The following is a 57,671-nucleotide window of genomic DNA, read 5'->3' as shown; positions in this document are numbered from 1 at the left end:
CTTTGAAGCAATGTCGTGTCGGTAGTGATACGCGACATGATATCGCCACTGCCATTGGTTTCGAAGTAGCTCGGGTGCAGTGTTACAACGTGGTTGAAAACCGATAGGCGAATATCCGCACTCACACGCTCCCCAACAGAAGAGACCAAATAGAAGCGGAAGAAGGTACCAATTGATATCAACACTACAACGACCATGATGAATTGAATCGCATTGCCTAAATCTTCTAATGAACGTTGACTAAAACCCTGATCAATAAGCAGACGAATCCCGTGGCCAACTGAAAGCGTTAAGCTTGCCGTAAAGATCAAGGCGAGTAGTGCGACGAGCACTCGACCTTTATAAGGCTGAATGAATTTGCTTAGCTCAAATAAAATGCTGAGGCTTTTTTTCTCTGGCGCTTGTTGAGTCGCTCGCTGAGTCTGTCGCTGGTTCGAGTCGAGCGTAGAAGAGACATCGTTTTGCATATGACTGCCTTAATGTGTTGTCGCTTTAAAAATAGATGGCTTGTTACTTATTACTTATTACTTCTTGCTTATGGTTTATGGCTTTTTGCCTGTACGGCGCGTTGTTCGCTGGGAAGTAATTGTTGTTGAGAATAGAACCCATTAAAGCATTTATTACCACTTCATGCTCCCTAGGAAACTCAATTTCCAATATTTCATCATCACTAAGTGCATAGTTCGAAACGACCTTAAAGGAAAATTAAGCATTCCGATCTAGTCAGTTCGATAGAAAAATGGGTATTTAACCCTGATTTTTATGCAATTAAATTGGCGTTAATAGGAGAGCGCACTCATAAGAAGGCAACCGATAGATGATTTATAATTGACAGTAAAACGTTTGCTTTTTATCTCGATGCTAGTTTTATCAATGACTTGTGATTTAAAGATGTAAGACCAGTCATAGCGACTGTTTTTTGTGCAATATCTGTTACATAAATTCAACAAAATAGTTTTTTATACATTTATCTTGCATAAAACGTCAATTTGAATAGAATAACCAACAAATGACAATTAATGCAGTATTGTGGCATGAGTATTCAAGTAAAGAGCATCAACAAATCATACGGTGATACCCAAGTTCTTCACGACATCAGTTTTAACTGTGAGAGTGGCGAAACCTTGGTATTGCTTGGCCCAAGCGGCGCAGGCAAGAGTTCACTACTGCGTGTTTTGAACCTATTGGAAATCGCGGACAACGGCGAATTGGACATTGCGAACGAGCAATTCGATTTTGCAGGTCAGATCCAAGAAAAACAGGGTCTGAAACTACGTCGTAAAGTCGGCATGGTGTTCCAGCAATACAATTTATGGCCACACATGACAGTAATGGAGAACTTAATTGAAGCTCCTACCAAGGTTGCAGGCTTAGACAAGCAAGAAGCCATTGCACAAGCGAAAACGGTATTGACCACTTTACAACTTGCAGACAAAGCTGATGCTTGGCCACTTCAACTCTCTGGCGGCCAACAACAGCGTGTCGCGATTGCGCGTGCATTGATGATGAAGCCAGATGTACTGCTATTTGATGAACCAACCGCAGCACTCGACCCTGAGATCACCAACCAAGTCGTTAGCATTATTAAAGAGCTAAGTGGCACGGGGATTACTCAAGTTGTTGTGACACACGAAGTGGAGTTCGCCAAGAAGATTGCAAGCCACGTTCTTTACCTCGAAAAAGGTTACATCGTTGAACACGGCACCAGCGATTCATTCGTTAATCCGCAGACGCCAGAGTTTGCCGAGTATCTTACTCATTAAGTAAGTCACGTATTAAAAGAAAGTTGACTCACTAGATTTAGCTAAACACAACATCGATCAAAACAATCAAATTATAAGAATGGCCACAGGCCGCTATCAAACAGTATTCGGAGTAACAAAATGAAAAAGATTCTACTAGCTTCACTTATCGGCCTTGCTTCTTTCAACGCAGCGGCACAAGAAGAAATCAAATTCGCAATGGAAGCAACTTACGCACCATTCGAATACATGGACGAGAACAATCAAATCCAAGGTTTTGACGTAGACCTAGCAAACGCACTTTGTGAAGAATTGAAAGCAACGTGTACTTTCCACAACCAAGCATTCGATAGCTTAATTCCTGCTCTTAAATTCAAACGTTACGATGCGGCTATCTCGGCAATGGACATCACTGAAGCGCGTCTTCAACAAGTGAACTTCTCTGATGCTTATTACGATAACTCAGCAGCATTCATCTCTTTCGAAGGTAAAGTAGCAGGCCAAGCAGCACTTGAAGGTAAGCGTGTTGGTGTTCAAAACGGTTCTACTCACCAGAGCTTCCTACTGGAGCAAATGACGGGCGTAACAGCGGTACCTTACTCAAGCTACCAAGATGCATTCATCGACATGAAAAACGGTCGTATCGATTCTGTATTCGGTGACACAGCCGTTGTAGCGGAATGGTTCAAGAAAGAAGACAACCTAACGTACGTTGGCGACCAAGTAACGAACCAAGAATACTTCGGTAACGGCTTTGGTATTGCAGTAAACAAGAGCAACCCAGAGCTAGTTGCACAGCTGAACACAGCACTTGCAGCAGTGAAAGCGAACGGCGAATACGACAAGATCTTCAACAAGTACTTCGGTAAATAATATGCAGTTAACGGGTTACTCTTTAGGGCTCGTCGAAGCAAGCTGGATGACAGTTCAGCTTGCGTTCGTAAGTCTATTGGTTGGATTAGTTTTAGCGGTACTGTTTGCTGGCGGTGAAATGTCTCGCCGTATTGCAATCAAATGGCCGACAACCGCGTTCGTGACTATCGTACGTGGCCTACCAGAAATCTTGGTGGTTTTGTTTATCTACTTTGGTTCAACACAAGTGCTCTTCATGATCACTGGTGACTTTATTGAAGTTAGCCCGTTCTTATCTGGTGTTGTTGCGTTGTCACTTATCTTCGCTTCTTACGCTTCACAAACCATTCGTGGTGCATTGAAAGCAGTAAGTAAAGGGCAGAGAGAAGCGGCGAGTGCATTGGGTATTCCTCAATCTCGCGCATTCTTTGGAATTGTATTACCACAAGCAGTAAGGCACGCATTACCAGGTTTAACCAACCAATGGTTAGTCTTATTGAAAGACACCGCGTTAGTATCCTTGATCGGCGTGACCGATCTATTGAAACAAGCACAATTAACATCAGCAGCTACGCACGAAGCATTCACTTGGTACGCGACAGCAGCAGCTATCTACTTAATCATCACTTTAATTACGCAAAGATTGGTGAAAGTGATTGATGGCAAGTTCTCTATTCAAGGTTTGGGTAACAAAGGGGCAATGGCATGAATCAACAATACCTCTCTCAAATGCTTGAAGGCTTAGCGACCAGCCTTCAACTGACAGGCGCTTCTTTGCTTGTAGGTTGTATCTTGTCACTACTGATGACAGTAACACTGATCCTAAGATTACCAGTAATACATTGGTTCACTCGTGGCCTTATTACGCTGTTCACCGGCACACCATTATTGGTGCAAATCTTCTTGGTGTATTACGGCCCGGGTCAGTTCGATTGGATTCGTGAAAGCTTCCTATGGACATGGTTAAGTCAACCTTGGTTCTGTGCGATGTTGGCATTAGCTTTGAACACCGCAGCGTACAGTACGTTACTGTTCAGAGGTGCATTCAACGCCATTCCAGCAGGGCAGTGGGAAGCATGTCGCGCACTAGGCATGGACAAAATCGCAACGCTTAAAGTGTTGCTGCCATACGCACTACGCCGCGCCGTTCCAGCTTACTCAAATGAAGTAATTCTAGTCTTCAAAGGCACGTCACTGGCAAGCACCATCACCATCATGGATTTGATGGGCTACGCTCAGCGTATCAACGGCCAAACCTACGACACACTCACCGTGTTCGGTATTGCTGGTGCATTTTACTTAGCAGTAAACGGCGTACTAACGCTGATCTTCCGCCAAGTAGAGAAGAAAGCCCTAGCATTCGAAGCCGCGTAAGCTAGCTACTCACAACCTTAACTAACGTTAAAAGCCTGCCATTTATGTTCGCATAGATGGCAGGCTTTTTTGTGTTTGGGGTACGCGTACGACTACTGTGTTTATATCCAGTTTGGCGGTTTTCTTGCGAAATTCATACTATATGGAAATATTCTGAACTTTATCATTCAATGAGTCTATCTATGTTTTAAGTCACTGAAATTCTGTGATTAATTGTGGTAGAGTTCTGACCATATGAAACTAGATAGAATGATTCTGTATTTAAGTGCAGAATTTTTCTGTCTAATAGCTGTTATATTTCTCCGAGGTACTATGAGCTGCATTGAACAGTTAGCAGAAGAAGATAAAATTAATCTTTTTTCATCGATTTTTTCTGAAAATTATTTTTTATGGATCGGTTCTGGGTTTTCTTACAATTTTGGTTTCGGCAGTTGGGAAGACGTTTTAATCAAAATAAGCGAGACAATAGAATATCCATTAAAGTTAGACGTTAAGAATCCTCTCAAGGCAGCAGAGCTGTTATGTTCATTTGCTATTCACCACCTAAAATATGACGAATATAAATTCAATTCTCTAGTTGCTGATGTTTTACTAGAATTAAAGAAGGATGATGTTAAACCTGATTGGATTAGAAGATTTAGAGCATTTTCTCCTAAAACAATTGTAACGACAAATTGGGATGATCAATTAGAAACCATATTTGATAACTTAGTGAATGTAGTTGTCAGGAAAGGTAAATCGCCTCAAGTATCAAATAAAGGTCGAAATATCTTTAAGATACATGGTGATGTAGGGCGTCCTGAAAGTATTGTTGTGACTCAAAGTCAATATTTCTCATTTCAAAGAGAAGACACGTACTTAAATAGAAAAATTTATACTTTATTTTCTGAAGCGTCCCCGATATTTCTTGGTTATAGCCTGACGGATCCTAATGTTAGCTTTTTATATGATGAGGTTTATGCACATTTAGGAGAAGAAAAGCCACCTGCGTATATGGTTGTACACCCAAGCGTTGAAGATAGCGTATTAGAAGAATCAAAGCTTCTATTTCAAGATAAAAATATACATATAATTAAAGCTGAGATAGGGGAGTTCTTAGAAGACTTATCAACGGAATATAGAAAATACAAGAAGTCTTCAAAACGCTTTTTTGTTGAACATGAGAATATCGAAAGTAGACTAAGACAGATTGTAACTCTCATCATTGATAAAAAGAAAATAACTAATGAAAAAATATTAGAAATATTCAGTAATCAGGATTCGAGGCGCCAAGCAGTTAGTGCCTTTGTTGAATTGATGTCCAAACAATTTCTTTATACTGAGTTTGGTGGAGAGCTACTTGCTCCAGAAAATAGAATGTCATACCGTGAAATAAATCAGTTGATTCAGACAATTATATGTATGACTAATGACTGTGGTTATCCTGATTTTGAGACTAAAGAAAAGTTTCATAAGTCTGTAATGACGCTATGCGCAGAATCAGATGGTGTTTGGGATTTCTATTCGGCAAGAAAGCCATTTATGAATATTTTAAGAGTTTCTCCGGGAGTCGAGAGTGATGTTTTTGAGGATAGAATTGATCATATAGTAAATGTATTAAGGTGGTCTGGACCTAATCAACTTGGTAAGTGTTGGGCTACATGGAATGAGTTTAGAGATAAAATAAATTGGTTTTCTGAGAGTGATATAGACGAAATAATTGCAGAATTAGGAACAAGTGGAAGGTTTTCTTTTAGAGAGTCTGATATTCAATGGGTTGAAAAACTCAAAGACAGTAAGCATTGTAGTGAAATACAAATAAAACGAATTAATGATTTGATCGAAATATAACAAGTCAATTTAAACGGAACTAAAACAGTTGGTTAGGTTCCGCTTCGCTACACATTATAACCAACAATTTTAGTCCGCTTAATTGGGCGTTATGTTTAATCGTTGAAGGTGACAATTTGAATATAGTCGATACTCTTTTACTTGCTCTAATTACTGGTGTTGCTGGATTTTTTGGTGCTTATGTAAACGTAAGAGCAAAAAATATAGCGACAAAAACTGATTTTGATAATCTAAAAGACCAATTAAGTCAAAATACAACTGTAGTTGAGAGTGTTAAGAATGAGTTTTCAGATAAATCTTGGGTCTCACAACAGGTATGGGTTAAAAAACAAGAAGCATATGAAGATATTTTGCAAAAACTTTTACATATCCAAAAATATGTTAATCATCAATTAGATGATTATCAAGACTACGAATATGTAAACTATCTTTATCACATTTCAATAGAGGAAGAATTTGATCCTGAAGAAGTTGATAAAGCAACGAAATATTACGAAGAATGTAATAAAAGATTACAACTTAATAAAGATAATAAGATTGATGAAAAGTTACGGACTAGTTCAATAAATGCCATTAATCATATTTTCGATTTAATTTTCTCTAAATCAATATATTTAGATCCTGAAGTTGAAAAAGTTATTTCAGGACTGCAATTTGTTGTTTTTTATGACTCTAATGAAGTTGACGATGAAGCTAGTCATTATAGAACTGTGCGTAAGGCAATGACGGAAGCTTTGAAAAAAGTACAGGAAATTGCGCGTCAGGAGTTGAAAATAAACATAACAAGCGCTTTAAACGGAACAAAAACAGTTGGTTAGGTTCCGCTTCGCTCCACATTATAACCAACTATGTTTGTCCGCTTAAGCGGGCGCTGACGGATCCCCTCATAATTTCCCTAGTCCTGCGTTGTGTGTGAGCCTTTGATATTCGAACATTCCCCATTTATATTGGGATTCATTAATTTGATATCGCCGATGATTTCGAACCTCTCTCCCTAGACGAGGTATGGAGAGAACTCGGCGGTGTTTAATGCTGTTGGCTTGGAAGTCAAAATGCCATTTGGCCTGTACTGCAATGAGGCCATTCCACCACATCAAGATTTCAGCGAGCAACGCAATAAGAAGCAGGATATCCAATCGCCTAGTACAACGAGTTCTGTTGTGACGAAGTGCGATTCCATAGGCGGTACTCTTTAGATCGCGGAAGGCCTCTTCTATCTGCATACGCTTGGCGTACAGATTGGTAATTTGTACTTCATTTAAGATATGTCTAGGGACATTCGTCGCGAGTAGCCACGGCTCCTTCGCACTGCGCTGGTAGAGATGTGTAGCGGAGTGTTTTTGGCTGGTTCTACTATGGCGCTGGGCTTTTCGGCCTTTTTCTAATCCCTTATAAACATAGGCTTCACAAGATATCGGTGATCTCTTTGCTAGTAAGCAGTGGCCAAGATATTTGGGTTTCTGGACAGCGGTTGGATAAAAGGTTTTATTTGAGACCCAAGGTTTATGAGGTTGTTTGATTGATACTTCACCTCGGACACGACCTAACCAAAACCAGCCTTTCTCTTGAACTTGTCGGAACCAAGTATTTCGAAAACCCGCATCAGAAACGATGATTGGACTGGTTTTACTGGGTAAAATACTCTGCAATTTATCGAGGAATGTTTGGTGACTTTTCGGTGAATTATATTGGCCATACTCAAAAACTTGTTCAAAGATTGTGATGGCTCGACCATCAAGTGCAACGGATGCTCTTAACGTCATATAACGAAGTTGTTCACGAACATCAGACCAATCCACAAGGATCACAGGGCATGAGTTGGCGCCCGTTATTAAGTAGGCATGCCATTTATAAATTAGGTCTTTTTCACGATGTAGTTGGCGATTTCCAAGCAGTCTATCAACGCGTTTGATCGCATGTTTTACCGTGGTATTAGTTTCCAGTTTGCGACCTAGTTTAGTCAGCGTTAAGTCTGAGCCGTCAAGTACACTTTTTGTAGCAAGTATCAGAGAACTAACGCGTTTTTTGTGAATGGAGGGGCATTGGTTTTGTATGGTTTGTTGTAGAATCTGAATGTCGCGCATTGTTAATCCACTTGTTCGAAATGTGTGTTCAGCGATATTCATTAGATCAAAGACGGCGATGCGCGTCTACCTCATTGTTTTTACGCCTGATTATGAGGGGATTCGTAAGAAGCGGGCGTTAGCCGTAATCGGAACAATGGAGAGATAATGAAATATTACTATGCTTATCATGGTCCCAAGAACACAGGGAGTTTTGACTCAACCTCGGGATATGGACTAACAAGTGAAACTAAGCGAAACAAGGTCTCCGTAGGTTCAGAGTTCTTTGTTATTCAAAAGCCAATCGGGCATGATCATTTCCGCTTATGTGGTATTTTTAAAGTCATCTCGCATTATGATGACTTAGAAAACGAGTTTCCATATCGTTTTGAGTTGGAAAATATTTCCAAATTAATCGATTTTCCAATTCTTGACGAAGATGTTTTGAGTGAAATCCTTCCGCAAAAAATAGGAGGGAATATAGGCTGGAGCAATTTTAAAAAACACTTTTGTTCTCAGGGAATAACTTTTCGTGAACCATTGCAATCAGAGGTCTCTGAAATACTCTTATCTGAGCTTGGTTCGGGTAGGGAGTTATATGAAGAGGTAGTATCGTCTTTTGTAAAAAACGTAGAAAAATCTCTGAAATCTAGTTCTGAAGAGCGCAAAAAACGTCTTAATACAGCAAAGTCAAAGCCGCAAAAGAGATATGTAACAACAGCTGTTTATGATAGAAACCCCGACGTAGTTGCTGAAGTTTTGTATAGAGCTGGTAAGCACTGTGAGGAGTGTAGAAATATCGCACCGTTCCGAAGAAAAAAGGACGACACGTATTATTTAGAAGTGCATCACAAAGTGCCCTTGGCTAAGGGGGGCGATGATACTGTTGATAATGCTATAGCTCTCTGTCCAAATTGTCACAGAGAAGCACATTACGGCTAACAATCTGTTTAAGAGTGATTCCCCACGCTTGGCATTTTTGGTTTGGGTTTAGTTTAGTGTTTACGGCGTCCAAATTGAGTGTTGTGGTAGCGTGGCTCACACCTTAATTGGGCTACATGGACTCCCTCTTTTGTCAACAATAGCTCCCGCTGACAACAGTGGATCGGACAGCAGCTCTACATTCGGTGTTTAATCGGAATCGTTCCGTCACCTTGATGATATTCGCTTGATGCCAGCCTCATTCGTTAAACAGTATTTATTACTTCCCAATTAAACAGGTTTAGGCATCTCGGCCTGGTCGTATTGTCATCATTTGCTATTGCTTTGACTCGGTGAGTGTTAACCGTTTACATAGTTAATCTTGTACTCTTTTCCTGTTGTTAATAATGCCCATATTATACGAGCGTTTTTTGCTGCTAGGGCGACAGCTGCTCGTTTATAACCTCGGCGTTCAACGAGTTGATTTAACCAAATACTGTTGCGATCGGTTTTCTCTTTACATCGTGCAATAACGGCTCTTGCGCCATGAATAAGTAGAGTGCGAATGTGTTTTTCGCCTCTTTTGCTGATGCGACCAAGATGAACATGACCACCTGTTGAGTATTGTCTTGGAACCAACCCTATCCAAGCGGAAAATTGGCGGCTAGAGCCAAATTGTTTGGCGTCATTGACGGTCGCGACAATGGCACTGTGTTCATCGACACCTGGAATATCCATATCCATCAGGGCTTTGGCTGAAGCCATCTCAGGGACTAAAGCAGAGACTCTGCGATCATAGTGCAGTATTTCTAGGTTAAGGTATTAAATCTTGTTCGATAGATCTTGAAGCAGTTCTCTAGCTCAGAGGTGTGCACCAGAGCAAGTCTCGATGCCAATGAGGCAGGGAGGTAACTTAGCGAATGTGTCTAAGATTTTGTTTCTTTTAACAGTTTTGCGTAGGATGCACTTGCCATATGCATCAACGATGTGAATACTAAATGCATTCTTGGCGAGGTCACGCCAATAGTTTGAATGGTGGATATAGTAACTTCTAGTTCTTAAGCGTGTACTAAATAAGTATGCCACACAGAGTGTCAGATAGAAGGAGTCCATATCATTCGTTATATTTTTTATCGAGAATTATATGAAAAAATTATTGTTATCAACTATTGGTTTAGTAATGGTCGCTGGTTGCCAGTCTACACCGGTTCAGAACGAAGAAACGACAATAGCTGATGTGTTAAAAGCTTCAGTTAACGCAATTAACAAAATTGCACCACAAATGGTTGATAGTGAGACCCGAATTGATAGTTCGTATGCACTTGAAAATAAGTTGGTGTATAAATACACCTTGATAAATTACAGCGTGGATGATTTCGATACTGAAAAAGTCCAAGAAATAATTACTAAGCAAGTAACCGGTTTTGTTTGTACTTCGCCAGGGATGGAATATTTTGTAGATAATGCTATCGATATTTCTTACCGTTACTACGATAAAGATAGTAAATACATCACGGAAGCTAATGTAGAAACGGCTGACTGTTCAAAAATCTAACAAGTCACTCAAAAACGGAAAGATTACAGTTAGCTCTCGCTTGTGCCTCGCACATTTTAGCCAACCGTATTTTTTCGCTTAGCTTAGCGTTATAAATGAGGCGGTGTAATGGTTATTAAAGCGTTCAAAGCACAGTATCGATTACCGATGAAATATCAAAAAATCACGTCTTATGTTGGCTTTTTTGGTGTAATTTGGGCATCTTCATCTGTATTAAATCAAGCATGCTGTTAACAGGTTGGTTTGGCGTTGATCTTAATTTACCGTTAAGCCAATTAGATGGTTCAGAGTATGGTGTTTATCAATTTCTAGGTTCACAGATCTTAGTGCTAGTATTGTCGGTGTATGCTGGTGTTGTATGTGTCGCGAGTGTTTTTTCGTTAGTAATGTGCCTTTTAGGCAAGTTTAGTTTACGTGAAGCAATTAGTTATACGTTGTTCTCTAAATTTCCTAAGGCATGGATGAATCCATACTCAAATTTATAACAAACCATTTAAGTAGATTCGCAACGCTTGGTATTTAAGGTTTAAATCGGCTTTAGGGATTACGGCACAATTAAGCACCACATAAGTGTGGCAGATCCTCCCCGGTAGGGCGAATCCATGTCATTCGTTATGTGTAATCTATAGTTCAGGGAAAGAATGAAGGTACTTATAGCAGGAGCCAATGGGTATATTGGTAGCCACGTGACTAAGATGTTTGTCGAAAGTGGTTTTGAAGTTTCGATCTACAGCAGGACTAGCGGTGTTTTACCTCCTGCTCGCAAGCTTACGAAAGTGCCATCAGATTTTTCTGGTTACTTTGATATCGTTATAAATTGTGCTCGCCCACATTGGTCAGAATTTTCGCCGGAGGAAATAGCGGATATAGAGTCCAAGCTACTAACGCAGTTGGATAGATTAGCTGCTGAAGGAGCGACAAAAATCCACACATCGGGTGTTTGGCTATTTGGTAATGCTTCTCACAATGACCTCAAAGAGTTTAGGCTTAAGCCTCTAGAGGCGGTAAAACCGGACACAGTTACAATCGGTTGCGCTATCAAAAAGAAGTGGCATGTTGTTTACTGTCCTAGTTTGGTTTATGGCGGAGAAAACTGTCAGCTAAAGCGAATCGTAGATTCCTTATCTGACCAAACTCTTCAAGTAGCGATACCATCTCAAGGTTATAACCAATATATCCATGTTAATGACATCGCTAGATTTTATTTGGCATTGGTTCAAGGTAAACATCCGGCTATACAGCACTTTATTGCTGAGACGGTGGGATATAGTCCTGAATTGTTCTCCCAGTTGTTACTAGACTTTCAAATTGTAAAGCATGTTTACAAGAGCAGTTGGAGTGACTTTGAGAAATACCATGGCTCTTCGGCAGTGGAAATTGAAAAGCTGAATCTTAAACTTCCAATTAGCTCTTTGTTTGAACCGAAAGAGTTCTTAAGGAAGTACATAGAAAATTACACATAACAAGCGTTTAGGGCTGATTCCCAACACTTGGCATTTTCAGTTCAAGTCGGGTTTGTGTTTACGGTGTAATGGTTTAGGTTTGGTGGTCTTCGTTGATCATTACTTAACTCGACGTTATATTTTTCATCAATTTAGGAGCTATTTCAATGTCATATTCTGAGGCTAGTTGTCTTTGTGGTGTGGTAAAAATCAAGGCTGAAAACATCAATCCTAAGTTTACGGTTTGCCATTGTCAGTCATGTCGAACTTGGGGAGGTGCTCCATTTTTTGCTGTGAAATGTGGTACTCAAGTGAAAATAGAAGGGGTTGATAAAGTAAAAATGTACAAGTCTTCCTCTTGGGCTTCTCGTGGTTTTTGTTCTGAGTGTGGCACCCATTTGTTCTATAAATTCAAAGAAACAGGCGAGTACAATATGCCAGTTGGTTTGTTTCCAGATTTAGAAGGGTTGGAAATGGACATACAGTATTTTAGTGACATGCGCCCAAGCTATTATTGCTTTGCGAATGAAACTAAGGAAATGACTACCGAAGAAATCATGACTTACTTTGCGGATAAGGTGTAATCAGATATATACAAGCATTTAACCTGATTTACAACGCGTGGCAGTTTTATTTCTAATAGGTTTCAGTGATTAAGGCGCAATGCAGAGCCTCTGTATTACGTTGCTCATACCTAAACATAGCTTTGCTTTCTACGAGGAAGTTAACATGAAACAACGAATATTCAAGAATTTGCAGTTGGCGTTAGGTATTGGTTTTGGTGTTGCTATTCATCAGTACTTTTTTATGACAGATGGTGCGTTTGATTTCTATAGACCGATTGTGGCGGTCGTTTTTACGTTTGTAGTGAGTAGTATGGGTTCAGTTCTGAAAGAAAAAATTACGCGTAAGAAGGAGGTTACATGAGAATAGTTGAAGCAACACGGTCAGATTTAGAATCTTTCTTCGAATATATAGGATCTCAACTTATTGAGAATGCTGATGATAACTCACCACTTTTCCAACCTATCTCTAAAGAGAATTGTCTAGTGTCAGAACAATTTAAAGACAGGTTTCGAAATGGTTATCGGCGGTGCTAATTACGTCTCTAGTTTTTGTTTGAGGTCGGATTCCGTTTTTGATTCGCTATAAACAAAGAAACGCCATCTAGGGTTATCGAGTTTACTCTCTGTTTTTATACATCAGCTCTTATGTTACTTATATCAACCGGCTACTTGTTATGGCAGCATTATAAGCTCGTCTTACGAACTTCAATCTGATTGGACCGATAGTTTGAGTCTGTTAATGATGTGGCCAGCATTACCAATATATTTACTCACAAGCGTGATAGGTTTTTGGGGATAACAAAAGAAACTGTCGCGATATGCGAACTGAATTTAACGTAAAGAAGGGATGATATGGTTGTACTTAGAGTGATGCGCGAAGAAGAATATCCGGCTTATTGTCAGTATTTTATTGATGATTACAGTCAGGAGATAGCGAAGAACTATGGGCATTCTTTAGACGTCGCCATCGAATTAGCGAAAAAGGACTTGATCCGTTGTTTCCCCAATGGGCTTCAAGGTAATGAACATTCGTTATTGTGCATTGATGCAGAAATGGATGGTGAGGTTAAGTTAGTGGGTTATCTCTGGCACTCAATAAATGTTGGTGATAAATCCACTTTTATATACGACTTCTTTGTTTCGAGTGAGTGTCGAGGTTTAGGCTACGGCACTCAGTCAATTTCTGCTTTGGAAGCTCAACTAAAAGCTATTGGTATCAATCAAATAAAACTTAGGGTTGCTTATCACAATCAACGCGCGCTGAAGTTATATAAAGATGTTGGCTTTGAGGTTACAGGTTTCAACATGTCAAAAAAAATCGGTGGATAGCCTCTACATCACAATCAACTTAAACATACTGACTACGCTTATCATTTCTAACTTGGTTTAGCTTCTTGGATTTTGGTGGTAAGTTTGATTTTGGCGATAAGTTTGAGTGCGTTGGTAACGTTGTTCGTTATCTGATAGTGCGTTTATTCTGTTTATAATTCTGGTGGTTTATGAAAATTAGAACAATGTGTTCAGCTGATCTATCAGCCTTGTATGATATTTATATTGAGAAGGAAGTAGTTAACAACAACCGCTACTCACCCGATATAAAACGCGAAAAATTCGACTTAATGTTCAATGATAGCCAGCACAATTTCGTGGCTGTTGAAACGGGTGGAGAAGTGTTTGGGCACTTGGGTATCATCACGACTGAAAAACCAAGACTCAAGCATTCGGCGTCTTTTGGTATTGTTGTCGCCAAAGCGTCGCGAGGCAAAGGCGTTGGTCGTTTCTTAATGGAGTACTTGTTATCTTATTGTGAGAATGAACTCGATTTAGCTCGTCTTGAATTAGAAGTTCACGCTAACAACAAAGCGGCACTGGCGTTGTACAAATCATTCGGTTTTGAAATCGAAGGTACAAAGCGTAAAGCTGTGCTCGTCGAAGATGAATTAATAGATATAGTTATGATGTCGAGAGTTTGAGCTTGAACCCAATAAGTTTAATAAGCTGCAGGAGTGTTTGAAAATGTTCATTTTTAATTCCAGTAAACCGATAATCAATGGCGCTGCGTTATGCTCCGAATTGGCTGCATTTTTAGCTGAAAACAAAAGTGATTTCGAACGTAAGCTCATCCCAGATTTATCCCACATAGATCATATGGCTCACAACCCAAATGGTATTGTAATCAAAAATGTTTCCTACAATAGCGGTGAACAGTACCAGCTTGATTATTCGTTCGACTGGGAAGTTTTTCGTGGTTGTTCTGATATGAATGAAGAGGGCGTTGAGCGCGGAAGTGTTTTGTTCACTCTTAACGTGAATGGTGTCCTGGAAATTGTTTTTCCTGCGCACCAAGAACGCGATACTCATGATGAGTTTTAGCCTTTCTGTAGAATAGACACTTAATGCGTGGCGCTTTCATTATATTTTACCCAACTTCAGATAACGTTATATGAACAAGGACAGTTTATGAGTCAACAAGAAATCTTTATAGGGTTTATTGCTTATGGGCTTATCAGTAGCGTTATTGGATTTTTTACATTTTTTGTCATCAAAAACGCTAAGTTCAAACAAGCGTTGTGGACTTTCCAGACTGTTACTTTTGGTGTTTTCTTAATCGGCTATATCTATTTATCGGGCGGTGGAGGAGCAAAATTGTTGGTCTGGGTTCCATTGGTTACTTTAGTCTCAATTTACAATATCCACTCTGTAAAGTTTTGTAGCTCATGTGGAAAAACTAACACAAGAAAAAGCGGATTCGCGGCCATAAAGTCATGTGGCGATTGTGGTAATACTTTATAGTGAAGCATCGACATAACAAGACGTTAGTGTCATCTTGAGTTTCAGCTTAAAAAGGAAGTGGTATGAATTTAGATAAAGCGAAGAAACGTATTGCTAAACAGGTTAAGAAAGGCGACAACGGCTACCCTAAAATTACGTTAGCGTACTTTGGCCCAACAAAAGAGGTTGCAACTCAAGTAGCCGTCCAATTTGTAATGGGCGAGGGAGACAGTGTTCAAGAAGAGCGTTTTTCTTGTGAAACTGAAATTAGAGACAATGAGCTAATTCAAACAACCTTACTCAAGGTAATCGAACGCGCGAATGTTAACTCAGTGATTGAAGTTGAAGGTGTAGCGGTTCTTTAGTTTGCTTCGTATCTGTGAGTTTGTTGGTCGCCGTCGTTGTCTAGGTAATATGGCATTACATGAGTTAGTTAATTCAGGATATTTAGAGTAATGCACTTGAGAAAAGCAGAGCTTCATGAACTAGATACCATTTATACAATGGGCTTCGATGTTTGGGGTAATGGCTTGTCGTTAGACGATTACTTAACAGTTTGTCGTAACAGTGAAAAGTACTTGTCTGGCACCTGGTATGCGTTGGTCGCGAAGGATAATGTTGTCTCATCTCTTATCGTCTACCGTGACATGTTTGGTCTTGCAAAAGGATGTTGCGGTATTGGCTCTGTGGCTACACCACAAGAGTTACGACACAAAGGCTATGCGTCTGAGTTGATCAATTTGGTAAGAACGGAGTTATTCACTCGTTACAATTGTAAGGCTTTATACCTACACAGCGATATTGAGCATCAATTTTATAATAAGCTTGGCTTTGTGAATGTGGGAAGTTCTGATTGTATGTATATTTTGAACGACTCTTCTGACTTTGATGGACGAATACCAGATTACTTCTAGGCGTGAGTATTTTAATTCGGTATCAAAATGGGACTTAAAAAGTTAGGTGTATCCGAAGTGTTTTACTCATAATTTATCAAGGAAGAAACGTTATGAAATTAGCTCAGTTAAATATCGCTTTGGCGAAATACCCGTTAGATGCACCAGAAATCAAAGAATTTGTCGATAACTTAGAGTTGGTTAATGGAATCGCAGAAAGCAGTGAAGGGTTTGTTTGGCGTCTGAAAGATGAATCTGGTGACGCAACCAATATCAAAGCTTTTGATGATCCAAATATGATTGTGAACATGTCGGTGTGGGACTCTGTGGATTCGTTAAAGAACTTCATGTTCCGCACACATCACCGTGATTTTATGCGCCGAAAGGGTGATTGGTTTCATCGTTTACCTGAAGATACTTATGTTCTTTGGTGGATTGAAGAAGGCCATACTCCAACGCTAGAAGAAGCGATAGAGCGACTTGAACGCCTCCGAGGAATCGGTGATACGCCATATGCCTTCACTTTTTAAACCAATTTTACAGTATCAGAAGCGCCAAAGTAGCGTTTATATAGCCTTCGAGAGGTTTTATTATGCTGAAAATGAAAAGTAGTGTATGCAGTGTGTTGATTCGGTTTTAGCATGGGTGCTACCGCTTCAACACTGGAAGAGTGTGCCAAACTCCTTCCTGATGGTCACACTTATAAAGTAGAGCGTAGATAAGACAGAGAAGGATCCAACGGTGAAAGGCAGTTTTGGTGTGACGGGCGGAGCCGATGCGCCAGATACTTTCGATATCGGTGATTTTGTCGAGTGCGCTGGTCCTCTGATCAAAACCGTAGATACAGACAGCAACGAAGCGTCTAATTCCTAGTCATTGGTTGTCGCGTAAATAGTTCACTTTCGTCATGGAAGACATGATCAGGGGTACTTAAACTAGGTTGAGGTGAATAGGGTAATTATGGGCGATTATTTAGATATTTGGTTTACGGTTACCTCCTTAGTTTTTATTGTAAGCTTACTTTCAGTTCTTTTTGTTGGGGTCTGGCGTAAAAATATAAAAGCGTTGATTCTATTAAGTGGAGTCGCAGCAATCAGTATCGTTCTGTTTCTCTCTCAGAAGTATCAAATCCGAAAAATCCTCGCTGAAGAGCTGAGCGTGTCGAGTTTCGTTGTGGAGGCTCATGAGGAGTTTGAGGAATCTAAATTGTTAGATTCTTTGAGAAGTAGTAACTACGTAACGATGAATAGAACGAAACCTTTGTCAAAAAGTAAAGTACGTATTGTGATTAACTCTGGCGAGGTTGAGTTATTGATAGCTCAAGACTCTAAGAACGAAGAACTGTTTTGGGTCTATTACCCTAAATACCGATTTAGTCGTTTAAACCCAGTTGGAAAGGTACGTATCCGTTAAACATGGGTGCACAATTGCCACAGCAACTTTCAGTAACAAAAATACCGCCGACGATATCGGCGGTATTTTTTATTAGGCTTATTACATCATTCAGCAGAAAACTGAGAGCTACGAGCCTAGTTAACGTGAGCTAATTCAACATCCTGCGTTTCGTTTGCGACTTTCCAATCCCCACCCAAAGCTTTATACACCGCAATGGTGGTATTGGCCGTCTGGAGTTTGGCTGCGACTTGACGGTCTTGCATCATTTTTTGTTGTCTCTGGGCATCCAACACCGACAAGTAATCCACTAGGCCAGCTTTGTATAATGACTTCGCTTTGCTTACGGCGTTGTCCACGGCGTCTGTTGCTTCATCTATCCGCTTTTGGTTTTCTTGGCTTCTGCCATAAGCGAACAGTGTTGAGTCTACTTCTGCAAACGCGCTGTCTACCGAGTGTTGGTAATTGAGCGCTGCTGATTTGAATCGAGCTTCGTTCATTTCAACCATGGCTTCGCCGCGCCCACCATCAAACACATTCCAACTGATGCCTGCAGATGCAGCCCAACCGAACGAGTCGCTGCTGAACAAGTCATCAAAGCTACCTGCGGTGACACCTGGCGTGCCCGTTAGGAAGAACTTTGGATAGCGATTAGCAATGCTTGCGCCGAGTTCTTCGTTAATCGCGGCCATTTCACGTTCTGCAATTCGGATGTCTGGGCGTTGTTCTAACAAGTCAGAAGGTAACCCCGTAGGGATAACGTCTGTCATTCTTGGCAAGGTAAATTCGCCAGCTAAGCGTTGATTAACGCTCGTGAGTGATTCACCTAACAACACTGCCACACGCTGCTTGTGAACTTGCTCAGCTATCTCTAATTGCGGCACGATAGACTCTGTTCCGGCAAGCATTGCTTTGGCTTGAGCAAGGTCTAGTTCAGATCCATAACCACTTCTTACAACCTTAGTGACCAGTTCCAGTGTTTGCTTTTGATCTTGAATGTTCTCAAGGGCAATCGCTTTACGTTCTTGTGCGCCACGGTATTGCAGATAATTGTGAATAACATCTGCGGTAATCAGTGTGTTCAAACCTGATTGGAATATTTCAGCTTGTTCAATACGAATCGTTGCGGCGTTGGATTGCTTGTCAATTCGACCAAACAAGTCCATTTCCCACGCGATGCTCGCACCTAAGAAAACGCCATCGTGTTGCGCTTCCAATAACGACATGCCTGTTGCAGATTCAACTGCGTCTGACGCACCAAATACGGGGCCGAGTAGGGAGTCGTTCTCACTCAGTTGATAGTTGTAGTAACCGCCGCCAACATTCACGGTTGGCACTTTGAAAGATTCAACGACACTCTTATACGAGTTGGCCATCTTGATACGCTCTGCCGCCAATTTTAGTGGGATGTTTTGGTTTTGAACATCGGTCACTAATTGGTTTAGCGTAGGATCATTAAACTGCGTCCACCAGTGACGGTGTTGTTGGTTTGTCTCGCTGTGGTTCTCGCTATTCTGACTGTAGAGAAAAGTTTCAGCCATTGTTGTTTGTGGTTCTTCATAATCAGGGCCAACCGCACAACCTGTAAGCAGTAATGCTAAGGCAATAGGAGCCACTTTAAACCGAGGTAATAGATACATGTTTATGCTCCTTATTTACTAATGTTTGGTTGGTTATCATTTGTAGTTCCACTAACTGTGCCATTGGGTGTTGCATCAAGGACGACAATCGCATCTTGAATGGCTTCGCTTACCGTAGTCACTCTCTCTTCTGAGCGGTAGAAAAGTTTGTATAACGCTGGCATTACGAACAATGACAACACGGTTGCAGCGGCAAGACCACCGATAATGGTTGCGGCCATTTGGTCGAACAGCAGGTCGGTTAACAGTGGAATCATGCCAAGAGCAGTCGTTAATGCACCCATTGAAATAGCCATGGTTCGGTTTACGGTTGCTTCTTTGATTGCGTCTGATAATGAACGACCATTGGTACGCTCAAGCTCAATTTGATCCATCAACACGATGCCGTTTTTGATGATCATCCCGGTGAGTGTTACTGCACCTATCAATGCCATAAATCCGAACGGTTTATCCAGCAGCAATAAGCTGAACGTTGCGCCTGTCGCAGCCAATGGCAGGGTAGTGAAGATGATGACGGGCTGTTTGAAACCATTGAACATCGCCACCAAGATAATCACCATCAACAAGATTGCTTTTGGAAGTTGCTTGAGAATGTCGCTCACGGCTTTGTGTTCGTCGTAATATTCGCCACCCCATTCAAGGCTGTAACCATAAGGTAGGTGAATCGCTTCGATTTGATCTTTGATTGAGTTTCTCACTGCCGCTGGCGTGGTGTAACGACCAACACCTGCTTGTGCTGTAATAGTTTTCACTCGGTCACGACGCCAAATCATGGTTTCTTCACTGGTCAGTTCAAATCCATCAATCACTTGACCGAGTGGCACGCTGTGCAAACCAAGAAGTGAACGCACAGGCAGTGTTTCTAGTGATTCAATGGAGCTTTCAGTTCCACGTAGTTGAATCGTTACCAACTCATCGTTTAGGTTCATTCGGCCAAGAGGCATGCCTTCAGACGCGCGCTTCATTGCAAAGGCGATGTCTGCTCGGTTAATTCCCGCTAGGCGAATTTTGTCTTGGTTGATGATAGGTTCAAGCACTTTACTCTTCTGTCGCCAGTCATCACGAACGTACTTTGTATCTGGATGAGCCACTAGTATCGCTTTGGCTTGCTCAGAGAGGTTGTGTAGAACGTCGACATCAGGGCCAGAGAAACGTGCTTCTACGCTGAACTTGTCTGAAGTCGCCAGCTTTAAGCTTCTAAAGCGTGGATCGGCGTTTGGAAACTCTTCAGTTAACCACTTGTCACCACGAGCAATCAACGGGCTCAATGATGGGAAGTCAGTCGCGTTGATAAGGATCTGGCCGTAAGCAGGGTCGAATGGTTCTGGCTCGATGGTTACAGAGAAACGTGGGGCACCGGCACCGACATAGGTTGAAATGCTGGTTACTTCTGGTTGTTCTAATAACCAAGTTTCAATGCGTTTCATGTCTTCCGATGTTTGCTCAACCTTCGCGCCATTTGGCAACCAGTAATCCAAGAAAAGGATAGGTCGGTCGGCTTGAGGAATAAAGTTAACAGCAATACTTGGGATGGCGAGCGCCGTCACTAATATCAATGGAACCAGAGCACTCAATGCTTTTAACGGGTTATCTACGGTCCAGTTAACACTTTTACGGTATAAGCTGACTTTAGTATTTTCTTTTTGCTTCGTTGGTTTGATGAAGATCCAACACATCAGTGCTGTGAAGGTCATCGCGACAAACCAAGACAACAATAAAGACGATGCGATGATTAAGAATACTGAGCTAGAAAACTCGGCAGCATCTGTTTTTGAGAAGATAACCGGGCTTGCACCCATAATAGCAATAATGGTCGCCCCAAACAGAGGAGTTCCCGTCTCTTTTACTGAATCGATGGCTGCTTTGGTGCGATTTACACCGTTGTTTATCTTAACGATCATCATGTCTGTAATAACAATCGCGTTATCAACCAACATGCCTAGCGCTAGAATGAACGTGCCTAATGACACCCTATGCAGGTCGATAGACGTCAAGTTCATATAAACAAGGGTTAACAAGATAGTCAGGATCAAGCTTGAACCAACGATAGTGGCACTCTTAAGACCCATGAAAACAGCAAGCACGATGAATACGATCGCAACACTCTCAACCAAGTTGTTGACGAAGTTATCAATCGATTTTTGTACTTCTTCAGGTTGATTTGCAACGGTTGCGATATCGACACCGAGTGGCAGAGTCGCTTGGAACTCATTAACGATACGGTTGATGTCATCGCCTAATGAAACCACGTTTACGCCAGTAACAGGGCTCATCGCTAATGTCACCGCTGGTGAACCGTTGTAACGGTTCTCTGTCATCATTGGTTCTTGGTAACCCATGGTAACTTCAGCAATATCACCAAGGCGAATTAGGCCAGTGCCGAGTTCGCTCACACCGCCTTTAAGCATTAAGTTTTTGATGTCTTCTAGAGATGAAAACTCACTTGATTGTTGAACGCGGATTCTCTCGCCACCTGCTGCGAATTTACCCGCTTCAAATGTGGTGTTTTGCGTGTTCAGTTGGCTCCATACTTGTGCCATCGATAGGCCGTATTGAGCCAGTCGTTCGTCTGGGATATCAATATGTACGACGCGAGGTTGAACACCGTGTAGCTCAACTTTCTTAATGCCATCAACGGTTTTAATACGTCGTTGCAGCTCTTCTGCGTAACGGCGCAGTTCGACAGGTGATGCATCTTCACTGTGTATTGAGAAAAGCATCCCATACACTTCAGAGAACTCGTCTTGCACAACGCTGATTTGCGCTGTACTAGGAAGAAGTAACTTCATATCAGACACTTTACGACGCAGTAGATCCCACTCTTGTGGTAGCTGCTCTGATTGTAGTGACTCTTTCAAATCTACAAATACCATCGACATACCAGGGCGAGACAGCGAACGGAGTCGGTTTAATGTCGCCATTTCTTGAAGTTTGGTTTCAACGGTGTCAGTGACTTGTTGTTCAACTTCTTCGGCTGAAGCGCCAGGGTATAGAGTGACGACAACTGCGGTTTTGATGGTAAAGCTTGGGTCTTCAAGTTTGCCCAAATCAAAATAAGAAAACAGGCCTGCGATAACACTCAATGCAGTGAAGAACAGGATGAAGGTGCGTTGTTTGATCGCAAAATCAGCTAGATTCATGATGGTTTACCTACAGGCTCTTAACTTGGATGTTGGAAAAATGCTGTCCTTCGATCACGTATTGAGAACCGCTAACGACAACGTAGTCACCATCTTTCAATGTAGATTCAACACACGCTGAATTTTTGTTGAATGAGACGACATTAACCATCACACCTTGTGCTTGTTCATTTTCGACCGTGAACACTTGCTCAATACCCGATTGATTCACAATGGCTGAATAAGGCAGACAGAAGTTATTAGATATTTCACCCAGTTGAGTAGATAACGTTACGGCTTTACCCGGTAAGAGCTGTCTAGATAATTGCGTATTATCGAGTGGCGCTAAACGATAGGTCACCGAATAAGTTTGTTTGATTGGGTGAGGTTGGGTAGAAATCTCACTGGCGTAAGCCGTAAGATCTTGCTTTGAACCATACCAGCTAATTTGCGATTGTTGCTCTGGGCTGAATTTATGAATGAGGTTTTCAGGGACATCAATTGTAACTTCAAGTTGGTCTGGGTTGTGAATCGTAAACACAGAGATGCCCGGTAGAACCTGCTCATATTTGTCGAAGTTCGACGAAGCAACGATTCCATCGAAAGGCGCGAGCAGTTGGGTGTAACGAATCGTGTCTTTAGCGCGGCGAATGTTTTGCTCAACGACTTTTACGGCCGCTTCGCTGCGTTCGTAACCACTGATTGCTCGATCAAGATTTACGTTGGCAATGGCGTTGTCATCAATCGCTTGTTGTACACGCGCTAGCTCTGCCTTGGCAAGTTTGTGTGCTGATTTCGCTTCTAAAGCGCGTGCTTGTAACTCTTCCAATGCGACTTGATAGTCGTGAGGGTCAAGTTCAGCTAAAGGTTGGCCTTTAACCACGGTGTCGCCCGTAGAAACCAAAATATTTTGGATGGTGCCCGGAACACGAAATGCCACGCCAGCGGTTTCGGACGATTGCAGTTTTCCTGTAAACGACTTTTGAGCTTGATGCGCTAACGGTTCAAGCCGAATGACTTGAATCGGACGTTCTTCTTTGATTGATTCGAAAATAGCGGATGGCTCAGAAACAACTGATGGCGCGGTGGCAACGGATTGGTTGCAACCAATAAGAGGCAGAAGAGTTGCAGCAAGTAGCGAGTGGCGATAGATAGACATCATGAATTGCTCCTAAATATTGATGGGGCAATTCTATCTAGATGTGAGGCAGAGATAATCAGTGTTAACGGTATAACACTGTCACGTTAATCGTGACAATAGTTATAATTTCGGCAGTTCTTGTAATAAGAAATCAATCAATAATTGGCTGGCATGGCTCAAAGCTTTACGTTGTGGATACAATAACCAAGCTTCATCTTTTTGCATGGTGTCGATAGGGAAAAGGTTAATCAAAGAGCCATCTTTGAGCTCTTGCCTTACCATCAATTCTGGTAACAGAGCGATGCCTCGATGACGTGTCGATGCACCTTTAACGAAACCAATACTATCGCTCACGATAGAAGGTTCAACCTTGACTACGTGGTCTGATATCTCCCATTCTTTATCTACGTCGCCGCTTGGCCAGCGGAAACAAACAAATGGTAATCTAGAGAGTTCTTCAAGCGCCGAAGGCTGGCCATATTTCTTAATGTACTCCGGGCTAGCAACAAAAATACGTTGTAAATCCATTACCTTACGCGCCACTACGTTCGAATCACTTAAGCGGCCGCCATGCATTGCAAGGTCTAAACCTTGGCGGTACATGTCGATAAAACCGTTGCTGATACTTCTTATGTCGAGCTCGATCTTGGGGTATAAATCTTGAAACTTAAATAAGGTTGATTGAACGATATCGCCTGTCTCTGGGAGTAATCCGATTTTTACACGGCCATGGGGTACTTCTAAAAGGTTAGACGCCATGTGGTTGGCTTTTTCGAGGGCACTAAGCGCTTTCAGTAACTCGTTATAGTAAAGCTCACCCGATTTAGTAACTGATAAGCTCCGAGTGGTACGGAAGAACAGTTGGATATTGAGTGCTTTCTCTAAATCGTTGATCCGTCGGCTTACATTTGCACGTGGTAGATCTAATGCGTTTGCAGCCGCGGTAAAACTGCCAAGCTCAACAACGGTAGTGAATAGTTTAAGGTCTTCGATTTTCATAGTGATAAGCAGCTTCGAATGCAGGCTTGGAATGATTACCATGTATCGTATATTAAATGGTATATAAAATCGAAAAAACCAATGAGTAATTGCGTACTCATTGGTTTTAGTTGGATTTTAATCAATTATTCACTGGCTATGTCGCTTGAGTTAACGTTATCGACCGCGCCCATCCACCATAACCACAATTGTTTTGGTAATGATGCTCAAGTCAGCTGCAATCCAAGATTTCACAGAACATAGGCTCAGAGCATAGCTGTGGTCAAAACCGACTTTACGACGAACATCATCAATACACGTGTCATAACCTTGATTCACTTGTGCCAGCCCTGTAATACCTGGCATTACACCGTATGTACGGTCAGCAAAGTATGGAATTTCATTTTCCAGTTTGTTGTAAAACGTTGGACGCTCTGGACGAGGGCCAATCAGCGACATCTCACCTTTCAATACATTGAATAACTGCGGAAGTTCATCAAGTCGTGTCTTTCTCAAAAAGCGACCAACAGGTGTAATACGAGGGTCGTTTTGAGTTGCCCAAACTGCGCCAGAACGCGTTTCTGCATCTTCATACATACTGCGAAATTTCATGATTTCAAAGATTTCCATTTTTGAAGGTGTTGATTTTCCAACGCGCAGTTGACGATAGAAGATAGGCCCACGAGAAGTCAGCGCAATGGCCAGTGCAATAAATGGGAACACCGGAGACAATATAACTAACGCGAGTAAAGAGCTTACAAAATCAAAGGTGCGTTTCGCGCGAGAAATCTTACTTTGGTATAGGTTTTGGTTTGATAGTTGGTCAATGTTCATCATGGTCAGTCCTTAACGATTAGCTCGAGTCCAAGGGGAGTTTTCAAGTCCCAGTAGGTAACGTATGCCACCAATGAAGTTGGCATAATGACCAACGATTAGATATGAAATTAAAGAGATAGGTTTATTAATTAGATTCTTAGGCATGATGCAACCCAGTACACCGATGCTATAGACAACAACTTGTGCCCAAAGCATGACTTCGAATGCCAAGTAATCTCTAAGAACGATTGAGCACACTAAACACACAATCATTAAATAAGGAGTTAACAGTCTTAAGCCTTTTCCTGAGAAGAAAGCAAAAGCGATGCCTTTAAATTTGGGGCTGAATAGGCCAAATAGTCGAATTGCTTGCTGCATATTGCCTGCGGAAATTCTCAAGCGGCGTTTGAAGTCAGTTTCTAGGTTTGATTCTTCTAACTCTAGAGCCACCATCTGTGTTTCGTATTCTGCGATGTAACCTTGTTTGACGATCTGCATCGGTAAGATGAAGTCATCATTGATGGTATTTAGAGGGAGTGGTTCAAACAATTCCGTTTTGAACAAGTAGAAAGCACCGTGAGAACCTAAGCTAGAACCGAGCGACGCCTCGCACTCTTTAACGGCAGTTTGATACCGCCAATAAGTATTTTCGCCTTCGTTTCCAGTAGGGCAAAGTTGATAAGTAGCATTAACAACGCCAACCTTGTCACTTTCAAAATGAGCGCTAGCAATTAACAGTGCATCCAATGATATCAATGCAGAAACGTCACTCAGTGCTGTGATGTCACTCGTTATGTTCGTCACTTCTTCATTTATAACGGCAACTTTGCCTCGATTTTGAGCATGGTCGTGTATTTCAAAGTAAATATCGCTGCACGTTGCTTCTTGGATGGTCATTTGAGCAATCTCGACTGTGTTATCAGTACATCCGTCACAGGCAATAATCACTTGCAGTTTCTTTCTCGGGTAATCTAAAGCCGCGAGGTTTCTAATCTTGTCCGCTATCCATTGTTCCTCATTAAAAGCAGGGACCAAGATAGTGACAGTTGGAAGTGTGCAATCTTGTTGTTCATCTTTGTAGCGACGAGAGCTTTCGCACACGCTACGAGCCGGATGGTGTCTTGCGTACCAACGCAACAATACGGGGTATGCTGCGTGATGATAAACAATCAAGGCTCCAGAGAATAAACATAGGCCAGCCAGTATCCAATCGATCATGCGTAAACTCCTTCAGAAATATCGTTATATGAAGCGACCATTTTCACTATGTCGAAATTTTCTAGCACGTAACTGCGAGGGGATAGAAAGCGTTCATGTTGATTTTCCAGTAATGCATGGGCTAACCCAGTGATGCTGCCACTTTTCACGAGAGTGCCACTGATAGGACATAAGGTTTCATCGACCGCTCCAACGTTCATCGCGACAGTCGGAATATTACAAGCCTGAGCTTCAAGAGTTGAAAGGGGTAAACCTTCATGTCGAGATGGAAGGCAGAAAACGTTTAGTGCGCCGTAAAAGGTTGTCATGTCATCGACTAAACCAAGAAATACCACGCGGTCACTTAAGTTAAGCTTGTTGGTTAATGCTTCCAGATATGCACGTTTAGAACCGCCGCCAGCAAATGCCACTATGGTGTTGGTAGGCAATAGGGTAAGCGCCTTGATGAGTTGGTCTTGACCTTTCACGTGTTCTAATCGACCTGCGCAACCAATAATATGTTTGTCGAGTGGCAGATTGAGTTTTGCTCTAGCGCCTGCGATTGGTTGTGGTCTGAATTTGTCACAATCAACGCCGTTCTTGATGGTAATGATGTTTTCGTATGAGAAAACAGAACGCAGTTGGTTATAAACACGAGTCGCATCAGCCACTAAAGTAGGTTGAGCTGCTTTCAATGCAAGAGCTTGCAAGCGGCGACGTTTAGTGTTGTTTAAGTGCCATGCGTCGTGTTCGGTATGAATACGAGTAGGGACACCTGTTACGCGAGCGGCATAACCGGCGTAAAGCAGTGGCCCGATGTGATGGGTATGAACCACATCAGGACGAATTCCTTTGAATGCTTTGATTAACTTGAGGATGACATTGAATTGCACGCCAGGCGCTTTGTCTAGAAACACAATTTGGTTTTGGAAAGGCTTTAGTTTTGGCCAGTTATCAATAGATTCTTGCTTTGTTCCTTCTAGGCTTACGATTAATACTTGGTCACAAGGTTTAGCTAGGCGGAGCAAATCTAAGGTGAGCGTTTCTAGGCCTCCAGGAGCAAGGTGCTGAACAACATGTATTACCTTCTTTCCATGTTTTGCGAGTTGGTTTCCCATAATGTTCTCCCTGCAATAAAACGGTCTAAGTTGTTTCGGTTTCATTTTCTTCTTAGATAATTGCACGAGTTGTGCCAACTTATTAGGCGTTATTTATCAATGACTTATGTTGATGTCAGTTTTGTTTCAATGTCATTCTCAAAATAGGAATCAAAACAGAATGTCGGAATGAGTAGGTGAAAATAACGATAGAGATAGAGATAAGGAGCATGCTTTAACCTGACATATACGCAAAGAACAGAAATAAAAACAGGTGCAGAAAGAATACGCATAGAATAAAAAACACCAGCACGAGCCTGGTGTTTTGGTTAAAAACTAAATCGGATAACTCATTTTTGGGTTAGCTCATTTTCGGAATAACGGTAATCACAGGTACGCCTAAGATGTCTTCGATCTCTTCTTTACGTTTAATAGAAGAGTCGAACAACTCGAATAACACAGCTAAACCTATGCCTAGACCAATCCCAGCCACTAAGCCCGCAAGGATAAACACGAAAGTTGGCATGTTTGACTTTACACTCGGTGTGAACGGTAAATCGATAATTTTGACTCGTTTGTTCTGTTCGAATACCCCTAATGATCCCGTTAGCTGCGCCATTTCATAACGCTCCGTTAGTTCATCGTACAGCTGACGTTTGATATTCACATCACGTTGAAGTCGATACATCTCTTTCGCATTTTCACCAAAATTGTTAGCTTTATTTTCTAGCTCAAAGATCATCGTTCTAAGGCTTTTTGTTTCTTCCGTTAACGATTCAAAGCGCGCTCGAACCAATTGCAAGCTATGTAATTGAGTGACCAGAAGTGGTTGAGTATCCGACAGTTTGTTTAATGTGGTACTACTTGCAATATCCCATAATTGGTCGCTGTTCATGCTCGGTTGTTTGAGATCCAACAGTGCCTTTCTTTCGTTTTCTAGACGGTCCAATTCACGAACTTTAGCCTGCACAGCGCTGTGTCTGTCTGTGTATTTGGCTTGTAGTAACGTGAGGTCACTACGAATATCAATGATCTGGTCTTCTAATCGTCCAATTACTGGATTGGTTTTAGACAGTTGTTGGTCAATCGAACCTAAGCTTTTTTGAACGCCAGACAATTCAGCTTCTTTTTCTGCAAGTGTTTGTTTCAGTGAAGCTAAACGGTTCAAGCTCTGACTTTGGACTTCTGGTGTTGAATGTACGTTTTCATTAACATAGAGCGCTAATGCCTCTTCTGCATCAGCGAGTTCGCCACTACGTTCATCAATATGAATTTTCAAAAAATCACTAGAATCTTGAATGGATGAACGTTCCGGAGCCAGCAGTTGTTCAATAAAATGTTCACTGACAGACTGAAGGGTAGCTTCCATACCGATGGGTGTGTTTGAACTTAGACTTATCTTTAGGAAATCTTTGCCTAACTGAATGACTGATAAGCGCTGCGACAAATCAGAGATAAGCTCCTCTTTGTCAAAACTCGACATCTCTGGAGTAATCAGTTCAAGTTCTTCCGCTACTGAATAAAGCACGTGACGGCTGTGGAGTAGCGTTCGAAGTGCGCTAATCCGGTCTTTAAGCATGGTTGAAACGGCGATGTCTTCTAAGAAAGGGTTCATCTTCGCGGTTTCTTGAATCAGCATGCTGGTATGAGCATCGTATTTTGTAGGAGCGAGCTTACTCACGCCAAAACCAACAAAGGGAAGGATAAGAATAGGGACCAATATTACGTAGCGTTGACGCCACATAGCATTCAGAAGAACCAATAGTCGCAATTTCAGATTATTCATAATAGCTCCAACATCCAATGTACGAAGTTACCGCGGTTTTTCCAGCTGTCTTTTTCTACGATTGAGATCGGTGAATTTGAAAGTTGACGAGCTTTTTCTAGTGTCTCTACCATTTGTTGTGCGTTATTGACCGTTGTGACGTGGTCTTGATAAGGCAATAGAGCAGGGAATGGCGTTGTTACGATAGGTGTTCCTGCCGCTAGATATTCCATGAGTTTTAATGGGCTACATGCACGTATCTGCTCGTTATCAATAAAAGGCAGTAGGCTCACATCCCAATGTTGAGAGTAACTTGGCAACGTATGATGTGGTCGAGGGCCAAGATAATGCACATTACTAAGATTAGGCAACGCTAAGGTGTCTAACTCATTCGGGCCAATAAAAACGAAATCCCATTCAGGCATTGCGTTGGCAACGTGACCAATCATTTCATAGTCGAGCCACTTAGAGAGGCTGCCATAAAAGCCTGCGATTGGTCGGTGGTTGCTTGGTAAATCGTCCGCTCTCACTGTTGGTGTCGAGAACAGGCTTACATCAACGCCATGTGGCAACAGTTGCGCTTTGTCTTCCGGAAATTTAGCCATGAGCTTCTTGCTTGCTGCGAAGATCAGATCTGACTTTTCGATCAGCTCTGATTCATGGTCAGCAACGGTTTGGTGGTCGACCCCAGCTAGGGCGCTGAAATCGTCTCCGCAATAATAAACCACCGCTGATTCGCCAAGGTGTCCACATAGGTCAACGGCAGTTGGAAGTGATGTCCAAAGGATTGGAGCATGCAGGTTTAGCTCTGCAATAATCGGCTTCAGTTGTTTCAACATCATCTGTTGTGCTAGCTTTCTTGATACTTTAGATGCGGGTGCTGGTATCGTTTTTAAATTAACAACGGTGATATTGCTTTGCCCGCTGGAGTCGAGCATGTTTTGTGTCACTGCGTTTGTCTTACCAAATAGCTTATTGAACGCACGAGTCACATCTTTTGTAGACAATTTAGGTTGTCTTAAACCAATAGAGTTTACCCAAAGCACTTTGTGTGTTTTTGCAAGGTGACGAACAAGATGTTGAGTCGATGACGGAAGCCCGCCAAAATCTTCACCGAATACGATTAAATCACGCATGATCGCCTCCATGAGTTTCAAGAGAATCGAAGACATCGGATTCAGTTATCTCGACAGATTTAATATTTCCAACCACTCGCGCGGGGTTACCGGCGGCGATAGAAAAAGGTGGAATGCTTTTGGTGACAACGCTACCAGCTGCAATCACAGCGCCTTCACCGACGGTAACGCCACCTTTTACGGTTACATTCGTACCTAGCCACACATCTTGCTCAAGAATAATGTCACCGATTTGTTGAGGATCGTCGCCTTCACCTGCGGCTCTACGTTTTGCATCAAGCGGATGGCCAGAATATCCAAACAGGAATGCACCGCCAGCGATACGAACATTGTCTGAGATAATGACTTTACCTCCAACTGCAATCGTCGATTGCCAACCAATATCGACATTGTTGCCAACAGAAAGAAGAGGGTGCTCTAAGCCTTCGAGTGGCTGAGTGCACCCTGAAAATGTGGTGTGGCCAGAGATACGGCAATCATCGCCAATTGAAATTTGTAGTGGACCACTAACAAACGGTAAACCGCCGTATAAATACAAACGTTTTCCGCATTGAGCGATTCTTCCTTTAAATGCAGGTGTCCAATAGAAGAAGCGAGTGAAGCCTGTAAAGATGCCCGTAATTAACTTATGTGACTGATAAAGGCAACGATTGAATACTTGTGGGGTTGGTAGCTCAGCAGCTCTTACATTCTTCAAAATGAAAAACATATTTCTAATTCGAGAATTAGGATGAAACTTAAGCCAATGTTTGAATTGATGCATGGATACTGACGTCATAATGAAATTCCTTCTACGTTGTTATATAGAAGTACTTTCACATTGCGTGCCACTAAAAAAGTATATGTTTTTCAGTTGGTTACAGTTTCTCTTTTAGGTTTTCTCATTTTGACAAGCAGTATGAGACACGTTTGATACGCAAACGGTGAGTGCAGCAAGGATGTAAATTGGCCAGTTGAAGCCCTGTGTGAGGAAAGTTCCCGATACAATGGTCCCGATTAAACCAGCATATACGGCATAAGCGACCGCATTTAGTTCAGGAGGAATTGAAGAACCCGCTTGAGACAACCTGGCTAAGGTGGCACGGGATGTTCTGATTAATGAGACAATCAGAATGACAAAAACGACCAAGCCGATAAAGCCCGTTTCTGCTAGAACACCAAACCATGTACTGTGAACAGCATGGTTCAAACCATCCCAGTGGGAACTATAGAAGAAGTAATTTGAGAAGAAGTTGTTTAAGCCAACACCGGTTAACGGATTTTCTAAGGCCATTTTGAAGGCGGCTTCCCAAGCGTAGATTCTTCCCATCGCTGATTCATCAATGCCTTGTTCTGCGGCGCCGCCAGAAGCTCTGTCTGCTATACCTGCAGCAAAATAAAGCACGATCGCGGCAATCGAACTCATCGATATCAATAACATTTTTGAGCGAATCAGTTTTAATGCAAAAATGCCGATAACCGCAACGGAACCAAGCAAACCACCTCGGCTTTGAGTCGCAATAATTGCCGCCAATAACAAAACACAAATCAGGGCGCTAATTATTCGCTTGAAATAGGAAATGCCGGGCGTAGTGGTTTGACTAATGGCGAATGCTAACGGGAAAAGCAATACCAAGGCCAGGTCGTTTGGGTCACCAAGCATCGAGCCAAAATCTCTCCCGATGGTGACCCTTGAGCCTTCAACAAGACCAATACCGTTTACTGAATTATAAACAGCGATGGTACTCACTAAAGCACCAGCATAAATAATAGTCATGGCGGTTTTAGCGAGATTCTCCGTGGTATTAACCAGCCAAGTGATGGCGAGCGTCATGACAATGATTTTCCAATAAACGCCTTTAAATTCCGCAAATGCGATTGGGCGGTTTGATGCAAACACAACCCCAACAATGGTTAAAACCCAAAAGATAGCGAGCCAGTTTAGCGAATGGTGCCAGAAAATCTTAAGTTCTTTGCTGATTAGTGAATGCCATAACAGGGCAGACAATGCTCCCATGGATAACAGCAACGGTATTTTTAATGGGTAAAGTTGAGGTAGCGCTTCGTGAATTCGAAAAAAGGAAAACACGACAAACAAAAGCACAAACCAAAAAGCTTTGTTGATCACGAACAATGCGCCCAATGGGATAAAGGCGAGCACAATAACCACCGCCGGGTGAGGAACAAGATACCAAGCACAACCAATAATCAGGCTCAAGGTTGATAACCCAATAATGAGCGGTGTTCTGTTGGCCTGGTATTTCATCGCTGCTCCTTGAAATTCATATATCCGTTCCTTCAGTTCATTTCGTTAGCCTTTCTAATTCACATTGTGATTCAACAATATGAGCATGAGAAAATGACCTCAACCAACGCTTATCAAAAATGAACATAAGGATTGATTCAGTTCCCTAAGGCTTAATAGGTGATCGTAAAATCAAATTGAAAGGCTCTGTTCTTAATAGAGATAGCAAGGTGAGTGCCACATGTGAGTTTAATTTAAGTGTCTGTATTAACGGGTTATTTATTATTTAGGTAGGACGTGCTTTGACGTTCTTTCAAATTGCGAATCAGATTGAATGGGATAATTAGGGAATTTGAACTAACTGATTGGAAAGGACTTATGAACGAGAAGTGTTAGTAGAATGACGGCTAGCGCTCATAACACTCTAGGATATGGGGAATGACAGCTCGAGGGGAGTAACGTTCAATGATCGTGGATCTCGCTTTATGATTCATTGTCGTTTTGTCGTCGAGCGAAAGGCTTATCCATTTATCCAAACATGTGTTGAGTTCGGTTTCATCTTGAGCAATATAACCACTGATCTGGTGTTCTATCAACTGGGGTAAATTACCAACCGCTGTAGCGATGACAGGAATACCACGCACCATTGCTTCGAGCGCTGCCATCGGCAAACCTTCATATCGAGAAGGTATCACCAACAAGTCGATGGTTTGCCACGCTTTGTCCATACTTGTTTGGTGACCATGGAAGATAAGGTTAGTTGGCGAATTGTTCGATAATGTTTGTCTTTCTGGGCCATCACCGTAAATGTGGAACCGCTGATTTGGGTATGCTTTAGCTAACACAACAAACCTATCGGCTGCTTTTTCATGGCTCAAACGCCCAGCAAAACCTATGTCATAGATGGCTGTTGTCTCTTTTTGAACGTCAGAGCTAGAAGCAAAAGAGGGAGTTGGGCTTTCTGGAATTGAAATAAAATTATTGAGCAATGTTGTTTTAAAAGGAATTTTGTCCTTTATTTTATCACTCACCACTAAAGAGTGATTAGAGATAAAACCACTGTATCGATCTAGAAAATCGTACAACCACACCTTTCCTGTTGGAGTTTCACCTGCATGGTAAGTGGATAGCTGATGCAACTTGTTGGGCTTGGCCAAGGATAACTTAGCCACCTTACTCACGATACTCGCCTTATAACCGTGCGCATGAAGATGACTAGGGCGGTATTGGTCAATTGCCTGCTTAAGTTGTGACAATGAATTTGAAGCATTCGGTGCCAGTTCGCAAAGGTGGTTAAAGGGGATCTGTGATTCGGTTAAGCGTTGAATGATTGGAGGTGACGGAATGAACTTGGTGAGAAGAACGACTCTTACTTGACGTTGATACTCAATTAAACCGAGCGCTAGTTCAATAACGTGAGTTTCGATTCCACCGAAGGTTTGGCTGTCAATTAACAACCAAATTTCGTTCGGATCAATCTCGGTTGGCTCAATAGCTAATTGTTCTTGAGCCGACTTGAGGGTTGCTGGGGCTGATTGATTAGGCTTGATTGTACTCATCTTCCGATTCCCAAGCCTGTTTCTTACGATAAACAGTAGAAGGGCTTAGTTCTAGCAATACGGCTGCGTTTAACACATTACCATCACAATGATTAATGGCGTGTTGAATGGCTTCACGTTCAATTTGCCACATTGGACGAATAGCACCATCGCTGGTTGTTAATAGCGGTGTCATTGTTGCCTGTTCTGGCATTTGCTGATTGTTGTGAGTTGTCGAAGTATATTCGAGCTCTTCCGGTGTCAATGGTGGCAACTTAGCTTCAGGGATAGCCGTTGGTTGAGGCGCAGTTACTGGTGCCACACTTCGTATCGGAGTTACACTCTTAGGTGTGGTGATGTCAGCTTTGTTGATTGGCGGTGGCACCATGTCTTTAGTCACACTGGTTTCATTGTTCAACACCACGATATTTCTAATCACGTTTTGCAATTGGCGAACATTGCCTGGCCATGGATAACGTTTAAGCAGTGTTTGTGTTTCTTTATCGATAGATCTGAATTTCTTTTTATCTTGCTTCGCGTAGAGCTTCAAGAAGTGGTTAGCCAAGGTAGTAATGTCACTCCCACGTTCTCTTAGTGGCGGCATCTCGATAGGTACAACATGCACACGGTAGTATAGATCTTCACGGAATCGGCCTTCTTCCACTTCAACCAGTGGATCGCGGTTGGTTGCACAGATAATTCTGACATCAACTTTGATTTCTCGATTACCGCCTAATGGAGTGAAAGTACCGGTTTGCAAAAACCTTAGGAGCTTCTTTTGCATCTCCAATTCCATTTCGCAAAGCTCATCAAGAAATAGGGTACCACCGTGGGCTTGCATTGCGGAACCTTTGCGGTCTGTTGTCGCGCCAGTGAAGGCACCTTTCACATGCCCAAAGATTTCACTTTCCATTAAATCGCGAGGAATAGCACCACAGTTAATGGCAACGAACGGTTTGTTGCTGCGCTGGCTTTCTTGGTGAATAGCTTCTGCACAGACTTCTTTACCCGTACCACTTTCGCCATTGATAAAGACACTAGCCGTCGTTGGAGCAACCGAATCGATGATTTTGTAAACGGCTTGCATCGGCAAGCAAGAGCCAATGAAGTTATGAAAGCGGTCGCGGTCAAATTTGCTTTGGATATTATCGACGAGGTTTTCGAGCTTAGCTCTACGTAAGTGAAGATTAACCGACGTTTTTAAGCGATCTGCTTGAATGGGTTTTTCTAAGAAATCTTCAGCCCCTCGTTGAATGAGATCTACGGCGATGTTCACTGAACCGTGTGCCGTGGCGATGATCACCGCGGTGGGAATCTCATTGTCACTGATCCAATCCAAGACTTCTTCACCGGGCATATCCGGTAGCTTTAAATCGAGGATTACGAGCTGTGGAACATGTCTTTCTATAAATGTCTTGGCTTCAGCGCCAGTCTCGACATGAAATATGTCGTATGGCTCATCCTTAACGTACTGTTTGTAAAGTACAGCAAGAGAGGTGGAGTCTTCAACCAACAATACTTTAGGGCGCATTGTATAAATCCTTTTGAAACTTTATCCTAATCAATCAATAACATAGTGATATGTAACCATCAATACGAAACCCGTGTAATTGTTACCTACCGCATGCAATATTTTAATAAGCACTTGGCATTAATGATTTGAACGCAAGTTTAACTAAAGCCTTGGTCTTTTCTTCTTAACAAGGCTTCAATCGAACACTCTGCGAGTTCTAATAGTTCATCAACCTTAAGAAACGCAGTTTCATGCTTTTGTTCTAAACATTGCTTTTCTAACGTTCGAGCGAGCACGGACAGTGGGCGGTTGCCTAGCGCAAGAGCAGTGCTTCCAATCGTATGAACTTCAAACTCTAGAGTTTGAGCGTCGTTATTGATAGCAGCTTGTCTAATGGCGGTTAAACGGGTGTGCGATTCTTCTACGTAGTGATCGATCAAAATAGGAATTATCTCCGCGCTCGTGTCACTAATCATTTGCTCTAAGATGCTTTCGTCTACAAGCTCTGTATCGGCAAGTTGTACATTCACTTGTTCGTTCAAACCAGCAGATGTCTCTGAAGCTAAAGTTGAGTTATTCACACTAATTCCTTTCATTGTGTCTGCGGAAATACGTTAGCTTGAGGCTAATATTCTTTGGTGTTATTAAGTTTTAGTCATTTTTTAGAATAATTTCAACTGCTTGCCGTAAAAATCATGTCATTAATCGATACCAAGTGAAACTGGTAATCAACAATGATAGAGATGTAATAGTTTGATTTAACGTGTTTTTACTTATGAAATATGAACTTAGATGTCTAAGCAGTGCACTTAGATTAGATAGCGTCCTGAATAAGAACAAGAAAAAACAGCTGAAAGCTCAAAGACGAAAAGAAAAAGGCCACTGCATTTCCTCAATACAGTGGCCTGGATCATTTCAGTTAGTTAAGCGATAACTAAACTAATTGTAAGCTCCGAAGCTCTTTAGTTCCAAAGCAAAGGAGCTAAGGTAAGAAACTAAGAGATTAAGAAGTTAAGAAGCCTTATCAATATCAATCTTTGGTTTCGACTTTGGGGCTGTTTCTACTTCTTCCTCGCTATTTTCAGTGAAGATTTCGGCAACAGCACTTCTCTCTAATTCACCTTTCAGATTGCCGTCTTCATCAACAACAGGAAGGGAGTAATCGCACGACATTGTATCAGGCAATATTTCCTCAATAACAGCATCAGGCAATACGGCTGGGACTTCTTCATATATCTCATCACTGAAGTCGTGAACTGATACATCTTCAACGGCGTCTTGCAGGCTCTCTTGAGTGACTAAGCCCTGATAGCCATCATCCGTTACGTGATAAGCGTAATCGTTTTTCAGCATCTTCATTTGCGCTAGCGCACCTTCAATCGTTTCCGAAGTAATACGATAGAGAGGAGGTTGCATAACGGTTTCAACTGTTAATGCGCGAGCTCGGTTTACGTCTTTCACAAACGCTTCAACATAATCATCAGCAGGGCTTAGTAGAATCTCATGAGGCGTACCTTGTTGGACTAACTCACCATCTTTCAAAATTGCGATCCGGTCACCCAAACGAAGTGCTTCGTCGAGATCGTGAGTGATGAAGATAATGGTTTTATGAAGCTTTTCTTGTAGCTCGATCAGTTGATCTTGCATTTCGCTTCGAATCAGCGGATCAAGCGCTGAGAAGGCCTCATCCATTAATAGAATCTCAGCGTCAGTACATAAAGCGCGCGATAAACCGACACGTTGTTGTTGGCCGCCAGAGAGTTGAGCAGGGTATTGTTGCTCATAACCTTTAAGGCCTACGGTTTCAAGCCACTCCTTCGCTTTTGCTAGGCGCTGTTCTTTCTTTATGCCTTGAACTTCAAGGCCGTACGCAACGTTTTCAATGACGGTTCGATGGGGCATTAAGCCAAAACGTTGGAAAACCATCGACATTTTGTGACGGCGAAACTCTTCCAGCTCCTTGGTATTAAGGCTCATTACATCGATGCCTTCAACCGTGATTTTTCCTTGAGTTGGGTCGATTAAGCGGTTGAAGTGACGAATTAGCGTTGATTTACCTGAGCCCGAAAGACCCATGATAACGAAGATTTCGCCACGGTTAATCTCAAGGTTAATTTCTTTTAATCCGACGGTGTGTCCTGTGTCAGCCAATATGTCATCTTTGTGGTCACCGTTGGTCACTCGATTCATAACAGACATTGGCTTTGGTCCAAACACTTTGTATAGACCACTAATTTCAATCAATGGTTTAGTCATGCTTGAATCCTCCTAGGTGCGCATTGGTTCTACGCGCATAAGCCTGTGAAGCTCGGTCAAATAAGATAGCCAGCGCCACAATCGCGAAACCGTTCATCAGGCCTAATGTGAAATATTGATTGGTGATCGATTTAAGAACGGGTTGCCCTAAACCTTTAACACCAATCATTGACGCGATAACCACCATAGAGAGAGCCATCATGATGGTTTGGTTAATTCCCGCCATGATCGTTGGCATTGCAAGTGGTAGTTGAACACCCCACAAGCGTTGCTTCTTGCTTGCCCCGAATGCCGTAGCGGCTTCTAACACTTCTTTGTCGACTAAGCGTATACCTAAGTTAGTTAGGCGAATCACTGGTGGGATAGCGTAAATCACAACGGCGATTAAACCTGGGATTTTACCAATGCCCAAAAGCATCACGACTGGGATTAGGTAAACAAATGCGGGCATGGTCTGCATTATATCGAGTAGTGGCGTCACGATTGATTGCACACGATTAGAGCGTGCCATCGCGATACCGATCGGGATTCCAAGGAAAATGGAAACTAATGTACATACGGTGATGATACTGAGTGTCCGCATTGTATCTTCCCACATCCCAAAGTAACCGATGAGCAGTAGTGAACAGACACAACCCAGAGCCAATTTCCAAGAACGACTCGCTGCGTAAACTAAAGCAGTACAAACGCCAAGTACGATAAGCCAAGGGGTGGAGATTAGAAGTTTTTCAAACCAAACAAGGAAGGAAAGAAGAGGGTCAAATAATGATTCGATCATTTCTCCGTATTCGCGGGAAAACTCACGGTATGCGCCATCTAGCGCCTTTTTTATTGCTCGCAAATCAGAGCGTTCCATCTCAGGGAAGCTTGATAACCAATTGCTGTCAGCCATTTTATATCCTTATAGTCCGGCGTCTTTAAGTTCGTTTTAAGTCGCTGTTGAATCAAAAGCGAGATAAACGGTTTCAGTCGCGATAACGCTTAACATCATCGTGACTGAAACTTAGGACTCCGAATATTGAATAACATCAAGTATAGCGACGTTATTTATTCCTATTATTTTCATCTAGTTAGCAAAAGCGATTACAGCTCTGCCTCTACTTTTTTCGCGACTTCTTGAGATACCCACGGGTGCCATATTTCTGGGAATTCACTCAAGAAATGGATACTTGCTTCTTCACCATCTGCTTGGTTATCTTCCATCCAAGCAAGAAGTGAGTTCATTTTTTCGTTAGTGAAACCACGTTTAGTGAAGTAGTCGTAGGCCTCTGGTGCTCTTGATGCGAAGTCTTCTGTAGTGACAGTGTGAACAGGTGAAGGCGGGTACATGGTTGCTTTAGGTGAGTCACAGTCTTCTTTAGTTGTACAGTTAAGGAATTCCTGTTCGTCAACGCCACTTCCAAAGTCAACTTTAACCATGTCATATTTACCAAGAACGGCGGTCGGCGCCCAGTAGTAACCAAACCAAGCTTCTTCACGTTCATAAGCTTTAGCGATAGATCCAGATAAGCCGGCACTCGAGCCTGGATCCACAATGGTGAAACCACTCTCTTCTAGATCAAGAGCTTCAAACAAGTTACCGGCACTGATTTGACAGTTCCAACCTGCTGGACAGCTATAAAATGCAGATGTATCTGGGTCTTCTGGGTGTTTAAACAAGCTAGCGTTTTTGCGGACGCCTTCAATGGTTGCCATTTCTGGGTATTGCTTAACCAAATAAGCGGGAACCCAAAAACCTTCTTCACCACCGTTTACAAGGGCTTTACCTGCGTAGCGAAGACGTTTCTCTTGGACACCTTTATCGAGTGCGTCTTTGAGGCTGTTACTCCATAGCTCTGGTGCAACATCGGGTTGGCCTTTTTCAATCATTGAAGTGCCGGTTGGCATTGTGTCGCCAGGGATGAGTTCGGCATCACAATCATAACCGTGCTCTAAGATGAATTGGTCAATGTTGGCGATTAAAGTTGCAGAGTTCCAGTTCATATCTGCGATTGTTACGCTGCCACATTCACCAGCGTTAGCATGACCACTGGCTGCTGCAACTAACAAAAATACGGAGCTTAACTTGTATTTCATATTGAGTTTCCTTTCTCTTTAATAATACAACCAAGCTAATCAAAGTAAATTGACTAACTAAATTGCTCGATGGTGATCCTTTCCGTGTATTTAAACCATTTGAGCAGAAGGAGGGATGGAGGGAATATGAATAGATAAACCAACAAAGCATAAAGTGTGATTTGCTTGATTTATCCACTGTGTTTCACAGCCACCGGATAACTTTGTCAAACTATTACAAATTCGTCAAAAACCACCTCTATTTATAATCTTAGGGAATAATCGTACGAATTCCATCTTTGACTCGATTTACATGGTGCTTTAACAGTCTGTGTCACATTCCAACGAAAGTCAGGTATAGAGTTGTTGATTTTTAAGTGAATTTGAAGGTGGTAAGACCATATTTGGCGTGTGTGAAATGCGTTGAATGTGCTTTAAAATCCGATTTCCATCTTTAATTTCGGCAAAAAACATCAATTAGGAATCAAACTTAAAGTAAAGAAAATCGAATGAAGAGGTCGCTGTCACATTCGAATGGTAGCTCTTTCTAATTAGACCTAATTGTATTTCTAAGTAGAACTAATTCTATTGAAAACTAATCTTATTGAAGACTAATCTTATTGAAGACTAGAGGATTACATCGGCAGATTTAGGAATTCATTACGGTGCAGCTTGTTCGCCAAGTTGTCGCGAATTTTTCGAGGGATAAACTTCATTCGATTAATCTGCCTAATAAGCTCTTCTGCGAAGCTAGGATGTTGCTTCATGTTCATGACGCAACCCATCAGAGTAATGCTCTTCGCTTCGAGCAGTTTCTTTGCTTGGGCAAGGTGATGGCTTGATGTTTCTCCGTAAGCGACAACAAGTAACGCTCCGTCACACGCGCTCGCGACCGATTGAGCTGGGATGTTACCTTTATTGATATTAAGTAAGGGCGAAGTATCAACAATCACACGGTCGTACTTTTCTAACCATTGAGTCACCGCTTTTTGAAGCGTAGCCGGATCCTTGTATGCTAATTGAGTCGAAGCTACTTGGGGGGCGGGAACACCAATGAAAATGCGTTGTGATTCGACGTGCTCGATAAGTTGTCCTGATTGATCTTCTTCAAGCATGTTCACATCCTTAAAAGCAGGATTGAACAAGTTAAGGTCAACATAAAGAGTGGAGTGTCCAGCTAACAAGAAACGCTCGGCAAGCGCTGTAGCAACAGATGTTACACCGTCACCGGAGTGGCAGGCAGTAACACAAATTGAACGTTGACCGTTAAGTTCTGAAGCTAAATACAATTGTTCAACTTCGGCATGCGTGGCTGAAATAGTCATTATAAAGCTCCTATAAGAACGATGGTGGTCGTAATACGTAAAATGTCATCTAAACCTACACGGGCTTTTTCAATAAAGCTTTCACGACGATCGGGAATGTAAATCGTATCACCCGCGCGTAACACTGGTAGGTTGTAAATGTTGGCTGTTTTACTGAATTCAACAAGGTCGAAGGTACGAGCTTGGCCTTGGCAGCAAGACATGTTAACGATGGTGATTTTTTCTACATAAGCATTGTCGGTAGGGCCAGCAGCTTCTGCCAAGATATCAAGAATGGTCATGTTGTCGTTGAACACATAACGCCCCGGATTGTTAATAGCCCCAAGGACTCGAACGGTTTCTTCTTTTGGTGTATCTAACCAGTTTTTGCCTTTCTCTGGGATATAAATAGTGTCACCAGTTGTTACGTTTGGCAGTAATGATTCATCACCCGTTTCAAAGTACAACGATAGGTTCAGTTTGCTTACTTTGGAATATGTTTTATCGCGGTGTGTTACGCGAACATTATGGATGTCAGCATCTTTAGTTGGGCCATCAGCAGCAGACAATATGTCTAGGAAGTGCATGTCTTTTGTAAAGCGGTAACGACCGGGCGCATTCACTTGTCCAAAAATGTAGATCGAGGCGTCTGAGCTTTGACGAACCCATTGTGATTTATTGTCTGATGGGTCTTGTGGTAAATCGTGAACTCGAACGATTGAACCCGCACGAATGTAGGGCATTTGATCGCGTGGTGCGCCGTTTTTGATGAAGTCATCAAGATTAAATACAACCAACTTTCGGCCTGTTACGACTTCAATTTTCGACGTGTCCGCACGTAGCGTCGGACCACCAACGTGTGCTAATAAGCCCATGAAGTTCATTTCATCCGACCATTCAATACGACCGGGGCGATTCACTTCACCAATCACGTTAACGGCTCTGTCTGGTGTAATCTTCAACCACGACTTTTCGTTCATGTCGGTTTTCTCAGGAACGAAAATCGCATCACCCGCTTGGATTGAAGGTGGAGCAGAATTAGCAAGGCCTTCTGTGTATGCCGCAAGGTCAAACTTAAGTACACGACCATTAGATTTGATAACACGGATTTGTCTTGATTCAGCAAAGCGAGTCGGGCCGCCTGCGTTAGCAAGGATGTCCATGAACGTCGCACCTTTCTTGCCTTCAAAGGCTCCTGGTGCGGCTACTTCGCCCATTACGTAAACGGTGTTCGCGCCAGATTTAATCTCTTCTTCCTGTTTAGGAACAAAAACCGTTGAACCCGGACGCAGAATCGGCAGCATACTTTCATCGCCAGAATCTAGGTAACGCTTTAAGTTGAACAGAGTCGGTGTGTTGTTCGAGATAACGCGGATTTGCTCAACACTGGCGTAGCGCGTTACGCCGCCAGAACGCATTAATACGTCAACTAAGTCTGAGTTCTCTTTGTAAGTAAAAGAACCCGGTGCGTTTACCTCACCAAACACTTTGATGGAATTTCGAGAATCAGCACTATCACCTGAGTTAGCAAGCTTTGCGGCATCAAACTCTTGTTCGATGTTGCCCACTAATGGAGACGCAGGAACGAATAACGAATCAAGAGATTGAAGTGTTGGAAGGGTTGATTCATCACCTGAATCCAGAAAGCGTTTGTAGTTGAATTCTGTATTATCAGAGCCGCGTTTCAAAATAAGTTTGTCTAATTGTGCGCCCGGACGAAGACCACCTGCAGCATACAATGCCATCTGAATGCTAGAACCTAGTGACAATGTGTACTCACCGGGTTGCTCAACGTAACCTTGAACGGAGATGATGATTTGCTGTTCTTTCACATAAACTGAAGCGTTTGATAGATCTTTATAAGCGGTCGCCAATGCTTCCAGTACAACCTTATTCAATTGGTCATTATCATAACCAGCCACAAACACAGTACCAACTTCAGGAAGGGTAATTCGTCCACGCTTGTCAACCTGGAAGCCGGTATTCAAGGTGCTTTCACCGGGTACGTTAACTTGGATAAGGTCACCCACTTGTACAGCTCCTGAAAACTCTTCTTCTGCGTTGACTGCAGTCGCAAAGCAAAGCGAGATGGTGAAAATAAACGTCAGTAGAATTTTCATAGAGCACCTCCCATTTTAGCTGCGTTCTCGGGCGAGATAATCTCAATACTTACACGGCGGTTAGTTAGACGTGTTCCATCAGATTCACCTTCAAAAAGTGGCACAGTTTCACCAACGGAAACAGCTTTGATTCGCTGAGCACCCAACCCGAAAATAGTAAGGTAACGTTCAACTTGTTTAGCACGGCCTAGGGCTAGCTTGTCGTTATACTCTTCAGTTCCTGAGCCATCTGCATGACCGGTAACAACAAGGTCCAGTGATTTATGTTCTTTTAGTAGGGTAGTCGCTTCTGCAAGACGTCCCATGTATTTAGGGTTTACTTCGGTAGAGTTTTCCGCGAATTGATTGTCAACGTTTAGTAAATCGTACAACTGTTGAATCACTGACAGTTGCATACGGAATTGATTTTCGTTTTTGGGTGGCTCGCAACGCGCTTGAGAAGTCACGTAATCAAGCTGTACCTCTAGCTCGTTAAGGCGTTTTCTTTGAATAACCAAATCGTTAGCCGCATCTAACAACAAACCGCCTTGTAACTCACGAGCGATACGATTTTGCTTTTCGATAGCTTGGACTACAGCAGCAGGGAAGCACCAGCGAGCACCTTCTTGAATTAAGGCATCTAGATGAAGTTTTGCTAGTTGCCAATCGAAGCGCAGGCCATGTTCTGGGCCTAGAGGTTCGTCAGGCATGACAGGCGAGAAATCTGAATTTTGATAATTGATGGAATCGTAACTTTCCGCTAATCCGCCAATGCCTTGTTCTGGGTAGCTTGTGCAACCCAGAACTAGAGCAGACAGAGAAAGGGCTATGTAGTTTTTCAGTATTTTCATGCCAACGTCCTTTGTTTTTCTTATTATTATTATTTTTTATTACTTCTAGCTTAGTGGATCTTCATGAATTAGTAGGATTTTTTGAGTTAACTGGGATCGCATGACCGATTCGTAGTAGGTTCATGATTTCAAGCGGCTGGCCTGATACATTTTCTAAGCGCATGTTTCGTTCTCGCTCGGTAAGACGTTTGAACATGTAAACAATTGCACCTACGCCTGATGAATCAAGAAACTGCACTTGGCTGAAATCAACTTCGATTTCTTGGTGTCCATCGTTTGAAATAACGTCGTCAATATCAGTTTGTGCGTCGCGGCTACCTGCTGCGTCTAAATCACCAAAAATTGAAAGAGTCAGTGTTGTTGTGTTTAAGTCAATCTTACGTAATTCCATAGTGTTATCTCCTTGAATGCATGAGTTAACTAGAGCACGTAATGTGCCAACTTTTATGTTGTTTATTTTCAATGACTTAATTGATCACTATTGTTCGCTGTCATTATGAGAAATCCGTTTTCTCATAATGATAACTAAAAATGAATGGGGTTTTGGGAGCGATAACTCATTAATTTTGCGAATGAAACGGGAGATCCAATAAGGTTGGCGTTTGAATCGCATCTTTAATGAAATATCACGTACCGTAACTAAAGAGCGCTTAGGATATAGCGTACTTGGGAAAAAGAACGAACCATACGGAGAAGACGATGAGATTAACGAAATTGGCAATTGCGACCCTTTGGGCATTTTCATTCCCATCACATTCTTCTTACTTACCACCCGATCACCTGATATTAGCCAATAATTACCAGCAAGGAATCGATGTTTCCCAATACTGGACCAGCGAGAAGTTGGATGGCATCAGAGCTCTATGGGATGGCGAACATCTGCATACTCGAAACGGTAATCGAATTTACGCGCCTACGTGGTTTGTTAAAAACCTGCCGAAAGTGAAGTTAGAAGGGGAGCTATGGGCTGGCCGAGGTAACTTTCATGTTGTTCAATCGACCGTGTTAGATCATACGCCCAGCGATACAGCATGGACAAAAATTGATTTCATGTTGTTTGATATGCCTGGCGCTGCAGGTGATTATCAGAAACGTTATTACAATATTATTCATTGGGTCAACGTGATCAATGAATCACACGTTGGTTATGTTGAGCACTCCCCAATTCATAATGAAGAAACCTTGTTTCACCAGCTAGATAATGTGGATGAACGCAATGGTGAAGGTTTAATGCTGCGTAAAATCACCAGTCGTTACCAAGGTGGGCGAAGTAATGATCTGTTAAAACTAAAAAGACATCACGATGCGGAAGCGATTGTCATCGGATATAAAGGTGGAACAGGCAAATACAAGGGAATGATGGGCTCAATATTGGTTCATACCGAAGACGGCGTTGAGTTTTATATCGGGAGTGGGTTTAGCGACAAAGAGAGATTGGCACCGCCAGAAGTCGGTAGTCGGATTACCTTTCGTTATAACGGGTTCACTCAAAATGGTAAGCCTAAATTTGCGCGTTTTGTTCGAGAGAAGAGCGAATATTAAGACACAGCCAATACATACGCCCAACAAGCTATGTATCTGCTTAATAAACGAGTATCTACTTAATCAGTTATATCTACTCAATAAACGAAAAGAGCCCTGAAAGTCAGAGCTCTTTGTTGCATGTGGTCCCGGTTCTAACTGTTTAGCTAGCGCTGATCTAACGAGAACTAAATTCTAGTTGAACATCGTCGTCTTGTTTGTGCATCCAGTGAAGTCGCATACCCAACATAATGGCTGCAGACGTAAGACCAATGATGAAACCAATCCAGAAGCCGTGAGCCCCCATAGGTTCAACGATCCAATCTTTCATTCCTAAGATGTAGCCAATAGGCAGACCAAGCAACCAGTAGGCAACAAAAGTAATGTTGAAGATAGAACGCATGTCTTTGTATCCGCGCAGGGCACCTGCCGCAATAACTTGAATTGCATCGGTACATTGATATACCGCAGCGAACAACAATAGTTGCATCGCAACAGTAATTACCGCCGTATTTTCGGTATAAAGCAGTGAGACTTGCTCTCTGAATAACACCGTTAACGCAGCTGTCATAAACGCCGTTACCAATCCAACAATAATGCCCACATGTGTCGCTATTCTTGCACCTTCAGTGTTGCTTTGACCCAGTTTATGGCCAACACGAATACTCACAGCTGCACCAATACTCATTGGGATCATGAAGACTAATGAAGAGAAGTTAATTGCGACTTGGTGCGCGGCAACAATCAGTGAGCCCAACGGCGCCACTAATAAGGAAACGACTGCAAATAGCGTCACTTCAAAAAAGATAGCTGCTGCAACTGGGAAACCAAGTTTGAATAAACGGATTTGCGCTTTTAACTGTGGTTTATGGAAAGTGCCGAAGACATTAATTTTCGCTAAGCGCTTCGATGTTAAAACGTAAGCAAATAACAAAACGAACATCACCCAATATACGATAGCCGTTGCCACACCACAGCCAACACCACCAAGAGCAGGAGCGCCGAGTTTTCCGTATACAAACATCCAGTTAAGCGGGATGTTCAATAGTAGGCCGATAAAACCAATAACCATTGCTGGTTTGGTTAAAGACATTCCATCGGTAAAACTTCTCAAGGTTTGGAACAGCAAAAATGCAGGAACAGCAAACATCACGGCATTCATATAGCCGATTGTTTTTTCAGCCATGAGTTGTTCAATATCCATCCATTCAAGTATGAGCTGAGTTTGGAACAGCACACCAATGATTGGAAGGGAGATAACGAGCGCTAAAAACGCACCTTGCTGAATTTCAAATGGAATTTTTACTTGGCGACCCGACCCATTCAGTTGTGCCACAACAGGAACAAGCGCCATTAATAGACCCACACCAAATAGAATGGATGGTAACCAAATACTTGCTGCTATCGAAACCGCCGCCATATCGATAGCACTTACGCCACCGGCCATAACGGTATCGACAAAACCCATTCCGGTTTGTGCAACTGATGCGATCAAAACCGGGGTCGCAAGTTTGATTAAATTAGAGGCTTCTTCTTTGTAACGATGCACAAACAACTCCAAATAAAAGAGAAAATTAGAATAATAGTGTAGGAATGGACATTCTGAAGGAATCAAAGACATTGATCATTAAGCTTCCACTGGACGAATCATAAAGAAATGTCACAATAACTGCTATGAAAAACTGTTACTAAAATGCTAAATAGGAATCTTATGTTTACAGGTATCGTTCAAGGCATAGCAACACTGGTTGCGATAAACAAAAAAGAGTTGTTTCAAACTCATACCATTGAGTTAACAGACAAAATGGTTGAGGGCTTAGCAATTGGTGCTTCAGTCGCTCATAACGGTTGTTGCTTAACCGTTACTGAAATTTCCGGTAACCAAATCTCATTTGATCTGATGCAAGTCACGCTAAGACTAACCAATTTAGGCCAACTCAATGCTGGTGACCAAGTAAACGTCGAACGCGCGGCTAAGTTTGGTGACGAGATCGGTGGCCACAGCATGTCTGGGCACATCGCACTGATGGCTAAGTTAGTTGAAGTGATTAAAACGGAAAACAACCGTACGCTTTGGTTTGAACTGCCTGAAGCATCAATGAAGTATGTACTAAGTAAAGGTTACATTGGCGTTGATGGGTGTTCATTAACGATTGGTGAAGTGGAAGACAATCGTTTCTCTGTACATCTAATTCCAGAAACTCTGAATCGCACTCTATTTGGCGGCCGTGAAGTAGGGGACGATGTGAATATCGAATTCGACCCTCAAACACAAGCTATCGTTGATACCGTAGAACGCGTACTCGCAAATCAGAAATAACCTGAACGTCAAAGCTTATGGTTTGGGCAAGTAAGATATCATTATAAATTATAAAAAGAGCACATCAGGTGCTCTTTTTTGATCGGGCTTGAACCGAAAATGATTTGTCAGAAAACCTGTTCATCGTCTGCATCAATCGAGAGATTAATTCTATCTCTCACTTCATCGACCTGCATGTCTAAATGAATGGCGTTACAACAGGCTGGGCAATCATCGTAAAAATCTTGGCTGCCATTGGATGCGTCGAGCGTTATGCTAATACCGTGCCCACAATGAGGGCAGGAGACATGTTTCTCGGTGTATTTATGCATGGCGAAATCTCCTCACTGTAACTTCTATCAATTTCAGTAGCTTTTCTCAATCGTAGTCGCTTATATCGAAACTAGTATCTTGCATCAAACCTAGTAGCTGATATCGAACGTTCTTGCTTGTATCGATCTAGCTTGTATGGTTCTTGGTCAACCACAGTAATTATTATTAAACGGCCTGTATCTTCTTAATGCACGCCTCAGTTTGTGCTAAATACTCACCACCGAATTGATTGCAGTGGTTAAGAAGATGGTACAAGTTATAAATGTCTTTCCGATCAGTATAGCCAACGTCTAGCGGCATGACGCTTTGATAGCCATCATAAAACTCTTGAGGGAAACCATGGAACAATTCCGTTAATGCTAAATCACATTCATGGTCACCCCAATAGCAAGCTGGGTCGTAACAAATAGGACCAAACGCTGAGTTAGCTACATTACCGTTCCAAAGATCGCCATGAAGTAAAGAAGGACGAGGGTTATGGCCAGCTAATCGCATGTTCACAATGTCGACGATATCGTCAATATTACCAAAGTCGATGCCTTTCTCTTTCAACAACTGTAATTGGAAACCAATACGTTGTTCAGAGAAAAAACGTCCCCATTTTTTATGCCAAGGGTTAGGTTGGAGAGTACTGCCGATGTAGTTGTCTTGATCGCAACCAAACTCTTTTTGTTCGCCCCATTGATGAAGCTGGGCAAGTTGAACACCAAAATCAAAACTATTATTGCCAGTTTCAAGCGGCTTCGTTGGTAAGTAATTGAGGATGATGAATGAACACTCTTTGGTTTTACCAATAAGCACGAGTTCGGGTACATAAACGGTGGAGGTATCTCTTAATAAGCGCAGGTTCTCAGCTTCAATTTCAAACTTAGGTAGAAACTCTCGCTGATTTACCTTAACAAAGTAACGCTCATTACCGTCGCTAATCATGAAGCAATCGTTAATGTCACCACCAGAAACTTTAGTACGTTCAGTGATCTGAAAGTTAAATAAAAGTGTATCTGAAAGCTGTTGAGAAATGGCCTGCCACATAGGAAATCCTCACAGAATTGTTGGATTGAAAGACTATTAATTTGAAATACTGTTCGTTTAATAGCAATAGTTTAGGATAAATCTGAGTAATTTATAGACGCACTGGTCATGTTCTTGTCTCTAATTCATCTTAAGGTGAAACAATTGGCCAATCTGTGAACTTAAGCTTATTCAATACCATTGATAACTCGACAAAAAATGACAATTGGTGATAGCAAACACTTTGGAACAAACCTCACATTCAACGTTGAATATGAGGCTTCTAACTGGAAAAGTGCAGTTGGGTTGTTATTGTCTACGCTTAAACTTTAGCGTGTACTAATGCTAAGTTAAGTCATGCATAACTTAGCCGATGTTATTGAACATTCAAAAAGTGTTGAAAGCCGTTACTAAGTTCAACTTTCTGCCTTTGTTTGTATCTTGATTGAATTTTGCGCTTAAATGCTAACAGGGATCATTTTAATACTACTTTTGATAATAAAATGATGACAAATGGCTTCATTTACATAGTATTAGCCTAGTACGTGTTAATCTGCTCTTGAGCTTAAAACGGAGATTTATTGTGGTTGTAGAAACCGATGGCTATTTGGCTTTAATCGAGCACCTATCATTCAATTTGGATGTATTTACCAATGGTAGTGGTGATACAGGAAATGAAAGTGTCGAAGATATTGTTACTGACATGATTTCAACGAACATCATGGCTATCTTCGAACAGAACCCTGAACTGCACTCAAGTGTTCGTTTTCAATTGTTGAAAGAAGCGGATGCAGTAGTTGCCGATTTAGGTGAAGTGCTTGCAGGTGTATGGGCCAAGAAAGCGACTAACGAGCAGATTGTGTTTTTAGATGAGTACATCGCGTTAGTGAAAAACCTGTTTGATACTGCTGTCGCTAAATATGACTAAACATCAGAGCTTATTTCTTTAAGCATTAGACATTTAAGCGCCAGCATTTTTGAGTACCAGTACTTGAAGCACTAAGATGTTAAACGTTAGTGCTTCTATGTAACTGTGCTCTAGGTAGATGCATGGGGAAACTGACGCATTAGATGCGTCTAAAATGCCAAAACTTCGAAGCCCAATAAGGGTTATCCAGCCTTGAGATAATCACCCCTTTAGATGTAGACGCATGCAAGAACTGTTTATTTCCCAGATAAACACCGACATGTCGTACTCTTGGTGAGGTTTTGAAAAACACCAAATCTCCACTTATCGCTTGTTCATACGCAATTTCTACACCTTGTTTACTCTGATCTTTGGTCGTTCGCGGCAAAGCTTGTTGCGTTGCATTTTGGACGGCAATTTGAACAAAGGCGGAACAATCTACCCCTCGAAATGACGTACCACCAAAATGATAAGGCACACCTTTCCATTGGTCATACACGCTCATATAAGCATTTGCGGTAAGCTGCTCTGACTTTGATAACGGTTTTGAAGGCGTTTTACTGTAGCTGGGAGGCGGTGGTGTAGAGCTACAAGCAGCCAATGTTGCTAAAGTTATTGTAACTGCAAGCATTTTTCTGATTTTCATATGTAACTCTTCTGACAAAAAACTGAAATATAAACGTCATCAACGACTTCTAGTATACGGAATAACTTAAGGATATCTCTTTTCGTAGTCAAACTGGATTTCGCATGCCCGACACAAATTTACTAATAAAACCCTCACGTTATACATTTTCGCTCATTCAAACCGTCACTGCTGTATTTATTTCCATTCTTTTACTTGTCACTTTTCTATCGATGGTCAGTATCAGAGGCATAGAGAGGGTTGGTGGGCATTTCGATACATTGTCTGAACAAGCATTGCCCCTCGCACTACACAATGCTGAGTTAACTCAGAGCGTATTAGAACAAGTAAAACTGCTTACCTACAGTACGCAATCAACCGATTTAGACACATTAAACGCAACACGTTCAGCCATTGAACAACTGGCTACAAAGAGCAATCAAACGCTAGAGGAACTCCTTTTTATATCCCAATCTTTCCCTGATGCGATTTCTTTAGAACAAAAACAAAGCTTGATTGATGATATGACTCAGCTGCAAAAAATGACCAACAGCGTGTTATTGGGGCAGATTGATATACAAGGTAAGCAAAACGTCATCGATAGCCAAATAGGTGGTTTTCGCTATGGTGTGAGTTCAATAGGACCTGAGATGAACCGCATTAGCTCTTTCCTGGTTCAGAACAATCCTGAAGCGTACGATGCGGCTAACCGATTCACAGCGAGTGCTTCTGCAATGGCGAACACTTTCTTAATGCTGATGATGCAATCAGACTTAGAAAAAGCGGAAGATGAGTTTCGAGAGTTAAGAAACCGCATTGCTGGGATTAACCTCGCTTACGATGATTTTTCAGAATGGCACCCAGATATTGTTGAATTTGCTAGCCTGACCGCGGCTTATGATATGGTGAAAGAAGGGTTCACGGAACATGGCGTGATTAAACAGATCCTCTTGAAGTTGGAATTGGAAGAAAAACAAGAGCAGAACTTGGCTGAAGTGATTGCCTTAGCGAACAAAGTTATCGGTACACTTAATCAATTGTCATCGACGGCTTCACAACTGATTGATGCAAGTGAGTTGGTTGTGAACCAAACCATCACCAACATTGACAGAGTGTTATTCATTAGCGGTTTGGTGATCGCGGTGATCATTATTATTTCATGGTTTGTGCTACGTCGTTGGGTGAATAGAGGCCTGAAAAACATTACCCAACAGTTGAGCTTACTAGCCGAACATGACTTCTCGAAACAAAGTAATTTGGTAGGGCCATTAGAGCTGCAGGTTATCGCTTCAAAACTAAATACTGTCGTAGATTCAACCGCTGATTCTGTTCGCTTGGTCACTCGTAACTGCGAAACACTTTATCAAACCGCAGAGGTTAGCCACGATGCTGCAGAACAGACGAATTCAAGCTTAAACGAACAGAATGAATCTCTACAAAACATGATCACAACCATTACTCAACTTGAAGCTTCTATAGGCGAGATTGCGCGTATTTCTAACGCATCGAACGATGATGCTCAACTTGCAGAAGATGAATCGGTCACCGGAAGTCAGGTTGTTGGCTTGAATCAACAGCGTCTTCAAGCCTTAGAGCACTCATTAAGCTTGAACGAAGAGTCGATGGCTGACTTAGACGGTCGAGTAAAACAAATTCGAGAAATGGTTGATATGATCAGCGGCATTGCTGAAAACACCAACCTATTAGCGCTTAATGCAGCGATAGAAGCGGCACGAGCAGGAGAACAAGGTCGTGGTTTCGCAGTCGTTGCGGATGAAGTGAGAAAACTGGCGAGCGGCACATCCCAGCAAACCACCAATATTCGCAATATGATGAATGAGTTGGTGGCTGCGGCAGATCGTTCTCGTATGTCCGTCAGCGAATCTCGAAGCGAAATGGCCAATGCATTGAAAACCAGCGGTGATGTAAAGCAAGCTTTTGAGAAGATCGACGTTGCAGTGAGTCAAATAAAAGGTCGAGTCGAGCAAATCATGGTCGCAACAGAGCAACAAGCACGCGCAACTGTTGATGTGACCCATTCCATTACACGTGTATCAGAACAGGGTGAAAACACCAAGCTACAGCTAGAATCTATGATTGAAAGCTCTGAGCAAGTTGCTGATATTGCAGGGCATCAACAAGCGATGCTTCATAAGTACGTGCTGAGTTGATAACCAGTTAGGAGAAGGAGTTGCCTGGATAACAAGCCAGCTTCTCGATACCAAGAACAAGGCGCTTAAACTCATTATTAACTCAAACCGACTAATAAATAGTTTAGCGCCTACTTTTTATTGGGTCTCATATTGAAAAATGGCATGTAGAAAACAAACCGTTACTTTGATTCTTTTGAATGTGGGTAATGGACAAATGGCTGACGTAGCATTAAATCCAACCTCTGTTCTTTGCCGTCTTGTATCTCAGGTACACCAATGTGGACTTGATCGTGTCCAAGTGCAGGCTGGGCACGATAAGTTTTAAACCAGATGTCCCACACTGATAAGAAGAAGCCAAAGTTAGAATGAGTTTCTTTGACGATGATAGAGTGATGCACTCGGTGCATGTCTGGTGTCACAATCACCTTTCTCAGTCGCTTATCAATCCACAAGGGTAAACGCGCGTTACTGTGGTTAAACATCGCACTCGCGTTAAGCACAATTTCAAATATCATTACGGCAATCACTGGAACCCCAAGGGCGATCACTAAACCCACTTTAATGAGCATAGAAAGCATCATTTCAATTGGATGAAATCGTGTACCCGTTGTGACATCAATATCGAGGTCGGCATGATGCACTCGATGTAATTTCCAAAGCCACGGAACACGATGAAACACCAAATGTTGCAAGTAAATGGCGCAATCCAACAGCAACACACAGATAAGGACAGTGAATTCTTTAGGAAGTGACAGGGTATTAAATAAACCCCATTGATTGTCTTGTGCAATGACAGCCGCTTGGAATGCGGCAATAGGAATAAGTGTCGCTAACAGAAAACTGTTGAGCGCAACTAATGCAAAATTGTTCCCCCAACGAAACCACTTGTTTTGCGTTAGCGTTTTACGTGGGAAACGGTACTCCCAAAACGCACATAATCCAAAAACGACAATAAAACAAACAAGGCGAAGCAGTGATGGGTCTTGCATGGGAATTCCTTCTATCATTCTAAGGTCACTGTAAGTACAATCGTGCCACTTTTCTAGATCTATCGTTATTGTCCATGAGAATCCACGCTTTTCACCGTTTATATCAACACCGTTTGTCTATTGCTACGAAGCCGTTTAACGCGCGCGGATGCAAAGTAGTGCGATGCGAGTACTGCAAAATCAAGCAAGACAGCTGTATCTGCGAGCATCAACCGAATATAGATACGAATGTCGCCACTATGTTGATCTTGTCAGACAATGAAATCTTGAAGCCAAGTAATACCGGCCGATTGATAGTTGATACGGTCAAGGACAGTTATGCCTACCTTTGGCACCGTACTGAGCCGAATCAAGAGATGTTGGACGTCCTAAAAGATGAACAATACCAACCTGTGATCGTATTCCCTGAAGACTATACCGATGACAAATCGCGCGTGGTTCAAGATCTGCCACAAATGCGTGACCCTAACAAAACGTTATTGCTGATTTTCATTGATGGCAGTTGGCGCGAAGCTCGACGTATTTTCCGTCGTTCAGAGTATCTGCAAGATTTACCGGTGTTATCGATTGAGCCTGAATCAGTTTCTCAATACATGATGCGAAAGTCAGACAACGAACAACACCTCTCAACTGCAGAAGTAGCCAGTTTAGTCTTAAAGCAAGCTGGTGAAGAAGAGGGTGCAAAGACTTTACAGCTTTGGTTTGAAGCATTTCGTGAAAGCTACATGCTAAGTAAGACGCGTTACAAGTCAGATCCAACTAAACCTAGCCTGAATGCTTTCATAGAACACAATAAAAATGAGACGTCACTCTAACCTTTAACCGCTATGTGCTGACTTGTTGTTCAAACAGACTCGAACACGAGATAAGTTTGTTATCTATCACGGTTTGTAGGGGGAGTGTTATGGATAATGCTCCTTAGTTGTTTATTTACAAAATTTTATTTGCCCGAATTTAGGGAAAAATTGGAGAGATTTCATGTATTACGGCTTCGATGTTGGCGGCACAAAAATTGAGTTTGGTGCATTCAATGAGAAACTTGAGCGAGTAGCAACAGAGCGCGTCCCAACGCCAACAGATGACTATCAATTATTACTTGATACGATTGCTGGCTTGGTCAAAAAGTACGATAACGAACTGTCTTGCGAAGGCAAAATTGGCCTTGGTCTTCCTGGCATGGAAAACGCTGATGACGGCACTATGCTTGTTGTTAACGTACCCGCATCAACAGGTAAGCCGCTACGTAAAGACCTAGAAGCGCTTATCGGTCGTAGTGTGAAAATCGAAAATGACGCAAACTGCTTTGCGCTTTCAGAAGCATGGGATGACGAGCTTAAATATGAGCCATCTGTTGCTGGGCTTATTCTTGGTACTGGTTTTGGTGGCGGTTTAGTCTTCGACGGTAAAGTATTCTCTGGTCGTAACCACGTAGCCGGTGAGCTAGGCCATATGCGCTTACCACTTGATGCTTGGCTTCATCTTGGCGACAACGCACCGTTATTAGGTTGTGGTTGTGGTAAGAAGGGGTGTTTAGACAGCTACTTATCAGGTCGTGGCTTTGAGTTGATTTATGATCACTACTTCGGTGAGAAGAAGAAAGCGATTGAAATCATTCAAGCTTATAACGATGGCGAAGCAAAAGCCGTTGAGCATGTAGACCGTTTTATGGAGCTACTGGCTATCTGTTTTGCAAACTTATTTACAGCGCTTGATCCACATGTTGTTGCGTTAGGTGGCGGCTTGTCTAACTTTGAGCTGATCTACGAAGAGATGCCAAAGCGTATTCCTAAATACTTGTTGTCTGTAGCGAAATGTCCGAAAATCATCAAAGCAAAACACGGTGATTCAGGCGGCGTTCGTGGTGCTGCATTCCTTAACATCAAGTAATCGCGACTTGATGTAAGCTAATGACAAAGCATAAATAAAAATGCCGCAATCTCGTAAGAGGTTGCGGCATTTTTTATTGTTCGATGTTCTCGTTGCTAGAAGCTAGAAGCTAGAAGCTAGAAGCTGCTAAGAAGCAAGATCCAAGAGAACTTACTTCTTCTTTTTACCAACACCAAGATTGTCTTTTTGCTTCAACGTAAGCTTAGTAAAGCCAAGCTTGCGGAAATAGTTGTCTTGGTAGTTACGAACCGCTTTGGTATCAGAAATAAACTCAAGCTGTTGCTCAGTTTTTAGATACTCAGTGATGTCGATGCCTTCAGCTACAGCTACAGCTTCTTGGATCGTGCGGTGTTCTTGTTTCGAAAACAGTAACTCTTTGTCTTCGTCTTTGTAAGTGTACAGAATGGTACGAGCCATGATGCTCTCCAATAGAATTATTACTTTGCGCGCACTCTACATAAAAACAGTACGTGGCTCAAGGTTATGGTAAAAAATCTTAAGATTATCGTTCTTCACGCTTATCGCTATTTAAGCTTTCTGTCTTTCAAGGAACGAACAGATTGTCTTTTACAAAACGAACAGAAAAGAAAGCCCCATAACATCGAAAGCTTGATAGAAGGGGCTTCATCTATGTTTTGGCAAAGAGCTTTTAAGTCAATTAAAGAGTTTCTAAGGTAATTAAAAAGCGGGTAAGTCAATTTAGGTCTCATTGAACCTTCAATTAAACACGGCCTTGCAGTGGAATAATCGTTACCGTTTCACCGACTTTTACAGTGTCTACCGCAGGTGAAATTTCGATTAAGCAGTTTGCTTCGCTCATTGAACGCAAGATGCCTGAGCCTTGCTTGCCGGTTGTTTTCACTTCAAGCACGCCGGATTCGTTCATCGAGAACACACCACGACTGAATTCAGTACGGCCTTGGCGAGAACGTAGCTGTTCAGTCGCTACTGCGTTCGCTTTCACTGGTGTCCAGTTGGTTTGACCTTGCAGTTTGCGAATTGCTGGCTCTACAAAGTTAATGAACGACACCATCACGGCTACTGGGTTACCCGGTAAACCGAAGAAAGGTTTATCTTCAATTTTTCCGTAAGCAAGAGGGCGTCCCGGGCGCATATTGATACGCCAGAAATTGATTTCACCTAGCTTATCTAATGCGAGTTTAATGTAGTCAGCATCACCAACAGACACGCCACCGGACGTTAACACCATGTCAGTCTCTAACGACGCAGCATGAAGCACGTCCATCATCTTTTGTTCGTCATCTTCGATAATGCCGTAATCAACGATGTCACAACCTAGTTTTTGAAGCATACCAATGATCGTGAAACGGTTCGAGTCGTAGATAGAGTTTGGCTTTTGCTCGCTACCCGGCGCTTGAACTTCGTCACCAGTCGAGAACACACCCACTTTTACTTTACGCAGAACAGGGCAAGTACCGAAACCTAACGATGCCATCATACCCATTTCAGGTGATTGAATTCGTGTACCACGTGTAAAGACAGGTTGACCGATCTCTAAATCTTCGCCCGCCATGCGGACATTCTGTCCTACAGAAATTTTAGCGTCTGGGAAGCTAACCTTGTTATCTTGTTGAACGGCTTGTTCACGCATCACGACCACATCAACGCCTTCAGGCATTGTAGCACCCGTCATGATCTTAACCGCTTCACCTTGTTGAACGGTTTTATCGTAGCTATGACCAGCCATGACTTCAGCAACCAGTTGGTAGCTATCCAGTTCTAAATCTTCACTGCGGATTGCGTAACCATCCATCGCAGAGTTGGTGTTTTGAGGTACATTGATTGGCGAGATCA

At 42.3% G+C, this 57,671-nt stretch carries 55 protein-coding genes and 3 pseudogenes (2 of these 58 cut by a window edge); 27 read left to right on the top strand and 31 right to left on the bottom strand.

What is annotated here, in order from left to right; translation table 11 throughout:
• Window positions 1-467, bottom strand: the start of a protein-coding gene (locus AACW75_RS03930; RefSeq protein WP_145568363.1) for an ABC transporter ATP-binding protein/permease. Its footprint begins 1,357 nt before the window's first position; only the first 467 of its 1,824 coding nucleotides appear in the window; it begins with the start codon at window positions 465-467; the stop codon falls past the left edge of the window.
• Between the two features lie 567 nt (window positions 468-1,034).
• On the opposite strand from AACW75_RS03930, the gene artP reads away from it, so the two are divergent.
• From artP to AACW75_RS03900, 6 genes are all read left to right on the top strand, one after another.
• Entirely contained in the window at window positions 1,035-1,763 is a 729-nt protein-coding gene (gene artP / locus AACW75_RS03925) for an arginine ABC transporter ATP-binding protein ArtP (RefSeq protein WP_102552747.1), read from the top strand.
• A 120-nt stretch (window positions 1,764-1,883) separates the two neighbouring features.
• Complete coding sequence (locus AACW75_RS03920; protein WP_135458387.1) at window positions 1,884-2,615, top strand: lysine/arginine/ornithine ABC transporter substrate-binding protein; 732 nt, start codon at window positions 1,884-1,886, stop codon at window positions 2,613-2,615.
• Between the two features lies 1 nt (window position 2,616).
• Window positions 2,617-3,303 (top strand): arginine ABC transporter permease ArtQ, encoded by a 687-nt coding sequence (gene artQ / locus AACW75_RS03915; protein WP_135458385.1) that lies wholly within the window; start codon window positions 2,617-2,619, stop codon window positions 3,301-3,303.
• On the top strand, window positions 3,300-3,968 hold the full coding sequence (gene artM, locus AACW75_RS03910) for an arginine ABC transporter permease ArtM (protein ID WP_017074936.1): 669 nt from the start codon (window positions 3,300-3,302) through the stop codon (window positions 3,966-3,968). The genes artQ and artM overlap by 4 nt, the downstream gene beginning before the upstream one ends.
• A gap of 234 nt (window positions 3,969-4,202) precedes the next feature.
• The gene (locus AACW75_RS03905; protein WP_237297603.1) at window positions 4,203-5,798 is read left to right on the top strand and encodes an SIR2 family NAD-dependent protein deacylase; all 1,596 of its coding nucleotides are present in this window, start codon (window positions 4,203-4,205) and stop codon (window positions 5,796-5,798) included.
• A 116-nt stretch (window positions 5,799-5,914) separates the two neighbouring features.
• Window positions 5,915-6,616: a hypothetical protein gene (locus AACW75_RS03900; RefSeq protein WP_237297602.1), complete on the top strand. Its 702-nt coding sequence runs from the start codon at window positions 5,915-5,917 to the stop codon at window positions 6,614-6,616.
• A gap of 66 nt (window positions 6,617-6,682) precedes the next feature.
• Here AACW75_RS03900 and AACW75_RS03895 read toward each other — a convergent pair whose 3' ends face one another.
• Window positions 6,683-7,882, bottom strand: coding sequence for an IS4 family transposase (locus AACW75_RS03895; protein ID WP_145568366.1), 1,200 nt, complete (start codon window positions 7,880-7,882; stop codon window positions 6,683-6,685).
• A 147-nt stretch (window positions 7,883-8,029) separates the two neighbouring features.
• On the opposite strand from AACW75_RS03895, the gene AACW75_RS03890 reads away from it, so the two are divergent.
• Window positions 8,030-8,803, top strand: coding sequence for an HNH endonuclease (locus AACW75_RS03890; RefSeq protein WP_145568367.1), 774 nt, complete (start codon window positions 8,030-8,032; stop codon window positions 8,801-8,803).
• 339 nt (window positions 8,804-9,142) lie between these two features.
• On the opposite strand, the pseudogene AACW75_RS03885 reads toward AACW75_RS03890, so the two are convergent.
• Window positions 9,143-9,643 (bottom strand): annotated as a pseudogene (locus AACW75_RS03885) (IS110 family transposase); the annotation flags it as partial.
• A 283-nt stretch (window positions 9,644-9,926) separates the two neighbouring features.
• Between AACW75_RS03885 and AACW75_RS03880 the strand changes: the two are divergent.
• The 14 genes and pseudogenes from AACW75_RS03880 (at window position 9,927) to AACW75_RS03815 (ending at window position 17,423) form a co-directional block, all read left to right on the top strand.
• The gene (locus tag AACW75_RS03880; protein WP_145568369.1) at window positions 9,927-10,337 is read left to right on the top strand and encodes a hypothetical protein; all 411 of its coding nucleotides are present in this window, start codon (window positions 9,927-9,929) and stop codon (window positions 10,335-10,337) included.
• A 108-nt stretch (window positions 10,338-10,445) separates the two neighbouring features.
• Window positions 10,446-10,822, top strand: a pseudogene (locus AACW75_RS03875) (hypothetical protein).
• 156 nt (window positions 10,823-10,978) lie between these two features.
• Window positions 10,979-11,800, top strand: coding sequence for an NAD-dependent epimerase/dehydratase family protein (locus AACW75_RS03870; RefSeq protein ID WP_029225050.1), 822 nt, complete (start codon window positions 10,979-10,981; stop codon window positions 11,798-11,800).
• 146 nt (window positions 11,801-11,946) lie between these two features.
• Entirely contained in the window at window positions 11,947-12,363 is a 417-nt protein-coding gene (locus AACW75_RS03865; RefSeq protein ID WP_017074923.1) for a GFA family protein, read from the top strand.
• 145 nt (window positions 12,364-12,508) lie between these two features.
• On the top strand, window positions 12,509-12,706 hold the full coding sequence (locus AACW75_RS03860) for a hypothetical protein (RefSeq protein WP_145568371.1): 198 nt from the start codon (window positions 12,509-12,511) through the stop codon (window positions 12,704-12,706).
• A gap of 491 nt (window positions 12,707-13,197) precedes the next feature.
• Window positions 13,198-13,674, top strand: a complete 477-nt coding sequence (locus tag AACW75_RS03855; protein WP_145568373.1) for a GNAT family N-acetyltransferase — start codon at window positions 13,198-13,200, stop codon at window positions 13,672-13,674.
• A gap of 170 nt (window positions 13,675-13,844) precedes the next feature.
• On the top strand, window positions 13,845-14,318 hold the full coding sequence (locus AACW75_RS03850) for a GNAT family N-acetyltransferase (RefSeq protein ID WP_237297600.1): 474 nt from the start codon (window positions 13,845-13,847) through the stop codon (window positions 14,316-14,318).
• A 43-nt stretch (window positions 14,319-14,361) separates the two neighbouring features.
• Window positions 14,362-14,718, top strand: coding sequence for a hypothetical protein (locus tag AACW75_RS03845; protein ID WP_145568375.1), 357 nt, complete (start codon window positions 14,362-14,364; stop codon window positions 14,716-14,718).
• A gap of 87 nt (window positions 14,719-14,805) precedes the next feature.
• The gene (locus tag AACW75_RS03840; RefSeq protein WP_145568377.1) at window positions 14,806-15,138 is read left to right on the top strand and encodes a hypothetical protein; all 333 of its coding nucleotides are present in this window, start codon (window positions 14,806-14,808) and stop codon (window positions 15,136-15,138) included.
• A 62-nt stretch (window positions 15,139-15,200) separates the two neighbouring features.
• Window positions 15,201-15,482 (top strand): hypothetical protein, encoded by a 282-nt coding sequence (locus AACW75_RS03835; protein WP_145564249.1) that lies wholly within the window; start codon window positions 15,201-15,203, stop codon window positions 15,480-15,482.
• A gap of 90 nt (window positions 15,483-15,572) precedes the next feature.
• Window positions 15,573-16,031: a GNAT family N-acetyltransferase gene (locus AACW75_RS03830; protein ID WP_145568379.1), complete on the top strand. Its 459-nt coding sequence runs from the start codon at window positions 15,573-15,575 to the stop codon at window positions 16,029-16,031.
• Between the two features lie 92 nt (window positions 16,032-16,123).
• On the top strand, window positions 16,124-16,540 hold the full coding sequence (locus AACW75_RS03825; RefSeq protein WP_145568381.1) for a DUF3291 domain-containing protein: 417 nt from the start codon (window positions 16,124-16,126) through the stop codon (window positions 16,538-16,540).
• A 59-nt stretch (window positions 16,541-16,599) separates the two neighbouring features.
• Window positions 16,600-16,883: pseudogene (locus AACW75_RS03820) on the top strand (hypothetical protein).
• 87 nt (window positions 16,884-16,970) lie between these two features.
• Window positions 16,971-17,423, top strand: coding sequence for a hypothetical protein (locus AACW75_RS03815; RefSeq protein WP_135458143.1), 453 nt, complete (start codon window positions 16,971-16,973; stop codon window positions 17,421-17,423).
• 116 nt (window positions 17,424-17,539) lie between these two features.
• Here AACW75_RS03815 and AACW75_RS03810 read toward each other — a convergent pair whose 3' ends face one another.
• The 21 genes from AACW75_RS03810 to AACW75_RS03710 all read right to left on the bottom strand — a co-directional run bounded on the left by AACW75_RS03810 (window position 17,540) and on the right by AACW75_RS03710 (window position 44,522).
• Window positions 17,540-19,042: an efflux transporter outer membrane subunit gene (locus AACW75_RS03810; RefSeq protein ID WP_145568383.1), complete on the bottom strand. Its 1,503-nt coding sequence runs from the start codon at window positions 19,040-19,042 to the stop codon at window positions 17,540-17,542.
• 11 nt (window positions 19,043-19,053) lie between these two features.
• On the bottom strand, window positions 19,054-22,182 hold the full coding sequence (locus tag AACW75_RS03805) for an efflux RND transporter permease subunit (RefSeq protein ID WP_145568385.1): 3,129 nt from the start codon (window positions 22,180-22,182) through the stop codon (window positions 19,054-19,056).
• 10 nt (window positions 22,183-22,192) lie between these two features.
• On the bottom strand, window positions 22,193-23,323 hold the full coding sequence (locus AACW75_RS03800; protein ID WP_135458149.1) for an efflux RND transporter periplasmic adaptor subunit: 1,131 nt from the start codon (window positions 23,321-23,323) through the stop codon (window positions 22,193-22,195).
• Window positions 23,324-23,422: 99 nt separating this feature from the next.
• Window positions 23,423-24,301, bottom strand: coding sequence for a LysR family transcriptional regulator (locus AACW75_RS03795; RefSeq protein ID WP_029224798.1), 879 nt, complete (start codon window positions 24,299-24,301; stop codon window positions 23,423-23,425).
• 156 nt (window positions 24,302-24,457) lie between these two features.
• On the bottom strand, window positions 24,458-25,117 hold the full coding sequence (locus AACW75_RS03790; protein WP_135458151.1) for a sugar transferase: 660 nt from the start codon (window positions 25,115-25,117) through the stop codon (window positions 24,458-24,460).
• Between the two features lie 9 nt (window positions 25,118-25,126).
• Window positions 25,127-26,314, bottom strand: a complete 1,188-nt coding sequence (locus AACW75_RS03785) for a glycosyltransferase family 2 protein (protein WP_145568387.1) — start codon at window positions 26,312-26,314, stop codon at window positions 25,127-25,129.
• On the bottom strand, window positions 26,311-27,411 hold the full coding sequence (locus tag AACW75_RS03780; RefSeq protein ID WP_017073223.1) for a glycosyltransferase: 1,101 nt from the start codon (window positions 27,409-27,411) through the stop codon (window positions 26,311-26,313). Before AACW75_RS03780 ends, AACW75_RS03785 begins: the two co-directional genes overlap by 4 nt.
• A 340-nt stretch (window positions 27,412-27,751) precedes the next feature.
• Window positions 27,752-29,176 carry a GumC family protein gene (locus AACW75_RS03775; protein ID WP_145568388.1) on the bottom strand — a complete coding sequence of 475 codons (1,425 nt, stop codon included), beginning with the start codon at window positions 29,174-29,176 and terminating at the stop codon, window positions 27,752-27,754.
• A complete protein-coding gene (locus AACW75_RS03770; protein ID WP_145568390.1) occupies window positions 29,173-30,291 on the bottom strand; it encodes a glycosyltransferase in 1,119 nt (372 codons plus the stop codon). Before AACW75_RS03770 ends, AACW75_RS03775 begins: the two co-directional genes overlap by 4 nt.
• Window positions 30,284-31,069, bottom strand: a complete 786-nt coding sequence (locus AACW75_RS03765) for an acyltransferase (protein WP_145568393.1) — start codon at window positions 31,067-31,069, stop codon at window positions 30,284-30,286. The genes AACW75_RS03770 and AACW75_RS03765 overlap by 8 nt, the downstream gene beginning before the upstream one ends.
• 93 nt (window positions 31,070-31,162) lie before the next feature.
• Entirely contained in the window at window positions 31,163-32,536 is a 1,374-nt protein-coding gene (locus AACW75_RS03760; RefSeq protein ID WP_145568395.1) for an O-antigen ligase family protein, read from the bottom strand.
• A gap of 386 nt (window positions 32,537-32,922) precedes the next feature.
• Complete coding sequence (locus tag AACW75_RS03755; protein WP_145568397.1) at window positions 32,923-34,074, bottom strand: glycosyltransferase family 4 protein; 1,152 nt, start codon at window positions 34,072-34,074, stop codon at window positions 32,923-32,925.
• Window positions 34,055-35,584: a sigma-54-dependent transcriptional regulator gene (locus tag AACW75_RS03750; RefSeq protein WP_145568399.1), complete on the bottom strand. Its 1,530-nt coding sequence runs from the start codon at window positions 35,582-35,584 to the stop codon at window positions 34,055-34,057. Before AACW75_RS03750 ends, AACW75_RS03755 begins: the two co-directional genes overlap by 20 nt.
• 140 nt (window positions 35,585-35,724) lie before the next feature.
• On the bottom strand, window positions 35,725-36,147 hold the full coding sequence (locus tag AACW75_RS03745) for an Hpt domain-containing protein (RefSeq protein WP_135458166.1): 423 nt from the start codon (window positions 36,145-36,147) through the stop codon (window positions 35,725-35,727).
• Window positions 36,148-36,577: 430 nt separating this feature from the next.
• A complete protein-coding gene (locus AACW75_RS03740) occupies window positions 36,578-37,822 on the bottom strand; it encodes a quaternary amine ABC transporter ATP-binding protein (protein WP_017073231.1) in 1,245 nt (414 codons plus the stop codon).
• Window positions 37,815-38,714 carry an ABC transporter permease gene (locus tag AACW75_RS03735; protein WP_010440933.1) on the bottom strand — a complete coding sequence of 300 codons (900 nt, stop codon included), beginning with the start codon at window positions 38,712-38,714 and terminating at the stop codon, window positions 37,815-37,817. Before AACW75_RS03735 ends, AACW75_RS03740 begins: the two co-directional genes overlap by 8 nt.
• 191 nt (window positions 38,715-38,905) lie before the next feature.
• On the bottom strand, window positions 38,906-39,898 hold the full coding sequence (locus AACW75_RS03730) for an ABC transporter substrate-binding protein (protein WP_017073232.1): 993 nt from the start codon (window positions 39,896-39,898) through the stop codon (window positions 38,906-38,908).
• A gap of 614 nt (window positions 39,899-40,512) precedes the next feature.
• Complete coding sequence (locus tag AACW75_RS03725; protein WP_145568401.1) at window positions 40,513-41,202, bottom strand: CpsD/CapB family tyrosine-protein kinase; 690 nt, start codon at window positions 41,200-41,202, stop codon at window positions 40,513-40,515.
• A complete protein-coding gene (locus AACW75_RS03720) occupies window positions 41,202-43,301 on the bottom strand; it encodes an SLBB domain-containing protein (protein WP_135458172.1) in 2,100 nt (699 codons plus the stop codon). The genes AACW75_RS03725 and AACW75_RS03720 overlap by 1 nt, the downstream gene beginning before the upstream one ends.
• Window positions 43,298-44,131: an OmpA family protein gene (locus tag AACW75_RS03715; protein ID WP_145568403.1), complete on the bottom strand. Its 834-nt coding sequence runs from the start codon at window positions 44,129-44,131 to the stop codon at window positions 43,298-43,300. The genes AACW75_RS03720 and AACW75_RS03715 overlap by 4 nt, the downstream gene beginning before the upstream one ends.
• A gap of 61 nt (window positions 44,132-44,192) precedes the next feature.
• Entirely contained in the window at window positions 44,193-44,522 is a 330-nt protein-coding gene (locus tag AACW75_RS03710; protein ID WP_016797676.1) for an STAS domain-containing protein, read from the bottom strand.
• Between the two features lie 308 nt (window positions 44,523-44,830).
• Between AACW75_RS03710 and AACW75_RS03705 the strand changes: the two genes are divergently transcribed.
• Window positions 44,831-45,673, top strand: a complete 843-nt coding sequence (locus AACW75_RS03705; protein WP_145568405.1) for a DNA ligase — start codon at window positions 44,831-44,833, stop codon at window positions 45,671-45,673.
• Between the two features lie 157 nt (window positions 45,674-45,830).
• Here AACW75_RS03705 and AACW75_RS03700 read toward each other — a convergent pair whose 3' ends face one another.
• Window positions 45,831-47,201: an MATE family efflux transporter gene (locus tag AACW75_RS03700; RefSeq protein ID WP_145568407.1), complete on the bottom strand. Its 1,371-nt coding sequence runs from the start codon at window positions 47,199-47,201 to the stop codon at window positions 45,831-45,833.
• A 162-nt stretch (window positions 47,202-47,363) separates the two neighbouring features.
• Between AACW75_RS03700 and AACW75_RS03695 the strand changes: the two genes are divergently transcribed.
• The gene (locus tag AACW75_RS03695) at window positions 47,364-47,972 is read left to right on the top strand and encodes a riboflavin synthase subunit alpha (protein ID WP_135458176.1); all 609 of its coding nucleotides are present in this window, start codon (window positions 47,364-47,366) and stop codon (window positions 47,970-47,972) included.
• A 107-nt stretch (window positions 47,973-48,079) separates the two neighbouring features.
• Here AACW75_RS03695 and AACW75_RS03690 read toward each other — a convergent pair whose 3' ends face one another.
• Window positions 48,080-48,283: a CPXCG motif-containing cysteine-rich protein gene (locus AACW75_RS03690; protein WP_017073239.1), complete on the bottom strand. Its 204-nt coding sequence runs from the start codon at window positions 48,281-48,283 to the stop codon at window positions 48,080-48,082.
• A 166-nt stretch (window positions 48,284-48,449) separates the two neighbouring features.
• Window positions 48,450-49,316 carry a fructosamine kinase family protein gene (locus tag AACW75_RS03685; RefSeq protein ID WP_017073240.1) on the bottom strand — a complete coding sequence of 289 codons (867 nt, stop codon included), beginning with the start codon at window positions 49,314-49,316 and terminating at the stop codon, window positions 48,450-48,452.
• Between the two features lie 562 nt (window positions 49,317-49,878).
• Here AACW75_RS03685 and AACW75_RS03680 point away from each other — a divergent pair.
• Complete coding sequence (locus AACW75_RS03680) at window positions 49,879-50,223, top strand: DUF3802 family protein (protein ID WP_017073241.1); 345 nt, start codon at window positions 49,879-49,881, stop codon at window positions 50,221-50,223.
• Between the two features lie 139 nt (window positions 50,224-50,362).
• Here AACW75_RS03680 and AACW75_RS03675 read toward each other — a convergent pair whose 3' ends face one another.
• Complete coding sequence (locus AACW75_RS03675; RefSeq protein ID WP_017073242.1) at window positions 50,363-50,848, bottom strand: C40 family peptidase; 486 nt, start codon at window positions 50,846-50,848, stop codon at window positions 50,363-50,365.
• Between the two features lie 104 nt (window positions 50,849-50,952).
• Between AACW75_RS03675 and AACW75_RS03670 the strand changes: the two genes are divergently transcribed.
• Window positions 50,953-52,998 (top strand): methyl-accepting chemotaxis protein, encoded by a 2,046-nt coding sequence (locus AACW75_RS03670; protein WP_145568409.1) that lies wholly within the window; start codon window positions 50,953-50,955, stop codon window positions 52,996-52,998.
• A 161-nt stretch (window positions 52,999-53,159) separates the two neighbouring features.
• On the opposite strand, the gene AACW75_RS03665 is transcribed toward AACW75_RS03670, so the two are convergent.
• Window positions 53,160-53,969 carry a sterol desaturase family protein gene (locus AACW75_RS03665; protein WP_145568412.1) on the bottom strand — a complete coding sequence of 270 codons (810 nt, stop codon included), beginning with the start codon at window positions 53,967-53,969 and terminating at the stop codon, window positions 53,160-53,162.
• 68 nt (window positions 53,970-54,037) lie between these two features.
• Here AACW75_RS03665 and AACW75_RS03660 point away from each other — a divergent pair, with 68 nt between their 5' ends.
• Both AACW75_RS03660 and nagK read left to right on the top strand, forming a co-directional pair.
• Window positions 54,038-54,784: a tRNA-uridine aminocarboxypropyltransferase gene (locus tag AACW75_RS03660; RefSeq protein WP_145564289.1), complete on the top strand. Its 747-nt coding sequence runs from the start codon at window positions 54,038-54,040 to the stop codon at window positions 54,782-54,784.
• Window positions 54,785-54,947: 163 nt separating this feature from the next.
• On the top strand, window positions 54,948-55,856 hold the full coding sequence (gene nagK, locus AACW75_RS03655; protein WP_145568414.1) for an N-acetylglucosamine kinase: 909 nt from the start codon (window positions 54,948-54,950) through the stop codon (window positions 55,854-55,856).
• A 150-nt stretch (window positions 55,857-56,006) separates the two neighbouring features.
• Here nagK and AACW75_RS03650 read toward each other — a convergent pair whose 3' ends face one another.
• The gene (locus AACW75_RS03650; RefSeq protein ID WP_017073247.1) at window positions 56,007-56,273 is read right to left on the bottom strand and encodes a DUF2960 family protein; all 267 of its coding nucleotides are present in this window, start codon (window positions 56,271-56,273) and stop codon (window positions 56,007-56,009) included.
• A gap of 304 nt (window positions 56,274-56,577) precedes the next feature.
• Window positions 56,578-57,671, bottom strand: the 3' portion of a protein-coding gene (locus AACW75_RS03645) for a bifunctional molybdopterin-guanine dinucleotide biosynthesis adaptor protein MobB/molybdopterin molybdotransferase MoeA (RefSeq protein WP_017073248.1). Its footprint extends 724 nt past the window's final position; only the last 1,094 of its 1,818 coding nucleotides appear in the window; the start codon falls outside the window, past its right edge; its stop codon occupies window positions 56,578-56,580.

Origin of the sequence: Vibrio sp. L3-7, from assembly GCF_963898195.1 — a bacterium.
GTDB classification, from domain to species: domain Bacteria; phylum Pseudomonadota; class Gammaproteobacteria; order Enterobacterales; family Vibrionaceae; genus Vibrio; species Vibrio echinoideorum.
The sequence above is the reverse complement of the archived record's forward strand: the minus strand, read 5'-3'. Positions and strand labels throughout refer to the sequence as shown.

Excerpts from the sequence above, each read along its gene's own strand:
- artP (WP_102552747.1), top strand. The coding sequence starts at position 1,035 with ATGAGTATTCAAGTAAAGAGCATCAACAAATCATACGGTGATACCCAA.
- AACW75_RS03920 (WP_135458387.1), top strand. The coding sequence starts at position 1,884 with ATGAAAAAGATTCTACTAGCTTCACTTATCGGCCTTGCTTCTTTCAAC.
- artQ (WP_135458385.1), top strand. The coding sequence starts at position 2,617 with ATGCAGTTAACGGGTTACTCTTTAGGGCTCGTCGAAGCAAGCTGGATG.
- artM (WP_017074936.1), top strand. The coding sequence starts at position 3,300 with ATGAATCAACAATACCTCTCTCAAATGCTTGAAGGCTTAGCGACCAGC.
- AACW75_RS03905 (WP_237297603.1), top strand. The coding sequence starts at position 4,203 with ATGAAACTAGATAGAATGATTCTGTATTTAAGTGCAGAATTTTTCTGT.
- AACW75_RS03895 (WP_145568366.1), bottom strand. The coding sequence starts at position 7,882 with ATGCGCGACATTCAGATTCTACAACAAACCATACAAAACCAATGCCCC.
- AACW75_RS03890 (WP_145568367.1), top strand. The coding sequence starts at position 8,030 with ATGAAATATTACTATGCTTATCATGGTCCCAAGAACACAGGGAGTTTT.
- AACW75_RS03880 (WP_145568369.1), top strand. The coding sequence starts at position 9,927 with ATGAAAAAATTATTGTTATCAACTATTGGTTTAGTAATGGTCGCTGGT.
- AACW75_RS03870 (WP_029225050.1), top strand. The coding sequence starts at position 10,979 with ATGAAGGTACTTATAGCAGGAGCCAATGGGTATATTGGTAGCCACGTG.
- AACW75_RS03865 (WP_017074923.1), top strand. The coding sequence starts at position 11,947 with ATGTCATATTCTGAGGCTAGTTGTCTTTGTGGTGTGGTAAAAATCAAG.
- AACW75_RS03860 (WP_145568371.1), top strand. The coding sequence starts at position 12,509 with ATGAAACAACGAATATTCAAGAATTTGCAGTTGGCGTTAGGTATTGGT.
- AACW75_RS03855 (WP_145568373.1), top strand. The coding sequence starts at position 13,198 with ATGGTTGTACTTAGAGTGATGCGCGAAGAAGAATATCCGGCTTATTGT.
- AACW75_RS03850 (WP_237297600.1), top strand. The coding sequence starts at position 13,845 with ATGAAAATTAGAACAATGTGTTCAGCTGATCTATCAGCCTTGTATGAT.
- AACW75_RS03845 (WP_145568375.1), top strand. The coding sequence starts at position 14,362 with ATGTTCATTTTTAATTCCAGTAAACCGATAATCAATGGCGCTGCGTTA.
- AACW75_RS03840 (WP_145568377.1), top strand. The coding sequence starts at position 14,806 with ATGAGTCAACAAGAAATCTTTATAGGGTTTATTGCTTATGGGCTTATC.
- AACW75_RS03835 (WP_145564249.1), top strand. The coding sequence starts at position 15,201 with ATGAATTTAGATAAAGCGAAGAAACGTATTGCTAAACAGGTTAAGAAA.
- AACW75_RS03830 (WP_145568379.1), top strand. The coding sequence starts at position 15,573 with ATGCACTTGAGAAAAGCAGAGCTTCATGAACTAGATACCATTTATACA.
- AACW75_RS03825 (WP_145568381.1), top strand. The coding sequence starts at position 16,124 with ATGAAATTAGCTCAGTTAAATATCGCTTTGGCGAAATACCCGTTAGAT.
- AACW75_RS03815 (WP_135458143.1), top strand. The coding sequence starts at position 16,971 with ATGGGCGATTATTTAGATATTTGGTTTACGGTTACCTCCTTAGTTTTT.
- AACW75_RS03810 (WP_145568383.1), bottom strand. The coding sequence starts at position 19,042 with ATGTATCTATTACCTCGGTTTAAAGTGGCTCCTATTGCCTTAGCATTA.
- AACW75_RS03805 (WP_145568385.1), bottom strand. The coding sequence starts at position 22,182 with ATGAATCTAGCTGATTTTGCGATCAAACAACGCACCTTCATCCTGTTC.
- AACW75_RS03800 (WP_135458149.1), bottom strand. The coding sequence starts at position 23,323 with ATGATGTCTATCTATCGCCACTCGCTACTTGCTGCAACTCTTCTGCCT.
- AACW75_RS03795 (WP_029224798.1), bottom strand. The coding sequence starts at position 24,301 with ATGAAAATCGAAGACCTTAAACTATTCACTACCGTTGTTGAGCTTGGC.
- AACW75_RS03790 (WP_135458151.1), bottom strand. The coding sequence starts at position 25,117 with ATGATGAACATTGACCAACTATCAAACCAAAACCTATACCAAAGTAAG.
- AACW75_RS03785 (WP_145568387.1), bottom strand. The coding sequence starts at position 26,314 with ATGATCGATTGGATACTGGCTGGCCTATGTTTATTCTCTGGAGCCTTG.
- AACW75_RS03780 (WP_017073223.1), bottom strand. The coding sequence starts at position 27,411 with ATGGGAAACCAACTCGCAAAACATGGAAAGAAGGTAATACATGTTGTT.
- AACW75_RS03775 (WP_145568388.1), bottom strand. The coding sequence starts at position 29,176 with ATGAATAATCTGAAATTGCGACTATTGGTTCTTCTGAATGCTATGTGG.
- AACW75_RS03770 (WP_145568390.1), bottom strand. The coding sequence starts at position 30,291 with ATGCGTGATTTAATCGTATTCGGTGAAGATTTTGGCGGGCTTCCGTCA.
- AACW75_RS03765 (WP_145568393.1), bottom strand. The coding sequence starts at position 31,069 with ATGACGTCAGTATCCATGCATCAATTCAAACATTGGCTTAAGTTTCAT.
- AACW75_RS03760 (WP_145568395.1), bottom strand. The coding sequence starts at position 32,536 with ATGAAATACCAGGCCAACAGAACACCGCTCATTATTGGGTTATCAACC.
- AACW75_RS03755 (WP_145568397.1), bottom strand. The coding sequence starts at position 34,074 with ATGAGTACAATCAAGCCTAATCAATCAGCCCCAGCAACCCTCAAGTCG.
- AACW75_RS03750 (WP_145568399.1), bottom strand. The coding sequence starts at position 35,584 with ATGCGCCCTAAAGTATTGTTGGTTGAAGACTCCACCTCTCTTGCTGTA.
- AACW75_RS03740 (WP_017073231.1), bottom strand. The coding sequence starts at position 37,822 with ATGACTAAACCATTGATTGAAATTAGTGGTCTATACAAAGTGTTTGGA.
- AACW75_RS03735 (WP_010440933.1), bottom strand. The coding sequence starts at position 38,714 with ATGGCTGACAGCAATTGGTTATCAAGCTTCCCTGAGATGGAACGCTCT.
- AACW75_RS03730 (WP_017073232.1), bottom strand. The coding sequence starts at position 39,898 with ATGAAATACAAGTTAAGCTCCGTATTTTTGTTAGTTGCAGCAGCCAGT.
- AACW75_RS03725 (WP_145568401.1), bottom strand. The coding sequence starts at position 41,202 with ATGACTATTTCAGCCACGCATGCCGAAGTTGAACAATTGTATTTAGCT.
- AACW75_RS03720 (WP_135458172.1), bottom strand. The coding sequence starts at position 43,301 with ATGAAAATTCTACTGACGTTTATTTTCACCATCTCGCTTTGCTTTGCG.
- AACW75_RS03715 (WP_145568403.1), bottom strand. The coding sequence starts at position 44,131 with ATGAAAATACTGAAAAACTACATAGCCCTTTCTCTGTCTGCTCTAGTT.
- AACW75_RS03710 (WP_016797676.1), bottom strand. The coding sequence starts at position 44,522 with ATGGAATTACGTAAGATTGACTTAAACACAACAACACTGACTCTTTCA.
- AACW75_RS03705 (WP_145568405.1), top strand. The coding sequence starts at position 44,831 with ATGAGATTAACGAAATTGGCAATTGCGACCCTTTGGGCATTTTCATTC.
- AACW75_RS03695 (WP_135458176.1), top strand. The coding sequence starts at position 47,364 with ATGTTTACAGGTATCGTTCAAGGCATAGCAACACTGGTTGCGATAAAC.
- AACW75_RS03690 (WP_017073239.1), bottom strand. The coding sequence starts at position 48,283 with ATGCATAAATACACCGAGAAACATGTCTCCTGCCCTCATTGTGGGCAC.
- AACW75_RS03685 (WP_017073240.1), bottom strand. The coding sequence starts at position 49,316 with ATGTGGCAGGCCATTTCTCAACAGCTTTCAGATACACTTTTATTTAAC.
- AACW75_RS03675 (WP_017073242.1), bottom strand. The coding sequence starts at position 50,848 with ATGAAAATCAGAAAAATGCTTGCAGTTACAATAACTTTAGCAACATTG.
- AACW75_RS03670 (WP_145568409.1), top strand. The coding sequence starts at position 50,953 with ATGCCCGACACAAATTTACTAATAAAACCCTCACGTTATACATTTTCG.
- AACW75_RS03665 (WP_145568412.1), bottom strand. The coding sequence starts at position 53,969 with ATGCAAGACCCATCACTGCTTCGCCTTGTTTGTTTTATTGTCGTTTTT.
- nagK (WP_145568414.1), top strand. The coding sequence starts at position 54,948 with ATGTATTACGGCTTCGATGTTGGCGGCACAAAAATTGAGTTTGGTGCA.
- AACW75_RS03650 (WP_017073247.1), bottom strand. The coding sequence starts at position 56,273 with ATGGCTCGTACCATTCTGTACACTTACAAAGACGAAGACAAAGAGTTA.